We start from the raw sequence: 54,090 nt of genomic DNA, 5'->3' as shown, positions 1-54,090 counted from the left end.
TGGTCATCTGGGGCAGCAACGATCGCTTCGTGCCGATGGACACCGGCCTGCGCCTGCTCGCCGGCCTGCCCAACGCCGAACTGCACGTGTTCAACCGTTGCGGCCATTGGGCGCAGTGGGAACACGCCGACAAGTTCAACCGCATGGTGCTGGACTTCCTGACCCACTGATCCGCTGATCCACCGGCGCGCTGGGGCGCCGGCCCGTTTTGCGGTCGCCGCGGCCACCAGCTGCGGCCGGCTTACCTTGCCCGTACCGTCCGTCACCCGCCTTATCGGGGACGCGGCTGATACGGGCTTTTTTGTCTGGAAAACTCTTTAAAAACAACGATGTGCACTAGGTGCACATGTGGAGTTGTTTTCGTTGTCGGGGTTTTTCAGCCGTTCCTATACTCCGCGCACAACTATGCCCGCCGGCAGGGGAGGTCGTGAACCCGGTTCAAGATCTCCCTTTCCGGCTGGCCGGCGACAGCCACTGTCCGCCGATTTTGCAGTGGAGCGTCAGCTCCGGCCTGACTTGCGCGCATCCCGAGGTAAGCCATGAGCGTTACTCAACAGACCCTGGAACAACTGGCCAGCGCCCTGCGCGAGGCCGAGGCGAGCGGGGTGGCCGTCGAGCCGCTGCGCGAGCTGATCGGCGTGGACAACGGTGCGGCGGCCTACGCCATCCAGCGCCTCAACATCGCCCACGGCGTGGCCAACGGCCGCCGCGTGGTCGGTCGCAAGATCGGCCTGACCAATCCCAAGGTGCAGGCCCAGCTCGGCGTCGACCAGCCGGACTTCGGCACCCTGTTCGCCGACATGGGCTACGGCGACAACGAGGTGGTGCCGTTCAACCGCGTACTGCAGCCGAAGATCGAGGCCGAGATTGCCCTGATCCTCGACAAGGACCTGCCGCGCGCCGACACCACCTTCGCCGAGCTGCTCGACGCCACCGGCTGGGTACTGCCGGCGCTGGAGATCGTCGGTTCGCGCGTGCAGAACTGGAACATCCGCTTCGTCGACACCGTGGCCGACAACGCCTCCAGCGGCTGCTATGTGCTCGGTGGCCCGGCGCGGCGCATCGCCGACGTCGATCTGCGTCTGGCCGCCATGCGCATGACCCGCAATGGCGAGGAAGTCTCCAGCGGCAGCGGCGCCGAGTGCCTCGGCCATCCGCTGAACGCCGCCGTGTGGCTGGCGCGCACCATGGCCCGTCTGGGCGAGCCGCTCAAGGCTGGCGACGTCATCCTCACCGGCGCCCTCGGCCCGATGGTGGGCGTGGCTGCCGGCGACCGCTTCGAAGCCGAAATCGAAGGCATCGGCCAGGTCGGCGTCAGCTTCAGCGCCGCGTGATTTCCTCGCCCCACCCGGGTGCAGCAGAGAGACCAAACATGAAAAAACTCAAAGTCGCCATCATCGGCTCCGGCAACATCGGCACCGACCTGATGATCAAGATCCTGCGTAACGGCAAGAACCTGGAAATGGGCGCCATGGTCGGCATCGACCCGGCCTCCGACGGCCTGGCCCGCGCCGCGCGCATGGGCGTGGCCACCACCCACGAGGGTGTCGAAGGCCTGACCCGCATGGACGTGTTCAAGGACATCGACTTCGTCTTCGACGCCACCAGCGCCGGCGCCCATGTGAAGAACGACGCCTTCCTGCGCTCGCTCAAGCCCGGTATCCGTCTGATTGACCTGACCCCGGCGGCCATCGGTCCGTACTGCGTGCCGGTGGTCAACCTGGAAGAGAACCTCGCCGAGACCAACGTCAACATGGTCACCTGCGGCGGCCAGGCCACCATCCCGATGGTCGCTGCGGTATCCCGCGTGGCCAAGGTGCACTACGCCGAGATCGTCGCCTCCATCGCCTCGAAGTCGGCCGGCCCGGGCACCCGCGCCAACATCGACGAGTTCACCGAGACCACCTCCAAGGCCATCGAGGTGATCGGCGGCGCCGCCAAGGGCAAGGCGATCATCGTCATGAACCCGGCCGAGCCGCCGCTGATCATGCGCGACACCGTGTTCGTGCTGTCCGAAGCGGTCGACCAGGCGAAAGTGGAAGCTTCCGTCGAGGAAATGGCCCAGGCCGTGCAGGCCTACGTGCCGGGCTACCGTCTCAAGCAGAAGGTGCAGTTCGACGTGATCCCCGAGGACGCGCCGCTGACCATCCCGGGCCACGGCACCTTCTCCGGTCTGAAGACTTCCGTGTTCCTCGAGGTGGAGGGCGCCGCCCACTACCTGCCGGCCTACGCCGGCAACCTCGACATCATGACCTCCGCCGCGCTGGCTACCGCCGAGCGCATGGCTCTTTCCATGATCAACGGCTGAGGAGCACTGCCATGACCTTCGACCCGAGCAAGAAGCTGTACATCTCCGACGTGACCCTGCGCGACGGCAGCCACGCCGTGCGCCACCAGTACTCGATCCAGAACGTGCAGGACATCGCCCGTGCCCTGGACGAGGCGAAAGTGGACTCCATCGAGGTGACCCACGGCGACGGCCTGCAGGGCTCCTCGTTCAACTACGGCTTCGGCGCGCACACCGATCTGGAGTGGATCGAGGCCGCCGCCGACGTGATCAAGCACGCGAAGATCACCGTGCTGCTGCTGCCCGGCATCGGCACGGTCCACGATCTGAAAGCCGCCTATGACGCCGGCGCCCGCTCGGTGCGCGTGGCCACTCACTGCACCGAAGCCGATGTGTCGAAGCAGCACATCGAATACGCACGCAGCCTGGGCATGGACACCGTCGGCTTCCTGATGATGAGCCACATGATCCCCGCCGAGCAGTTGGCCGCGCAGGGCAAGCTGATGGAAAGCTACGGCGCGCAGTGCATCTACATGGCCGACTCCGGTGGCGCGATGAACATGCAGGACATCCGCGACCGCATGCGCGCGTTCAAGGCGGTGCTCGATCCGCAGACCCAGACCGGCATGCACGCCCACCACAACCTCAGCCTCGGCGTGGCCAACTCGATTGCCGCGGTGGAGGAGGGTTGCGATCGCATCGACGCCAGCCTGGCCGGCATGGGCGCCGGCGCCGGCAATGCGCCGCTGGAGGTGTTCATCGCCGCCGCCGAGCGCATGGGCTGGAACCACGGCACCGACCTGTACCGCCTGATGGACGCCGCCGACGACCTGGTGCGTCCGCTGCAGGACCGTCCGGTGCGCGTCGACCGCGAGACCCTCGGTCTCGGCTATGCCGGGGTCTACTCCAGCTTCCTGCGTCATGCCGAAGTGGCCGCGGCCAAGTACGGTCTGAAGACCCTCGACATCCTCGTCGAGCTGGGTCGCCGGCGCATGGTGGGCGGCCAGGAAGACATGATCGTCGACGTCGCACTGGATCTGCTGGCCGCGGGCAAGGGCCACTGATCCGTTCCTGATCAACAGCGACCAGCTACCTGAGGGTAACTGGTCGTTTTTTGTGCACTCTAATAAGAAAAGAATAGGTAGACCGATATGAAAACCTGCACTGCGGAAGCTGTTTCTCAAACTGCCGCCGGGGCGTCGCACGACAGCCGCCGTACCTGGCTGACCATCGCCCTGTGCTTTGCCGTCGCCATACTGGAAGGCATCGACTTCCAGGCGCCGGGCATCGCCGCCAAGGGCATGGGCATTGCCTTCGGCCTCGACAAACTGCAGATGGGCTGGGTGTTCAGTGCCGGCATCCTCGGTCTGCTGCCCGGCGCCCTGGTTGGCGGCTGGCTGGCCGACCGCATCGGCCGCAAGGGCGTGCTGATCGCCTCGGTCGCGCTGTTCGGTATCTTCTCCATCGCCACCGCCCATGCCTGGGACCTGTACAGCCTGATGGGCGCGCGCCTGCTGACCGGCATCGGCCTCGGTGCCGCGCTGCCCAACCTGATCGCCCTGTGCTCGGAGGCTGCCGGCGCGCGCCTGCGCGGCACCGCGGTGAGCCTGATGTACTGCGGCGTGCCGCTGGGCGCGGCGCTGGCGGCGATGATCGGCATCGTCGGCTTCTTCGACGACTGGACCGTGCCGTTCTACGTCGGTGGCGTGCTGCCGCTGCTGGTGGTACCGCTGCTGGCCCTGTGGCTGCCGGAGTCGGCGGCCTTCAAGGCCCGCAAGTCCGCGGCCAACCAGGAGCCGCAGGTACCGGTGGTCGACGGTCTGTTCCGCAACGGCGCGGCGCTGCCGACCCTGCTGCTGTGGCTGGCCTACTTCTTCACCCTGATGGTGGTGTACATGCTGATCAGCTGGCTGCCGAGCCTGCTGGTCGGCCAGGGCTTCAGTGGCGTGCAGGCCAGCTGGGTGGTGTTCACCCTGCAGATCGGCGCTACCGTCGGCACCCTGATGCTCGGCGTGCTGATGAACACCCTGCGTCCGCTGGCGATCGCCGCGCTGATCTACGGCGGCCTGCTCGCCGCGCTGGCGGCCCTCGGCATCGTCGAGAGCTTCGTCGGCATGCTGTTCGCCGGTTTTGCCGCCGGCGTGTTCGCCACCGGCGGCCAGGGCGTGCTGTATGCGCTGGCACCGCTGTTCTACCGCACCGAAGTGCGCGCCACTGGCGTCGGCACGGCGGTGGCGGTCGGTCGCCTGGGCGCCATGAGCGGCCCGCTGGTGGCCGGCAAGATGCTGGCGCTGGGCACCGGCACCGCCGGGGTGATGATCGCTTCGGCGCCGGGCCTGGTGGTGGCCGGCATCGCGGTGTTCTACCTGTTCGTGCGTTCGCGCAAGCAGTCCGTCTGAGCCAGCTCCGGCGTCGCCCGCGGGCGATGCCGGAGCCGTTCCGGCACGCCGACTTGCAGGCCGCCGCAGGGGCGCACCCCCGCAACAACCTGGCTGCACGGTGAGCGTGCCCCCGGATCGAGCGCAATCAACTGACCTCACCCCCGCACGAGCGGCGGGTGCTGGCGTTCTGCGCATCGTCTTGACCCATGGCGCTGTTCCCCTGGACTCCCGTGACCGGAGTGTAGGGGCAATGGCTGTCGATAAAGCCTGCGTCCGGTGCAGGCTGTAGTGACACAACAATAAAAGGAGCAACCCCATGCACTTCAAGCGCACCCTCATCGCCAGCGCCATCCTCTGTGGCCAGGTGGGACTGGCCCAAGCGGGCGGATACGTCGAGACCCTACCTGCGGCTGCGGGTTGGCCGTCAGGAAAAGTGGCGCGGGCCCAAGCGGGCGGCTTCGTCGAAGGCAGCAAGGCCACCCTGACCCTGCGCAACTACTATTTCGACCGCGACTTCCGCTCCAACAACCCGAACCTCCCCGCCAGGATCAACGACGTATCGCAGAGCCAGGCCTGGGCGCAGGGCCTCATTCTGCGCATGGAGTCCGGCTTTACCGAAGGCCCGGTAGGCTTCGGCCTCAACGTGCTCGGCACCGCCGGTTTCAAGCTCGACGGCGGCCCTGGCCGCACCTTGCTCGGTAACGATCTGCTGCCGTCTGATCCGGTTACCAATGAGCCGGGCGACAACTACTCCGAGCTGGGCCTGACCGCCAAGGCCAAGATTTCCGCCACCGAGCTGCAGGTTGGCACCCTCAGCCCGACCCTGCCGGTGCTCCTGTCGGTACCGACCCGCCTGTTCACGCCGACCTTCCGTGGCGCCTACTTGCGCTCGGATGAACTCGACAACCTGACCTTGCATCTCGGTCACATCGACCGCATGAATGTCCGCAACTCGAGCAACTACGAGCCGCTGCGGGTCAATGGCCCGTACGGGCGCTTCAATGAAGCGGCCGAGTCGAACAGGTTCGACTTCACCGGCCTCGACTATCGCTGGTCGGACAGCCTGGTCACCAGCTACAACTATGCCCAGCTGAAGGAAATCTACCAGCAGCATTACTTCGGCCTGGTCCACACCCTGCCACTGTCTGAGGGCAGCAAGCTGAAAACCGACCTGCGCTACTTCAACAGCCGAGAGGATGGCGAGGCGCGCGCCGGCAAGGTGGACAACCAGAGCCTCGGCCTGCGGTTCAACTGGCTGACTGGGCCGCACTCGCTGATGGTCGGCTACATGCAGCAAAGCGGCGACAGCGCGCAACCCTTTATCTATCGCACTGACGTGCACGTGCACTCCGAGCTGGCAATGACCTCCGACTTCGTCAATCCTGACGAGCGGACATTGGGCGTACGCTACGACTACGACTTTGTCGCGCTTGGAGTCCCGGGGCTGCGCGGCATGCTGCGCTACATCCACGGCGACAACATCGAACTGCCGGGCGTCGATCACCGCGCCAGCGAGATCGAGCGTGGCGTCGAGCTGGCCTACGTGGTGCAGTCTGGTTCGTTGAAGAACCTCGGCCTGCGCTGGCGCTACGCCAGCAACCGCAACGATTACTTCCGCGACATCGACGAGACCCGGATCAACATCGACTACACCCTGGCCCTCTGGTAAGCCGCAACTGGCGTCCGGGCCGTCGGGGCCCGGACGCTCTCATCGCGCCGGTCGCTTGGTTGCGCTGTCGTCGAGACGCAACAGGGGCGTGGCATAAGACGGGGCCAGCCGTTCGTGGACGATCGCTCTGACCTGTTCGGCCGCTTCGCCGTGCTGTGTTTGCAGGTAGCGCACCAGCCGCTGCTGTTGCATGGGGCCGAGGAACAGGCCGAGCTTGCTGCGGCGCCAGAGGATGTCCTCGGCGCTACGTGCCCATTCCTCGCGGCACAGGTAGTCCACTTCGCAGGCGTACAGGCCGGCGCCGAAGTTCTCGCCCATGTCCATCAGGCAATGCACGTCCTCCAGCAGCTGCCAGGCACGGGTGCCGTAGCTGCCGGCCCAGCGCCGGGCCAGATCCGGCGACAGCCAGCCGTGGCTGTCGCACAGGTCCTCGGCCAGTTTGCTCACCGAGTCCAGCTCTTCGGCACCGGGTAGCTTGCTGCTCGCGGTCCAGGCCGGCTGCAGGTGCGGGAAGAACGGTGCCAGCTGCTCCAGTGCGGCTTCGGCCAGCTTGCGATAGGTAGTCAGCTTGCCGCCGAACACCGACAGCAGCGGGGCGCTGCCGTGCTCGCTGGCCAGTGCCAGGTGATAGTCGCGGGTGATGGCCGAGGGGTTGCCGGCCGCATCGTCGTACAGCGGGCGCACCCCGGAAAAGTGGCTGACGATGCTGTTGCGGCTGATCTGCTGGCGGAAGTGGGCGTTGACCACCGCCAGCAGGTAGTCGATCTCTTCGTCACTGATCTGTACCGCCGCCGGATCGCCGTGGTATTCGCGGTCGGTGGTGCCGATCAGACTGAAGCGTTGCTGGTAGGGCAGCACGAAGACGATGCGCCCGTCCTCGTTCTGCAGGATGTAGGCCTGTTCGCCGTCGTGCAGGCGCGGCACCACGATGTGGCTGCCCTGGATCAGGCGCAGATGCTGGGTGCTCGACTGGTGCAGGGTCTCCTGGAGGAACTGCTCGACCCAGGGACCGGCGGCGTTGACCAGCGCGCGGGCGCGCAGCGACAGCAGGCTGCCGTCCTCGCGCTCCAGATGCAGATGCCACAGGCCCTTGCTGCGCCGCGCGCCGACGCAGCGAGTGCGCGGGTGGATGTGCGCGCCATGCTCGCGGGCACTGATGGCATTGGCCACCACCAGGCGGGCATCGTCGACCCAGCAGTCGGAGTACTCGAAGCCTTCGGCGATCTCGGCCTTGAGCGGGCAGCCGGGGCCGAAGGTCAGGTGGCGCGAGCCCGGCAGGCTGTGCCGCACGCCGAGGTGATCGTAGAGGAACAGCCCGGCGCGGATCATCCAGGTTGGCCGCAGGTGCGGGCGGTGCGGGAGGACGAAGCGCAGCGGGCGCACCAGGTGCGGCGCCATGTTCAGCAGCACCTCGCGCTCGCCGAGGGCTTCGCGCACCAGGCGAAATTCATGGTGCTCCAGATAACGCAGACCGCCATGGACCAGCTTGCTGCTGGCCGAGGAGGTGTGGGCGGCGAGATCGTGCTGCTCGCAGAGGAACACCGACAGGCCACGTCCGGCGGCGTCGGCGGCGATGCCGCAACCGTTGATGCCGCCACCGATCACGGCGAGGTCGTAGACCTCGGCCAGCGGTGCGGAGATAGGCTGGGATGCTGTCATGATGGCTGAGCCTTTGGTCTTGTTGTCTTGCCCATTGGAGCGGGCCGGCTGGGAGGGCTGCGCGGTCCTTGCTGCCCCACGGATGGCTTTTGCGTTACCTTCCTTCCATTCTGGTCCGTTTTCGTGAAGCCAACATGACCCCCGCCATAGATCTGTTGAAGAAAGTTCGCGCCGTTCACACCGTGCACAGTTACAGCCATGACCCCAAGGCGCCGTCCTACGGCCTGGAGGCGGCGGAGAAGCTCGGGCTGGAACCGGCGCGGGTGTTCAAGACGCTGCTCGCCGCCAGCGAGAAGGGCGAGCTGCTGGTGGCGGTGGTGCCGGTGGCCGGCACCCTGGACCTCAAGGCGCTGGCCCAGGCGGCGGGGGTGAAGAAGGCGGACATGGCCGATCCGGCGGCGGCGCAGCGTGCTACCGGCTATCTGCTCGGCGGCATCAGTCCGCTGGGCCAGAAGAAACGCCTGCGCACCTTCATCGACGCCTCGGCGCAAGCGTTCCCGACCGTGTTCGTCAGCGCCGGTCGGCGCGGGCTGGAGGTGGAGCTGGCGGCCGCCGTGCTGGCAGAGCATTGCCAGGCCAGCTTCGCCGCCATCGGACGCGAGTAGGGGCCGGCCGGCCCCATTCGGCTGGTGGATCAGGACTCGTTCTGCATGTGTATGGTGTAGGCGGCCGTCAGCGCCTGCATCTGGCCGAGCAGGGTTTCGGTGGTGATGGTGATCACCGTAGGCACGTAGCGGCCATCTTCGGAGAGGTGAAAGCCGACCCGCGAAAACTGCCACTGCGCATCGGCCTTGTTCAGGGCGGCACTGATCTCGCGGGTGTTCTGCTTGGCGCTCTGTAGCTCGCTGAGGGCGGTGCCGAACTCGCTTACCGCCTGGTTGAACTGCTGGTCCAGGTTGTCGATCGGCAGGTGCCAGCTGCGTGCCAGGTACAGCTTGGCGATGCGCTGGCTGAGCATGCGCTGGCGGCCGCTGCGGTTGACCAGCCAGGCGCTGCTGCTGCCGGTATGCCGCTCGATCATCTGCACCACCTTCTCACACTGTGCCAGCAGCTCGTCGCTCAAGGCCAGCAGCTGGACGGCGCTGGTCTTGTCCGGGCGTTTCAGGGCCAGCTCGCGATAGCTCTGCCAGAGGCTGCCGGTTTTATCCAGCTCGCGACGGATATCGCCGCTGGGGGCGTACTCGATCAGGGCCAGATGGTTCTGCTCGAAACTGGCCATGCTCTGGTCGAGCTGCTCGTTGCCCACATCGCTGCGCACGTCGGTGCCGATCATCAGGTAGCTCTTGGCGATGCGCTGGCTGAGCATGCGCTGCATGCCGGACAGGTTGGTCGCTTCGGCATCGCTGATCGCCGCCCAGCCGGGCAGGCTGAGCGGCAGCAGGGCCAGCAGCAGGACGCTGCGCAGGAAGATCGATAGGGTACGCATGGGCAATGCTCCTTTGCTCGGTGGCGGTGTCTGCGTCATCCGTACGCAGTCCCGCTCTGGTGGTCCGTGGTATCGGGGCGCCTGAGCGCACTGGCCTGGGTGTCCGATAAAACGACCGGCATAAAAAAACGCCACAATCCTGCCGCCCGGCGAAGGGTGGCGGATGGTGACGTCGTTGTCGGTGCGCAGCACGCCGTTGTGCCGGGCGGGGATCAGTCAAGCAGGATGTGTGCCAGCACGGGTGACGCCTGGGCGCACGCTGTTGCGGTGGGTGCCGGTGGTAGCTGGCAGGATGGCAGCCCCGTTCTGAGGCGCGGCTGCCTTGCGGCGGTGCGGGGCGCCGGAGCGTCAGCCGACGCGGCTTTCCGCCAGGGCCTGGGTGGCCACGCTGCCTTGGGCGGGGAAGGCGACCAGATGGTCGGCGGCGACGCGGATGCCGATGTCCTCGCCGACCCGATGATCGGCATGGCTGGCGAACAAGGCCTCAAGGTGGGTGCCGGTGGCCAGCTGCAGGCGGTACAGGGTGGCGGCGCCGAGGAAGCTTTTGCCAACGATGCGCGCCTGCAGCGCGCTGTCCGGCGCGTGGACGATGTCGTCCGGGCGCAGCAGCATGTCCACCGCGGTGCCTGGTGCCCACTGGTAGGCGCGGTTGCCGCGGATCACGCCGAGCTCGGTCTGCACCGTGTCGTGGCTGAGCATCTGGCCGCGCACGAAGTAGCCCTGGCCGATGAAGCTGGCGACGAAGGGGGTCAGCGGCTCGTGGTAGAGGTTGAACGGCGTATCCCACTGTTCCAGGTGGCCGTCCTTGAACACGCCGACCTGGTCGCTGACGGCGAAGGCCTCCTCCTGGTCGTGGGTGACCAGGATGGCGCTGGTGCCGCGCGACTTGAGGATCTCGCGCACCTCGTGGCTGAGGCGGCGGCGCAACTCGACGTCGAGGTTGGAGAACGGCTCGTCAAGCAGCAGCAGGCGCGGCTCCGGTGCCAGCGCGCGGGCCAGGGCTACGCGCTGCTGCTGGCCGCCGGACAGCTCATGGGGATAGCGTTTGCCGAGGGCGCCGAGATTGACCAGCTCGAGCATCTCGGCGGCGATGCGCTCGCGCTGCGGATGCTGGCGGATGCCGAAGGCGATGTTCTCGGCCACCGTCAGGTGCGGGAACAGGGCGTAGTCCTGGAACACCATGCCGATGCGGCGCTTTTCCGGGGCGAGGGTATAGCCGGGGCGGGAGATCACTTCACCGGCCAGCTCGATGCTGCCTTCTTGCACGGGTTCGAAGCCGGCGATGGCGCGCAGGGTGGTGGTCTTGCCGCAGCCCGAGGGGCCGAGCAGGCAGCCGATGTCGCCGGCATTCAGGTGCAGACTGATGTTCTGCACCACCCGCTGTGCCTGGTAGCCGCAGACCAGATTGCGCAGGTTGAGCAGCAGGTGGTTGGGCATCGGGCGCTTCCTGACTAGACGTTGCCGGCGTGCTCGACGAGGAACTCGAGCAGCGCCTTCTGCGCGTGCAGGCGATTCTCTGCCTGGTCCCAGGCGACCGAGCGCGGGTCGTCGAGCAGGTCGAGGCTGATTTCCTCGCCACGGTGGGCGGGCAGGCAGTGCATGAACAGCACGTCGCTGCTGGCCAGGTCGAGCAGTTCGCGGCTGACCTGGTAGGGGGCGAAGAGCTTCATGCGCGCGGCGAGCTCTTCCTCCTGGCCCATCGAGGCCCACACGTCGGTGCTCACCAAATGCGCGCCGGCTACCGCCTCGCGCGGGTCGCGCACCAGCGTGACGCGGCCCTGGGCCTGCTCGATGAACTCGGGCTTGGGGTCGAAGCCTGCCGGGCAGGCGACCCTGAGCTGGAAGTCGTACTGCACGGCGGCTTGGGCGTAGGTGTTGCACATGTTGTTGCCGTCGCCGATCCAGGCCACGGTCTTGCCCTGGATCGAGCCGCGGTGTTCGTGGAAGGTCTGCATGTCGGCCAGCAGCTGGCAGGGGTGCAGGTCATCGGAGAGGCCGTTGATCACCGGCACCTGCGAGTGGGCGGCGAAGTCGAGGACGTTCTGGTGGGCGAAGGTACGGATCATGATCGCGTCGAGCATGCTCGACATGACGATGGCGGAGTCGCTGATCGGCTCGCCGCGGCCGAGCTGGGTGTCGCGCGGTGACAGGAAGATGGCCTGGCCGCCGAGCTGGATCATGCCGGCTTCGAACGATACCCGGGTGCGGGTCGAGGCCTTCTCGAAGATCATCCCCAGCACGCGGTTCTTCAGCGGCTCGTAGAGCACGCGGCGCTTGCGCAGGTCTTTCAGCTCGATGCCACGGTGGATCAGGCTGGCCAGCTCCAGGGGCGTGCAATCCATCAACGAGAGAAAGTGCCGAACGCTCATTATTCACTACCTGTAGGACAGGCCGCAGAAATGACCGGCTTTGGGCGTGAGCGGGCGAGAACTGCGGCGGGACCGCACTGTGCGGTGTTCAACGAAAAAAGAAGCCGATCTTATAAGGAAATAACGTGACTGCGCAAACCGCCGGTTTTTGGCCGGATGGCGTGAAGTGCACAGTCCCGCGGCGGGGGATGCAAGGCCGAGCGTCGTGCTCGGCTTTCCGTTACAATCGCTCAATTTCACCGGTCATGTGCCGGAACCTTCAGCCGAGGTAGACCATGGACATCATCGAGACCATTAAAGAACAAATCGCCAGCAACCCCGTTCTGTTGTACATGAAGGGTTCGCCCAACGCTCCGCAGTGCGGTTTCTCTGCGCGCGCTTCGCAGGCGGTGATGGCTTGCGGCGAGAAGTTCGCCTATGTCGACATCCTGCAGCACCCGGAAATCCGTGCCAGCCTGCCGCAATATGCCAACTGGCCGACCTTCCCGCAGCTGTGGGTCGACGGCGAGCTGGTCGGCGGCAGCGACATCATTCTCGAGATGCACGAGAAGGGCGAACTGCAGCCGCTGATCAAGGCGGCCGTGCACAAGGGCGAGTGACCGACCCCACGCCGCGTTGAGTTGAAAAGCCCCTGCCCAGGGGCTTTTTCGTTTCCGCTCAGTCGTGCATCTGCGACTGCAGGTAGTTCTCCAGACCTACCTTGCCGATCAGGTCGAGCTGGGTTTCCAGCCAGTCGATGTGCTCTTCCTCGGAGTCGAGGATTTCTTCCAGCAGGTCGCGGGTGCCGTAGTCGGCGATGCTCTCGCAGTAGGCGATGGCTTCCTTGAGGTCGGGAACGGCCTTCTGCTCGATCTTCAGGTCGCACTCGAGCATTTCCTTGGTGTTCTCGCCGATCAGCAGCTTGCCCAGATCCTGCAGGTTGGGCAGGCCTTCGAGAAACAGGATGCGCTTGATCAGTTTATCCGCATGCTTCATCTCGTCGATCGACTCGTCGTACTCGTGCTTGCCGAGCCGCTTCAGCCCCCAGTCCTCATACATCCGCGCGTGCAGGAAGTACTGGTTGATCGCTACCAGTTCGTTGCCGAGGATGGTGTTCAGGTGCTGGATGACTTTCTTGTCGCCTTTCATGCCGTAGCCCGCCTCGCCGGTGATGGATAGGCAAAGAGTCTTGGTCGGGTACGGGGGGCTGTCAAATGCAGGTGGCTGCAATCTTGGCGCGCTCCGCGAAACGGAGCGCCAGGGTGCCGGGGGCTGGACTTAGGCGGCGGCGAAGGTCGCCGGGTGGGCGAGGGCGGTCTGGGCCTGGTGCACGTCGTGGATGGTGTGGCGGACTAGCTTCTTGGCTTCGCAGGCGCACTTGCCGCACTGGGTGCCGACACCAGTGTTTTCGCGGACCTGGCGATAGCTGCAGCAACCCTCGTAGATGGCATCGCGAATCTGATGGTCGGTGACACCCAGGCAAAGACAGACGTACATGGATCTACCCGCAGACAGTTGGCTGATGGGATTGATCCTATTTTTAATGAGAAATATTGTCAAACGCGAGCGATGGCCATTTGTCGGCTGCCGATGCCGTCTGCCGTCGCGCGCAGATATGAAAAACCCGGCCGGAGCCGGGTTCTTCGAGGGCGGCGCTGACGCGCGGGATCACTCGTCGAAGTCGATCCAGCCGCCCATTTCCTTCCAGCGGTTGACGATGCCGCAGAACAGCTCGGCGGTCTTCTCGGTGTCGTAGCGGGCGTTGTGCGCCTCGCGGTTGTCGAAGGGGATTTCCGCCGCCTGGCAGGCCTTGGCCAGCACGGTCTGGCCGTAGGCGAGGCCGGCGAGGGTGGCGGTGTCGAAGCTGGAGAACGGGTGGAACGGGTTGCGCTTGATGCCGGTGCGGTTGACCGCGGCATTCAGGAAGCCGAGGTCGAAGCTCGAGTTGTGGCCGACCAGCACGGCGCGCTTGCAGCCACTGGATTTCAGCGACTTGCGCACGCTCTTGAAGATCTCGCCGAGCGCCTGTTCCTCGCTCACCGCCATGCGCAGCGGATGGCCGAGCTTGATGCCGGTGAAGTCCAGCGCCGCCTGTTCGATGTTGGCGCCCTCGAACGGCTCGATGCGGAAGAACGAGGTGTGCTCGGGGTAGAGCAGGCCGTCGTCGTCCATGGCGATGGTGGTCGCGGCGATCTCCAGCAGGGCGTCGGTGGCGCAGTTGAAGCCACCGGTCTCGACGTCCACCACCACCGGCAGGAAGCCGCGGAAGCGCCGCGCCATCGGCGGCTTGAAGCCGCTGCTGCTGGGCTCCTGTTCGTAGTCTTCGTAATCGATCTGCTCGCTCATGCTTCGTTCTCCAGCACTCGCCAGTGCAGTTTCTCGCCGGCGCGCAGCGGCACCAGCTGGTGGTCGCCGAAGTGCAGCTCGGTCGGCGCCACCCAGTCCTCGCGGACCAGGGTGATGGTGTCGCCGTTGCGCGGCAGGCCGTAGAAGTCCGGGCCGAAGCAGCTGGCGAAGCCTTCCAGCTTGTCCAGCGCGCCGCGGCGGTCGAAGGCCTCGGCGTACAGCTCGATGGCGGCGTAGGCGGTGTAGCAGCCGGCGCAGCCGCAGGCGGCTTCCTTGGCGTGCCTGGCGTGCGGCGCCGAGTCGGTGCCGAGGAAGAACTTCGGGTTGCCGCTGGTGGCGGCATCCAGCAGGGCCTGCTGGTGGGTGTTGCGCTTGAGGATCGGCAGGCAATAGAAGTGCGGACGGATGCCGCCGACCAGCATGTGGTTGCGGTTGTACAGCAGGTGGTGGGCGGTGATGGTGGCGGCGACGTTGGCCGGCGCCTCCAGCACGAACTGCGCGGCATCGCCGGTGGTGATGTGCTCGAACACCACCTTGAGCGTCGGGAAGCGCTCGACCACGCGGCGCAGGTTCTCGTCGATGAAGCGCTTCTCGCGGTCGAACACGTCGATGTCGGCGTGGGTCACCTCGCCGTGCACCAGCAGCGGCAGGCCGACCTCGGCCATCGCCTCGAGCACCGGGAAGATGTTGTCGACGCTGGTGACGCCCGAGTCCGAGTTGGTGGTGGCTCCGGCCGGGTACAGCTTGGCGGCATGCACCAGACCGCCGGCCTTGGCTGCGCGAATCTCCTCGGGGCTGGTCTTGTCGGTGAGGTAGAGCACCATCAGCGGCTCGAAGCGGCTGCCGGCCGGGCGGGCTTTGATGATGCGTTCGCGGTAGGCCGCGGCCTGTTCGGCGTTGCGTACCGGCGGCACCAGATTGGGCATGATGATGGCGCGGCCGAAGGTGCGCGCGGCATCGGGCACGGTGTGCGCCAGGGCGGCGCCGTCGCGCAGGTGGATGTGCCAGTCGTCGGGACGCAGCAGGGTCAGGCGGTCGGACATGCGGGGGAATTCCAGGCGGGGTGACTCGTGGGGCGTGATGCTACCGAAAAGCCGTCGGACGGTCACGCTGCGGCGCCGTTCTGCCGCCGTGCGGGGCGCCGCGCCCCTGTAATTTCGTGGTTTGCACGGCTAGAATGATCGTTTTCGTAGCAACCCCCCGTGGAGTAACGAATGGCGGACGTAAAAAAGGTAGTTCTGGCCTATTCCGGCGGCCTGGATACCTCGGTGATCCTCAAGTGGCTGCAGGATACCTACAACTGCGAAGTGGTGACCTTCACCGCTGACCTGGGTCAGGGCGAGGAAGTCGAGCCGGCGCGTGCCAAGGCACAGGCGATGGGCGTCAAGGAAATCTACATCGACGACCTGCGCGAAGAATTCGTCCGCGACTTCGTGTTCCCGATGTTCCGCGCCAACACCGTGTACGAAGGCGAGTACCTGCTGGGTACCTCCATCGCTCGTCCGCTGATCGCCAAGCGCCTGATCGAGATCGCCAACGAGACCGGCGCCGACGCCATCTCCCACGGCGCCACCGGCAAGGGCAACGACCAGGTACGTTTCGAGCTGGGCGCCTACGCGCTGAAGCCGGGCGTCAAGGTGATCGCCCCCTGGCGCGAGTGGGACCTGCTGTCGCGCGAGAAGCTGATGGACTACGCCGCCAAGCACGAGATCCCGATCGAGCGCCACGGCAAGAAGAAGTCGCCGTACTCCATGGACGCCAACCTGCTGCACATCTCCTATGAGGGCGGCGTGCTGGAAGATACCTGGACCGAGCACGAAGAAGACATGTGGCGCTGGACCAAGTCCCCGGAAGCCGCGCCGAACGTGCCGACCTACCTCGAGCTGACCTACCGCAACGGAGACATCGTCGCCATCGACGGCGTCGAGATGACCCCGGCGACCGTGCTGGCCACCCTGAACAAGATCGGCGGCGAGAACGGCATCGGCCGTCTGGACATCGTCGAAAACCGCTACGTCGGCATGAAGTCGCGCGGCTGCTACGAGACCCCCGGCGGCACCATCATGCTGCGCGCCCACCGCGCCATCGAGTCGATCACCCTCGACCGCGAAGTGGCCCACCTGAAAGACGAGCTGATGCCGAAATACGCCAGCCTGATCTACAACGGCTACTGGTGGAGCCCGGAGCGTCTGATGCTGCAGCAGATGATCGACGCCTCCCAGGCCAACGTGAACGGCGTAGTGCGCCTGAAGCTGTACAAGGGCAACGTCATCGTCACCGGCCGCAAGTCCGACGACTCGCTGTTCGACGCCAACATCGCCACCTTCGAGGACGATGCCGGCGCCTACAACCAGGCCGACGCCGGTGGCTTCATCAAGCTCAACGCGCTGCGCATGCGCATCGCCGCGGGCAAGGGCCGCAGCCCGCTCTGATAAGCTGGTTGCACCGAGCCTGACCATGACCCCGGCCGCGTGCCGGGGTCATGCTTTCTGCACCCTGAAAAGCCAAGGAGATCCCAGATGAGACTGCTGCACACCATGCTGCGCGTCGGCGATATGGACAAGTCGATCGCCTTCTACACCGAAGTGCTGGGCATGACCCTGCTGCGCCGCAAGGACTACCCGGACGGCCAGTTCACCCTGGCCTTCGTCGGTTACGGTAACGAGGCGGACAACAGCGTGATCGAGCTGACCTACAACTGGGGCGTGGACAGCTACGAGCTGGGCACCGGCTACGGCCACATCGCTCTGGAAGTCGAGGATGTCTACAAGGCTTGCGAGGACATCCGCGCCCGCGGCGGCAAGATCACCCGCGAGCCGGGGCCGATGAAGCACGGCTCCAGCATCCTCGCCTTCGTCGAGGACCCTGACGGTTACAAGATCGAGCTGCTGTCGCCGCATCGCAAGGACTGATCGGCCCGCAACGCCAGAAGCCCCGCCAGATGTGCGGGGCTTCGTCGTTTCGGGCTGTCCGCCTCGCGAGGCGGCGGCGGACGCCGTACCGAAGATCAGTTGCCGCGATAGGTCGAGTAGCCGTAGGGGCTGAGCAGCAGCGGGATGTGGTAGTGCGGCACGCTGCCGTCGGCGCTGAAGATCACCGGCACTTCGGGGAAGAAGGTGTTGGAGGCGTGCTTGGCGAACCACTCGCCGGTCTTGAAGGTTACCCGGTAGGTGCCTTTCTCCAGCGCCTGGCCTTCCGGGAACAGCGCGGTGATGCGGCCCTGCTGGTTGGTGACGGCGCTGTTGAGTGCCTGCCACTGCTGGCCTGCCTGCTTCTCCAGGGTGACGGTCACGTCCGGCGAGGGCAGGCCGCTCTCCAGGTTCAGCACATGCACGCTGAGCGGGTTGCCAGCCGCCAGGGCCACGGACGACAGGCCGCTGAGCAGCGCGCCGGCAAAGAGGGTCTTGAGCGTGTTCATGGGTTCTCCTGATTCAGTGGGCTTGCGGTAGAAGCTGGGCGATGGCCTTGAGGGCGCAGCCTTCGTCGATGGCCGCGCCGCCGGCGCCGGCCACGCCGATGGCGCCGATCACCTCGTCGTCGACCTGCAGCGGCACGCCGCCGCCGAGCAGCAGCAGTTCGTCGAGGGTGTTGAGGTTTTCCGCCTCCGGGTTGCTGCGCGCCCGCTCGGCCAACAGGCGGGTGGCGGTCTTGGTCGACAGCGCGGTGTAGGCCTTGCGCTGGGCGGCGAGGGTGTTGTGCGGGCCGACGTTGTCGTCGCGCTGTAGCGCCACCAGGTTGCCGCCGCGGTCGACCACCGCGGCCACCGCCGAGCGGCCGTCGGCATGGCAGGCGGCGAGGGTGGCGTCGAGCAGCTGCTTGGCCAGTGCCAGCGAAACATCCTGGCGCTGCTCGACCTGGGCCGGGGCGGCGAAGGCGTTGGCGGCGCACAAGGCCAGGGCAGGCAGCGACAGCCGGGCGGTACGAATGGACATGGGCTTCTCCTTCAAGGGCTCCGGGGAGCGAGTGGCGGCCATGGTGCCTGCGCCCGGCCGTCAAACCGATTGCCGGCGGATTACCAATTTGTAATGGGAGAAAGCCCGGGATCGGCCTAGCCTATGCGGGACTTTGGGGGAGGCCGCGATGCGCATTCTGGTGGTGGAAGACGAGCTGAAGACCGCGGATTACCTGCGCAAGGGGCTCGGCGAGTCCGGCTATCTGGTGGAGGTCGCGCTGAACGGCCTGGACGGGCTGCACCTGATCCAGGAAGGCGAGTTCGACCTGATCATCCTCGACGTCATGCTGCCGGGGCTGGATGGCTGGCAGCTGCTGCAGGTGATCCGCCGCAAATTGCAGACGCCGGTACTGTTCCTGACCGCTCGCGATGCCGTGGAGGATCGGGTCAAGGGCCTGGAGCTGGGCGCCGACGACTACCTGGTCAAGCCGTTCTCCTACGCCGAACTGCTGGCGCGGGTACGCACCCTGCTGCGCCGCGGCCCGCCGCGCGAGGTCGAGCGCTTCCAGGTGGCGGACCTGGAGCTGGACCTGCTGCGCCGCCGGGTGACCCGTGCGGGCGAGCGCATCAACCTGACCAACAAGGAGTTTGCCCTGCTGCATCTGCTGCTCAGCCGCGAGGGCGAGGTGCTGTCGCGCGCCTACATCGCCTCGCAGGTCTGGCAGATGAACTTCGACAGCGACACCAACGTGGTCGACGTGGCCATCCGCCGCCTGCGCGCCAAGATCGACGATCCCTATCCGCTCAAGCTGATCCACACCGTGCGTGGCATGGGCTACGTGCTGGAAGTGCAGCCGTGAGCCTGTGGCCGCGCGCGCTGAGCCTGCGCCTGGCGCTGCTGTTCGCTCTGGTCGGCGTGCTGTTGCTCGGCGCCATCGGTTTCTACCTGTACCAGTCGCTGGAGCGGGAAATCGCCTGGCGCGACGACCAGGCCCTGCTCGGGCGCCTGGAGCGCATGCGCACGCTGCTCGACGACAGCGCGAGCATCGAGGCGCTGCGCCAGCGGCCGCAGCTGTACGCCAACATGCTAGGCAATCGCGACAGCCTGCTGTGGATCGTCGACGATCACGGCGAGGTGCTCATCGAGATCAACCCCGCCGGCCAGGCCGTGCCGCAACTGCCGCGCGGGCCGGCGGTGCAGCTGCGCGACGCCCTTGAAACCGAGCCGGCGCGGCTGGCCTGGCTGCACGTCGAGCACGAGGGCCGCGGCCTGACCCTGATCGCCGGCAAGCTGCTCGCCGAGCGCGAGCAGATGCTCGCCGCCTACCGGTTGAAGCTGTGGCTGGCGCTGGCCGCCGGGGCGCTGCTGGCCTTCCTGCTCGGCTGGCTGGTCAGTCAGCGCGGCCTGCGGCCAGTGCGCGAGCTGGCGTCGCGGGCGCAGGCCATCGACGTGCAGCACCTGCACCTGCGTCTCGACGAGGTCCAGCAGGTCAGCGAGCTGCGCAGCCTGAGCGCGGCGCTGAACCAGATGCTCGCCCGCCTGGAGGATGGCTTCGCCCAGCTGTCGCGCTTTTCCGAGGATCTCGCCCACGAGATGCGCACGCCGCTGAGCAACCTGATGGGCCACACCCAGCAGACCCTGCGCCACCCCCGCTCGGTGGAGGACTACCAGAACCTGCTGGCTTCCAACCAGGAGGAATACGAGCGGCTGGCGCGGATGATCGACAGCATGTTGTTCCTCGCCCGCACCGAGCAGCCGCAGGCCTCGGTGAAGCGCGAGACGGTGGACCTGCACGGGCTGGTCGAGCAGCTCTGCGAGTACTTCGAGGGTATGGCCGAGGAGCGCGAGCTGCAGCTGGTCAACCGCGCCGAGGGCATCCTGCAGGCCGACCAGGGTCTGCTGCGCCGCGCCCTGGCCAACCTGCTGGCTAACGCCCTGCGCCATGCCGCGCCGGGCAGCCCCGTGAGTATTGCCAGCCAGCTGCGCGACGGGCGGCTCGAAGTCGGCGTGCACAACCTGGGCGAGCCGATCGGCGCCGAGCACCTGCCGCACCTGTTCGAGCGCTTCTACCGCTGCGATCCCTCGCGCGCCCTGCCTGGCGACACCGGTGGCCTCGGCCTGGCCATCGTGCGTTCGATCATGCAGCTGCATGGCGGCAGCGTGCGGGTCGAAAGCGGCGAGCAGGGCACCCGCTTTATTCTGATTTTTTCCGCTCGCTGAACGGCTGCAGCATAAACAGTAATTGTACAAGTATTTATTTATCGTATAGGTTTTTGGGGTGACCTTACGGCTCGCCCTGCCGTGGCAAGGCGACGAGGAGCCTGCGATGAATGATTCCACGTCCCGCCAGGGGACCAGCAAAGCCTGGCTGGTTCTGCTCTGCCTGCTCAGTACCGGCGCCCTGGCCAACTGGCAAGAGAGCCTGCCCGAGGCCCGGGTGGTCGGTGCCGGTGAGCTGCGGTTGTTCGGCCTGCGCATCTACAGCGCACGGCTGTGGAGCCCCGCGCAGCCCCTGGGCGTCGATAGCCCCATCGCCCTGGAACTGACCTACCACCGTGCGATCAGCCGCGAGCAGCTGGTCGACGCCAGCGTCAGGGAGATCCGCCGCCTGTATGGTGACGCGGTGGGTGCGGCGCAACTGGCCGGTTGGCGGGAGCAGATGCTGCGGGCGTTCGTCGACGTCGAACCCGGTTCGCGGATCACCGGCGTGTACCTGCCGGGGCAAGGCGCGCGCTTCTATGTCGGTCGCGAGCTCAAGCACGAGGTGCGCGACCAGGACTTCGCCCGTGCCTTCTTCGCCATCTGGCTCGACCCGCGCACCCGCAATCCGGAGCTGCGCGCGCAACTGCTGGGCGTCGACGCCCGCTGAGGAAATCGCCATGCTGAAGCAACTCCTGCTGCCGCTGTGCCTGCTGCTCGCCAGTTGCGGGCAGATCGAGGTGGAGCACTATCGCGACCAGCAGCCGCAACTCGACCTGCGCCAATACTTCAACGGCCGGGTGGATGCCTGGGGCATGTTCCAGAAACGCTCGGGGGAGGTGATCAAGCGCTTCCATGTGGTGATCAACGGTTATCCGCAGGGCGACAAGCTGATCCTCGACGAGGACTTCACCTACAGCGACGGCAGTCAGCAGAAGCGGGTGTGGACCCTGCATCCCGACGGCCCCGGTCGCTGGCGCGGCACCGCCGACGACGTGGTCGGCGAAGCGCGTGGCGAGGTGGCCGGCAATGCGCTGCGCTGGCGTTACGTGCTGAGCCTGCCGGTGGACGGCAAGGTCTATCAGGTCGACTTCGACGACTGGATGTACCTGCTCGACGAGCGCACCCTGGCCAACCGCTCGTTCATGACCAAGTTCGGCTTCGAGCTGGGCCAGGTGACCCTGTTCTTCCGCAAGGAAGCGCCATGATGGACTCCTTCCCCGACGGCTTTCGCGCCCTGGTGATCGGGGCTTCCGGCGCCATCGGCGGCGCGCTGGTCGCGGCGCTGCAGGGCGATCCGCGTTGTGCGTTGGTGGTGGGCCTGGACCGCCATTCGCAGCCGGCCATCGATTTCGCCGCTGAGCAGAGCATCGCGGCAGCGGCCGAGACGCTGGCGGTTCAGGGACCGTTCCACCTGATCGTCAATGCCGCCGGCATCCTGCATGGCGAGGCGTTCATGCCGGAGAAGAAGCTGGCCGATCTCAACTACGCCCAGCTGCTGGCGACCTTCCAGGTCAACACCTTCGGCCCGGCGCTGGTGCTGCGCCATTTCAGTCGTCTGCTTGATCGCCGGCGCAGCGTGCTGGCGCTGCTCTCGGCCAAGGTCGGCAGCATCGAGGACAACCGCCTGGGCGGCTGGTACAGCTACCGGGCGTCGAAGGCGGCGCTGAACATGCTGCTGAAGACCGCGGCGATCGAGGTGCGCCGCAGCAATCCCAACGCCGTGCTGCTGGCCCTGCATCCGGGGACGGTGAACTCGCGGCTGTCGCAGCCGTTTCGCGGTGCCGAGATCGGTCGCGCGCCGGCGGTGGCGGCACAGCAGATGCTGGCGGTGATCGACGACCTGGGACCGGAGGCCAGCGGGCAGTTCCATGCCTGGAGCGGCGAGCGGCTGCCCTGGTAAGCGTCCGGACGCAGGGCGCACCGGGCCGGGCGGGGCAAGAGGGGAGGGAATGGCGGCAAAACAACGAGCCCCGCTGAAGGATTGCGGGGCTTGTTCATTGCGGCGGGGGATTACAGGTCGAAGTCGTATTCGGCCAGCTGCTTCTTCAGGCGCTTTTCTTCCAGCAGGTTGTCGATCACCCGGCGCTTGGCCAGGTTGGTCTTGCTGGTCGGGGCATCCTTGGCTTCGGCGTCTTCCGGTTCGGCGTCGACGACGAAGTCTTCTTCCAGCTCGAGGTCAGTCTTAGCTTGTGCCATGGCATGCTGCTCCACTAGAACAGAGGGCGTTTCGCGCACCTTATAGCGGCAAAGCTGGGGTGGGTAAAAGAGATTTTTTCTATCGGTTGATAGGAATTATTTTTATTGGCTCAATCGTCGGAAGTCTTGTGCTTGTACTCGCACAGATCCTCGATCCGGCAGCTGCCGCACTGCGGCTTGCGCGCCTTGCACACGTAGCGGCCGTGCAGGATCAGCCAGTGGTGAGCGTCGAGCAGATACTCCTTCGGCACGAACTTGAGCAGCTTCTTTTCCACTTCCAGCACGGTCTTGCCCGGCGCGATGCCAGTGCGGTTGCTGACCCGGAAGATGTGGGTATCCACCGCCATGGCCGGCTGGCGGAAAGCGGTGTTGAGCACCACGTTGGCAGTCTTGCGGCCGACGCCAGGCAGGGCTTCCAGCTCCTCGCGGGTACTCGGCACCTCGCCGGCATGGCGCTCGACCAGCAGGCGGCAGGTCTCGATGACGTTCTTCGCCTTGCTGCGGTACAAGCCGATGGTCTTGATGTACTCCTCGAGGCCCTCGACGCCCAGCGCATGGATGGCGGCGGGGGTGTTGGCCGCGGGGAACAGCCTGGCAGTGGCCTTGTTCACCCCGACGTCGGTGGCCTGGGCGGAGAGGATCACCGCCACCAGCAGCTCGAACACGCTCTGGTATTCCAGCTCGGTGGTCGGCTCGGGATTGTCTTCCTTCAGGCGGCGGAAGATTTCCGCGCGCTTGGCTGCATTCATTCCACTACCCCGGTGACGCGCACGCGGCGGCTCGCTGCCGGCTCAGGGGCCGGCTGTAGGGCCTTGGCGCGCGCTTCGGCACGTGCATCGAGGATATTCTTGCCGGCGATCAACAGGCCCAGCACCAGGAAGGCGCCCGGCGGCAGGATCGCCAGCAGGAAGCCCTGGTAGTCGCTGAACACGGTGATCTGCCAGCCGGCGGCGACAGGGCCGAACAGCAGCTGCATGTTGGCGAACAGCACGCCGGTGCCGAGCAGCTCGCGCACCGCGCCGAGCGCCAGCAGCACCAGGGCGAAGCCCAGACCCATCATCAGGCCGTCGAACGCCGAGCGGGCGATGCCGTGCTTGGCCGCGAAGCCGTCGGCGCGGCCGAGGATCACGCAGTTGGTGGTGATCAGCGGGATGAAGATGCCGAGGATCTGGTACAGCTCGTAGGTGAACGCCTGCATCAGCAGCTCGATGCAGGTGGTCAGCGCGGCGATGATCATCACGAAGGCCGGCAGGCGCACGGCGGTCTGGGTTACCCCGCGAATCATCGACACCGCGGCGTTGGAGCAGGTCAGCACCAGCGCGGTGGCCAGGCCGAGGCCGAGGGCGTTGACCGTCGAGTTGCTGGTGCCGAGCAGCGGACACAGGCCGAGCAGCTGGACCAGGCCGGGGTTGTTCTTCCACAGGCCGTTGACGGCGATCTCGCGATAGCTCTGGCTCATTGTGCGCGCTCCTCGGGTTGCGCCGCAGCGGCCGGCGGGGTGGCGGCCTGGGCGAACAGCTCGGCCTGGTGGCCATCGAAATACTGCAGGGCGTGGTGCACGGCCTTGACCACAGCGCGCGGGGTGATGGTGGCGCCGGCGAACTGGTCGAAGACGCCCTGGTCCTTCTTCACGCCCCAGCCGCCTTCCTCCGGATCGCTCAGCGACTTGCCGTCGAAACCGAGCACCCAGCGGGTCTTGGCCAGTTCGATCTTGTCGCCGAGGCCCGGGGTTTCCTTGTGGGCGAGTACGCGCACGCCGGCCAGGCGGCCATCGGCGTGGATGCCGATCAGCAGGCGGATGCTGCCGCTGTAGCCGTCCGGGGCGATGGCCTGGAGGATGACGGCGCTGGGCTGGCCACCCTTCAGCGCCAGGTAGGCCGGCAACGGCTTGGCGCTGCCGAGCAGCGGGTCGCTGAGCTGCAGGCTGTTGTCCAGCAGGTGGTTGTCGTAGCTGTCCGCCGGCAGGATCTCGGCCAGCGCGCGCACCTGGGCCTCGCGCTCGGCGGCCTGGATGCGCGTGGCGGTGCCCTGCTGGGTGATGGCCACCACGCCGACGGTGGCGACGGCGAACAGGCCGAGGATCAGGGCGTTTCTCAGCATCGAGCGCGGCATTTCCGGCAGCATGGCCTCAGTCCCCCAGCTTGAAGCCGCGTTCCGGCTGACGATGGCCGTAGGTGCGCGGACGGGTGTAGTAGTCGATGGTTGGGGCGGTCAGGTTCATCAGCAGCACGGCGAAGGCCACGCCGTCCGGGTAGCCGCCCCAGGCGCGGATGATGTAGGCCAGCACGCCGACGCCGGCGCCGAAGATCAGCCGGCCGCGCACGCTGGTGGCGCCGGACACCGGGTCGGTGACGATGAAGAAGGCGCCGAACATGCTCGCGCCGGTGAGCAGGTGGAACAGCGGCGAGCCGTTGGAGTCGGAGCCGGCGCCGTTCCAGAACACCAGGCTCATCAGCGCCATGGCGGCGAGCATGCCCACCGGCGCATGCCAGGTGAACACGCGCTTGTAGAGGAGGAACAGGCCGCCGGCGAGGAAGGCCAGGTTGACCGCCTCGCTGCCGTAGCCGCCCAGGCTGCCGAAGGCCGGATTGCCGGCCCACAGCTCGGCGATGGTCAGGCTCTTGTTGGTCTTCAGGGCGTCCAGTGCCGTGGCCTGTGTCCAGGCGTCCGGCAGGTCGGCGGTGAAGCCAAGGATGCGCTGCAGGCCCTCGAGCAGACCGAGGGTCGGGCTGACCGCCTCGAAGCCGCGCGGCGCCGGCCAGCTGGTCATTTCCACCGGGAAGGAAATCAGCGCCACCACGTAGCCGAGCATCGCCGGGTTGAACGGGTTCTGGCCGAGGCCGCCGAACAGCTGCTTGCCGAACACGATGGCGAAGCCGGTGGCGACCAGAGTCAGCCACCAGGGCGAGTAGGGTGGCAGCGCCAGAGCAAGCAGCACGGCGGTGAGCACCGCGCTGTAGTCGCGCAGGAAGAAGCCGACCGGGCGCTGGCGGAGGCGCAGCACAGCTGCCTCGCAGCCGAGGGCGACGACGGTCGCCCAGCACAGGTTGATCAGGGTGCCGAAACCGTACAACCAGGTCAGCACCAGCACGCCGGGCAGGGTCGCCAGCAGCACCAGCTGCATGACCTTCTGGGTGCGGTTGCTGCCCGTGGCGTGGGGCGAGGTGATGCGGGGCAGGGCCATTGGTGCTCCGTTGTGTGCGTGCATGGGGTGGAAGGTTTCCTCCACCCGCCGGTGGTGACCGGCGATGATCTTGGGGGTCGTCGGGTGGGTCAGGCCTAAGGCCGTAACCCACCACCCGGCTACAAGGCCGGCCAGCGTGTGCCGGCTGTCGCCGGCATCGGTGGGTTACGCCGCAAGCGGCTAACCCACCCAACGTTCATTGCTGCTCCGCCAGCTTGCCCTCGGCTTCGGCCAGCCGCGTGCGTGCGGCTTCCAGCGCTGCCGGATCGGCCGCCTCGTCGCGCTCCAGCTTGCGCAGGTCGGCGCGGGCGAAGGCCACTTCGGTCTTCAGCGCGCGGCTGGCCTCGTCGACCGGGCGCTTGTCGGTGCGCACCAGTTCCGGTGCCGGCTTGCCGGAGGCGTCCTCGGCGGCGTGCAGGGCCTGCTCGGCGCCCGCCAGGGCTTCGCGCAGACGGGTCAGCTCGGCCTCGTCGGCGCCGGCTTTCTCGGCTTTCTTCAGTTCGGCGCGCTTCATCGCCAGTTCGACCTTGGCCCTCTTCAAGGCCTCGTCGCCGGTCGGCTTGATGGCGGGAGCGGGGGCGCTGCTCTCGGCGGCGGCCAGGGCTTTTTCCGCCGCGCTCAGTTGTTCGCGCAGCTTGGCCAGTTCGGCCTGCTGGTCGGCGTCCGGTGCCTCGACCTTCTCCAGCTTGCGGATCTGCGCCTTGAGCATGGCGGCTTCGATCTTGGCCTTCTTCAGGGCCTCGTCGCCGGCCGGTTTGGCGACCGGGGTGGGGGCGGCGCTCTCGGTGGCAGCCAGGGCCTGTTCCGCTGCAGACAGCTGCTCGCGCAGCCTGGCCAGCTCGGCCTGCTGGGCCTCGTCCGGTGCCTCGAGCTTCTCCAGCTTGCGGATCTGCGCCTTGAGCATGGCGGCTTCGATCTTGGCCTTCTTCAGGGCCTCGTCGCCGGCCGGCTTGGCAGCCGGGGTCGGTGCGCTGGCCGGGGCGGCCGCCTGGGCATCGGCCAGCGCCTGCTGCGCGGCTTCCAGCGCGGCGCGCAGTTCGGCGACCTGGGTCTGCAGCTCGGCGGTGTCGTGCTGGGCCAGTTGCTTCTCGGCCTTCTTCAGCGCCACCTGGGCCATGCTGGCTTCGATTTTCAGGCGCTTGAGGTCCTCGTTGACCGCCGGCGCTGCGCTGGCGACTGGGGCTGCCGCCGCGGCTTCGGCCTGGGCGGCCTTGGCGCGGGCGGCCTTCTCGGCGCGGGCGCGGCGTTCCTCTTCCTTGCGCTCCTCTTCGCGGCGCAGGCGCTCCTGACGCAGCTCGAAGCGCTGCTTGGAGTGTTCGGCCTTCTGCTGCTTCTGCTCCAGCTCGCGGATCTCCGCCTTGGCCACCCGGTAGTACTGCACCAGCGGAATGCTCGACGGGCAGACGTAGGCGCAGGCGCCGCACTCGATGCAGTCGAACAGGTTGTGTGCCTTGAGTTGCTCGTGTTCGCTGCCGAGGGCGAAGAAGTGCAGCTGCTGCGGCAGCAGGCTGGCCGGGCAGGCCAGCGCGCACTCGCCGCAGCGGATGCACGGCATGGCCGGCGGTGGCGCTGGCAGCTCCTGGCGGGTCGGCGCCAGCAGGCAGTTGGTGGTCTTGATCAGCGGCACGTCCAGCGCCGGCAGGGTGAAGCCCATCATCGGCCCGCCCATGATCAGGCGATCCAGCTTGCCCTCGTCGAGGCCGGCGAAGGCCAGCAGCTCCTCGACCGGGGTGCCGATCAGCGCCTCGACGTTCATCGGCCGCGCCAGCGCTTCGCCGGTGAGGGTGGTGATCCGCGCGATCAGCGGCTGGCCGAGCACCACTGCGTCGTGCACGGCCACCGCGGTGCCGACGTTCTGGCAGAGGATGCCAATGTCCGCCGGCAGGCCACCGGAGGGCACTTCGCGGCCGGTGAGGATCTGGATCAGCTGCTTCTCGCCGCCGGACGGGTACTTGGTGGGGAACACCCGCAGCTGATAGGCACGCGCGCCCAGCGCGGCGCGCACCGCAGCGATGGCTTCGGGCTTGTTGTCCTCGATGCCGATCAGCACCTCGTCCGGCTGGATCAGCTGGACCAGGATGTCGATGCCGCTGACCAGCTCGGCGGCCTTCTCGCGCATCAGCACATCGTCGGCGGTGATGTACGGCTCGCACTCGGTGCCGTTGATCACCAGGGTGTGGATCTTCTGCTGCGGCCGCGCGGTGAGCTTGACCGCGGTGGGGAAGCCGGCGCCGCCCAGGCCGTTGATCCCGGCGTCGCGGATCTTCGCCAGCAGCGCGGCCGGCTCGAGGGCGCGGAAGTCGGCGCAGGGCGCCAGCGCGCACCACTCATCCAGGCCGTCGGCCTCGATGACGATGGCCGGGGCGAGCATGCCGGAGGCGTGCGGGTAGGGCTGCGGGCCGATGAAGGTGATGGTGCCGGAGGTCGGGGCATGCAGGGCGACACTGACGAAACCGCTGGCGTCGGCGATCTTCTGACCCTTGAGAACCCGCTCGCCAACCGCCACGCAGGGCTCGGCGGGTGCGCCCATATGCTGCGACAGCGGCAGGACCAGGCGCTTGGGCAGCGGGGCGGGCTGGATCGGCGTGCGGTTGGACAGCGTCTTGCGCTCCGGCGGATGGATGCCGCCGGGGATGTCCCAGATCTTGGCTGCTGCAGTCATGCGGCCTGCTCCCGGTCGGTGGCGATCAATTGGCCGGGCGCCAGCGGGCGGTCCCACTTCCAGTTCTGTACGTTGCTGCCGATCTCGAGCATGTCGATGCAGTCCACCGGGCAGGGCTCGACACACAGGTCGCAGCCGGTGCACTCGTCGACGATCACCGTATGCATCTGCCGCGCGGCACCGACGATGGCGTCCACTGGGCAGGCCTGGATGCACTTGGTGCAACCGATGCATTCGGCCTCGCGGATGAAGGCGACCATGCGCGGCTTCTCGCCGCCGGCGGCATCCAGCGGCTCGGCGTCGACGTCGAGCAGGCCAGCCAGCGCCTGCACCGTGGCCTGGCCGCCGGGCGGGCACTTGTTGATCTTGTCACCGTTGGCGATCGCCTCGGCGTAGGGCTTGCAGCCCGGGTAGCCGCACTGGCCGCACTGGGTCTGCGGCAGCAGGGCATTGATCTGTTCGACGATGGGATCGCCCTCGACGCGGAAGCGCACCGCGGCATAGCCGAGGATGGCGCCGGCGAGCAGGCAGATCGCGGTCAGGGCGATGACCGCGGCAAGAACCAGGCTCATAGCTTGATCAATCCGGTGAAGCCCATGAACGCCAGCGACATCAGCCCGGCGGTGATCAGGCCGATGGCGGCGCCGCGGAACGGCACGGGCACGTCGGCGATGGCGATGCGCTCGCGCATGGCGGCGAACAGCACCAGCACCAGGGAGAAGCCCAGGCCGGCGGCGAAGCCGTTGGTGGTGGCGGTGATGAAGGTGAACTCGGTCTTGTTGGCGTTGAGCAGGGCCACGCCGAGGACGATGCAGTTGGTGGTGATCAGCGGCAGGAAGATGCCGAGCACGCGGTACAGCACCGGGCTGGTCTTGTTCACCACCATCTCGGTGAACTGCACCACCACGGCGATCACCAGGATGAAGGTGATGGTCTTGAGGAACTCGAGATCCAGCGGCTTGAGCACGTACTGCTGGACCAGGTAGCAGCTCATGGCCGCCAGGGTCAGCACGAAGGTGGTGGCCAGGGCGAGGCCGATGGCGGTCTCGATCTTCTTCGAAACCCCCATGAACGGGCACAGGCCGAGGAACTGCACCAACACGAAGTTGTTGACCAGAATGGCGCTGACCAGGATGAGGGCGAATTCGGTCATGGGCAGATGGGGCTCGCGCCGTCGATGGATAAGGGGAGCCTATTATCGTGGAGCCGGTTATAGCGTACAAGCAGAGCGGGTTTGGAGTGTTTAAGCTCTTTTTGGAATAAATACTGCGAATCTGGCTATTTGCGCGGATTGCCGTCCGGTGACAGCCGGCTGCGGCGCATTGTCGCGAGCGCCCGTGTCGCAGGTGCAGGGCAGTCGCGCCGGCCGCCGGGGGCCGCTGGCGGCGCGGTTCAGTAGACCATGCAGGCGGCGTTGAGCAGGCCGGCGCACAGGGCGCTGCCAGCAAGGAATAGGCCGTGGGCCAGGCAGTTGCCGCTGATGCCCTGGCGCAGTTCGGGCAGCAGGCGGGCGACGCCCAGGTAGACCAGCGCCTGCACCAGCATGGCGATGGCGCCCCACACCAGCATGTCGAGCAGGCTGGTGCTGTGGGCGATGCTGCTGGCCAGCGGCAGGGCGAAGCCGAGCAGCGCGCCGATCAGGGCGACGGCGGCAGCGAGGTTGCCGGCACGGATCAGTTCCAGCTCGGCGTAGGGCGTCAGGCGGATGTACAGGCTGGCGAACAGGCCGAACAGGGCCAGCGCGGTGGCGAAGTAGGCGAGGAAGCTGGGCAGGGTTTGCAGCAGGTCCACGACGGGATCTCCTAGAAGTCGATGATTCAGGCGTTGCGGAAGAAGTGCGGCACGAAGCGACTGCTGTCGCGGGTGATCGGCCCGCCATCCTCGCGGATGCCCAGGCCGGCGGCGCGCTCGCCGACCATCCAGCAGCCGAGCACCGGGTAGTTGCCGGCGAAGTTCGGCAGCGGCGCGCAGGCCTGCCAGATGCACGGGGCCTGCTCGTGCGGGCCGTCGCTGGCGATAGTGCCTTCGACGCCGATGATGAGGATGTTCTCGCCCTCGCGCGAGTACAGCGGCTTGCGCACCTTGGGCAGCGGCAGGTCGTCGCTGAAGCTGGCCGGCAGCAGATTGGGGTGGTCGGGAAACAGCTGCCAGAGGATCGGCAGCAGCGCCTTGCACGACAGCAGCAGCTTCCAGGCCGGCTCGAGGAAGCGGACGCCGCTGGCGGCCACGTGGGCGGCGAACTCGTCCTCCAGCAGCCATTCCCATGGATACAGCTTGAAGCAGTGGCGGATCGGCTGGCCGCCGTCGTCGACGAAGCAGCGCCGCGCGGCATCGAAGCCGATCCGCTCGATGGGCAGGTAGTCGGTGGCCAGGCCGGCCTGGTGGGCGGTGTCGAGCAGGTACAGGGCGTTGCCGGTGTCCTCCTCGTGGCCGGCGAGGGCGGCGAAGTGCACCGGGCCGCCGGGATCGAGCGCCCGCCAGCGCTCGATCAGCTGCTCGTGCAGCGAGTTGAACTGGTCGGCCTGCGGCAGCACATCCTGCAGCCAGAACCACTGCACCACGCTGGCTTCCAGCAGGCCGGTCGGCGTGTCGGCGTTGTACTCGAGCAGCTTCGGCGCGCCCGAGCCGTCCCAGGAGAAGTCGAAGCGTCCGTACAGGCTGGGCTCCTGCCGCTGCCAGGAGTCGACGATCAGCTCGCGGGCGCGCGGCGGCAGGGCGAAGGGCGCGAAGTGCTCATGGCGGATGATCCAGTCCACCGCCTCCAGGCAGCGCTGGTGCAGGTCCTCGCTGGCGCTTTCCAGCGTATCGATCTGCTCGAGCGAGAACTCGTAGGCGGCCGACTCGTCCCAGTAGGTGCCGTCGATGCTGTGGAAGGTGAAGCCGAGCTGCTCGCACTGGGCACGCCAGTGCGGGCGCGGGGTGAAGGCGCGGCGCTGCATCAGCCGCCTCCCGAGAAGCGCGCGCCTGAGCTGCCGAAGCCGCTGCGCTTGACCGTCTCGCGCGCCACCACCAGGTCCTGGCGGGCGGTGCGCGGGCGCGAGCCGGATTCGTAGGTCGGGCCGCGGTGGCGTCCGCTGCTGGCCGAGTAGATCGAGCTGCCGCCGCCACTGCTGCTGGTTTCGCAGTGGTAGGGGTGGGTGCTCCAGTCGGTCTGGCAGTTCTCGCGGCTGGCGTAGATGTCCCGGTAGATGGTGCCGTGGTGCAGCATGGCCATCAGCACGCCGCCGGTGAGCACACTGGTGAATACGACGTTGGATTTCTTCATGCGTCCGTGCGTGGTTCAGAAAGCGAAGGTCGCCAAGGTTAACCGCGGCGGCGGGAAAAGTCGCTGATGCGTGCCCGCAAACAACAACCCCCGCGCGCGGCGGGGGTTGGGGCATGCAGGCGGAGACTCAGTGCACACGCTGGCCCGGCTTGGCGCCGGCGTCCGGGCTGAGCAGGAAGATTTCCTCGCCACCCGGGCCGGCGGCCAGCACCATGCCTTCGCTGATGCCGAACTTCATCTTGCGCGGCGCGAGATTCGCCACGTACAGGGTCAGGCGGCCTTCCAGCTTGCTCGGGTCCGGGTAGGCGGACTTGATGCCGGAGAACACGTTGCGCTTGGCGTCGCCGATGTCTAGGGTCAGGCGCAGCAGCTTGTCGGCGCCCTCGACGAACTCGCACTTCTCGATCAGCGCGATGCGCAGATCCACCGCGGCGAAGGCGTCGAAGTTGATTTCCGCGGCCAGCGGCTCCTTGACCAGTTCGCCGTTGCCCTGCGGGGCGGCGGCTTCGGTGGACTGGGCGGCGAGGTCTTCCTTGGAGGCTTCGATCATGGCGTCAATCTTCGCGGGTTCGATACGGGTCAGCAGCGGGGTGAACGGGTTCAGCTGGTGGTTGGCCAGGCGCAGGGCGTGGTCCTGCCAGCTCAGCGGGGCGACGTTGAGGAAGCTTTCCGCGTCAGCGCTCAGGTTCGGCAGCACCGGCTTGAGGAAGATCACCAGCTGGCGGAACAGGTTGACGCCGAAGGCGCAGATCTCCTGCACCTCGGCCTGCTTGCCCTCGACCTTGTTCAGCGCCCAGGGCGCCTTGTCGGCGATCCAGGCGTTGGCGAGGTCGGCCAGGGCCATGATCTCGCGCATGGCGCGGCCGAAGTCGCGGTGCTCGTAGGCCTCGGCGATGGCCGGGGCGGCGGCCTGGAAGGTGTCCCACAGCAGCGGTTCGGGGTTGGCGTCGACCATCACCCCGGCGTTGCCCTTGTGGATGAAGCCGGCGCAGCGGCTGGCGATGTTGACCACCTTGCCGACCAGGTCGGAGTTGACCTTCTGCACGAAGTCCTCGAGGTTGAGGTCGAGGTCATCCACGCCGCGCGACAGCTTGCTGGCGTAGTAGTAGCGCAGGTACTCGGGGTTCAGGTGGTCCAGGTAGGTGCGCGCCTTGATGAAGGTGCCGCGCGACTTGGACATCTTCTGGCCGTTGACGGTCAGGTAGCCGTGCACGTTGACCGCGGTCGGCTTGCGGTAGCCGGCGCCTTCCAGCATCGCCGGCCAGAACAGGGTGTGGAAGTTGACGATGTCCTTGCCGATGAAGTGGTACAGCTCGGCGGTGGAGTCCTTGTTCCAGAAGGCGTCGAAGTCCAGCTCCGGGCGGCGCTTGCAGAGGTTCTTGAAGCTGGCCATGTAGCCGACCGGCGCGTCCAGCCAGACGTAGAAGTACTTGCCCGGCTCATCGGGGATCTCGAAGCCGAAGTAGGGCGCGTCGCGGGAGATGTCCCACTCCTGCAGGCCGCCGTCCAGCCACTCGGCGATCTTGTTGGCCACCGCGTCCTGCAGGGTGCCGCTGCGGGTCCACTGCTTGAGCATGGCCTCGAAGTCCGGCAGCTTGAAGAAGAAGTGCTTGGAGTCGCGCAGCACCGGGGTGGCGCCGGAGATCGCCGAGCGCGGGTCCTTCAGTTCGGTCGGCTCGTAGGTGGCGCCGCACTTCTCGCAGTTGTCGCCGTACTGGTCCTCGGCGGCGCACTTCGGGCAGGTGCCCTTGATGAAGCGGTCGGCGAGGAACATGCCCTTGTCCGGGTCGAAGTACTGGGTCACCGAGCGGGTGGCGATGTGCCCGGCGTCGCGCAGCTTCAGGTAGATGCCGGTGGCCAGCTCGCGGTTTTCCTCGGCGTGGGTCGAGTGGAAGTTGTCGAAGTTGACCAGGAAGTCGGCGAAGTCGCCGCTGTGTTCGGCCTGCACGCCGGCGATCAGCGCCTCCGGGGTGATGCCTTCCTTTTCCGCGCGCAGCATGATCGCCGAGCCGTGGGCGTCGTCGGCGCAGACGTAGATGCACTGGTTGCCGCGCTGCTTCTGGAAGCGCACCCAGATGTCGGTCTGGATGTACTCGAGCATGTGGCCCAGGTGGATGGAGCCGTTGGCGTAGGGCAGGGCGCTGGTAACGAGAATCTGGCGGGGCTCGGACATGATGATCGGCTGCACTGGCAAAACGAAGGAAGTCGGCAACTATATAGCTCCGGGCGGTTTTTTTCATCCGTGGGGCGGCGGCAGGGTGCGCCGCGCGCACCATCACCGGGGCCATGCAGCGAGGGACGCGTAGGGTGCGCCATGCGCACCATCGACTGGCGAACGACCGATTGGTGCGCATGGCGCACCCTACGGGTAGGATAGCCGCCTGTTTCGCTCAACCTTTTCCGGGAGTCATCCATGAGTGTCGTCACCCGCGCCGCCGTCGAGGCGGTCCTGCGTCAGTACACCGATCCGCATCTCGATCAGGACCCGGTCAGCGCCGGCTGTCTGCGTGACGTTAGCATCGACGGCGGTCGCGTGCGCGTGCGCTTGGAGCTGGGCTACGCCGCCGGGCTGTTCAAGGCCGGCTGGGCCGCGCTGCTCAAGTCCGGCCTGGAGAATCTCGCTGGTGTGACCGAGGCCTCGGTGCAGGTGGATTGCGTGATCCCGGTTCATCCGGTGCCGGCGCAGACCCCGGCCCTGGCCGGGGTGAAGAACGTCATTGCGGTGGCCTCCGGCAAGGGCGGCGTCGGCAAGTCGACCACCGCCGCCAACCTGGCGCTGGCGCTGGCCCGCGAGGGCGCACGGGTGGGCATCCTCGACGCCGACGTCTACGGCCCCAGCCAGGGCCTGATGCTCGGCATCCCGGACGGCACCCGTCCGCAGATCAAGGACCAGCAGTGGTTCGTGCCGCTGCAGGCCCATGGCGTGCAGGTGATGTCGATGGCCTTCCTCGCCGACGAGCGCACGCCGATGGTTTGGCGCGGGCCGATGGCCTCGGGCGCGCTGCTGCAGCTGATCACCCAGAGCGCCTGGGACAACCTCGACTATCTGGTCGTGGACATGCCGCCGGGCACCGGCGACATCCAGCTGACCCTGGCACAGAAGGTGCCGGTGGCCGGCGCGCTGATCGTCACCACCCCGCAGGACCTGGCCCTGCTGGATGCCCGCAAGGGCGTGGAGATGTTCACCAAGGTCAACATCCCGGTACTCGGCGTGGTGGAGAACATGGCCGTGCACATCTGCTCCAACTGCGGGCATGCCGAGCACCTGTTCGGCGAGGGCGGCGGCGCCAAGCTGGCCGAGCAGTACGGCGTCGACGTGCTGGCCTCCTTGCCGCTGGCGATGGCCATCCGCGAGCAGGCCGACGGCGGCAAACCGACCGTGGTCGCCGAGCCGGACGGCCCGCTGGCCATGCTCTACCAGCAGCTGGCGCGCAAGGTCGGCGCGCGGCTGGTGCGCCAGGCCGCCAGCGCCACGGCGATGCCGAGCATCAGCATCAGCGAGGATTGAGGGGCCTGCGGCTCGGCCCCAGTCGTTTCCGCTTGCCGTAGGGTGCGCCGTGCGCACCGGGAAAGCCGCCGTACCCATGGTGCGCACGGCGCACCCTACGCGGGTCTCACGCCCACGCGCCGGCCGGGCCTTTGCCGGGGATCGGCGTGCCGGTAAGATGGGCGCCCGTTTCGCCCCATCTTCCCCCGTTTCACCTCCTAGGCAGGACAGTCGCATGAGCATCAAATCGGACAAGTGGATTCGCCGCATGGCCCTCGAGCACGGCATGATCGAGCCCTTTGTCGAGCGCCAGGTGCGCGGTGCCGAGTCCGAACGGGTGATCTCCTACGGGGTGTCGAGCTACGGCTACGACGTGCGCTGCGCCGACGAGTTCAAGGTGTTCACCAACATCCACTCGGCCACCGTCGATCCGAAGAACTTCGACGAGAAGAGCTTCGTCGACGTCAAGGGCCCGGTGTGCATCATCCCGCCGAACTCCTTCGCCCTGGCGCGCACCGTCGAGTACTTCCGCATCCCGCGCGACGTGCTGACGATCTGCCTGGGCAAGAGCACCTACGCGCGCTGCGGCATCATCGTCAACGTCACCCCGCTGGAACCGGAGTGGGAGGGCCACGTGACCCTGGAGTTCTCCAACACCACCACCCTGCCGGCGAAGATTTACGCCAACGAGGGCGTGGCGCAGATGCTGTTCCTGCAGTCCGACGAAGCCTGCGAAGTGTCCTACAAGGACCGCGGCGGCAAGTACCAGGGTCAGGTCGGCGTGACCTTGCCCAAGGCCTGATCGGGCGTACCAGCGCATGAAAGCCGGGCCTTGGTTGCCCGGCTTTTTTCGTTTCGGCGGCCGCGGGTTGCGATGCTCTGGCCGCATGTCCCCTGCCGTCTGGAAAGATCAGTCCCCTGCGCTGCGTTCGCTGACGACCGCGCCGTTGCCCACCCATTCCCAGAACAGCCGGTAGGCCACGGCGAGGACGACCGGGCCGATGAACAGGCCGATGACGCCACTGTCCACCATGCCGCCGATGGCACCGATCAGCACCACCGGCATCGGCACTTCCAGGCCGCGGCCGAGCAGCAGCGGCTTGAGCACGTTGTCCGACAGGCCGGCGATCAGGGTCCAGACGGCGAAGGTGATTGTCTCCACGCTGGCGCCCTGGGTGACGATGACGAAGGCGATGACCGGCACGGTGATGATGGTCACCGGCACCTGCATGATGCCCAGCAGCAGGATTGCCAGGGCCAGCAGGCCGGCCCCCGGAATGCCCATGATCACGAAGGGGATGCCGACCAGCAGCATCTGGATGAAGGCGATGCCGATCACCCCCAGGGCCACGGCGCGGATGGTGGCGGTGCACAGGACGACGACCCGTTCGCCCTGCTGGGTGCCGACGATCCGGGCGGCGATGCGCCTGGCGCTCCGATGCCCCTCCACGCCGAAGGCCATGATGATCCCGGCAGTGATCAGGGCGCCGATGAAGATCAGCATGGCAGCCCCCATCCCGGCCAGCGTGCCGAGTATGCCGAGTGCATGCTCCCTGACCTTGGGCGCCAGTTGTTGCAGGGCTCCGGACAGGTTCACAGCTGCCTGCTGCCAAACGGCGTGGAGGCGCTCGCCGATCAGCGGCCAGTTGGCGACCGAGTCGGCGGGGGGCGGTATGGCAAAGGCGCCGCTCTTGATGGTCGCGACGGTGTTTTGCACCGACTCGGTCAGCGAGGCGCCCAGCAGGTAGGCCGGTATCAGCAGGGCCGCGACGCAGACCAGCACGATGAGCGTGGCCGCCTGGCCATTACGGTTGCCCAGACGGGCAAGCAGCCAGCCATGCAGCGGGTAGAGGGTGACGGCGAGAATCAGCGACCAGAGCAGCAGATCGATGAAGGGCCGGAAGACCCGGTAGCAGAACAGGGTCAGGACGACGATCAGGGCGCCGCGCATCAGCACATCGAGCAGGGGGCCGGACCAAGGTGGGACAGGGGATGGCGACATGGGCGTACCTTTTCTCTTGGTTGCCGCTAGCGTCATGCGCGGATGGCGCTGAATCGTCCTCAGCGCTCGGCATGCCGGATGGGGGAAAGCGCTGCCGTGCGGCTCTCCTACTCTCCAAAAGGATAGGTGTCTTCCTCGCCGGCGCACGGCTGAGATGAGTCCAGGGGCGTGACGGCATGGGTTTCTGCCAGCCAGATCCAGGCGTCGAACTGCTCGGCCAGCACGGCCTCGAAGTAGTGGCTCTGGCGCTCGCTCTCCGGTCGGTAGATCACGCCGATGGCGCGTTCCAGCAGCGGCTCGCGCAGGGCCGCGCGCAAATCCTCACGGTCGTCATCGCGCCAGTCGGTGAGGGAAGCGGGCAGGCCGGTCTGCAGGAACACCTGCTCCCAGCTGTCGTGGCGCGAGGGGCGCACCTGCTTGATGCGCATCGGCTCGTCCCAGTTGTCGGCCGCCGCCACCTCGCCGCGGTCGGTGCCCATGCCGATCAGCACCGCCTCACGGCCCCAGGCATTGCGGCACAGCTCACCGATGTTGAACTGGCCGGCCCAGCCCATCTCGGTGGCGCTGGCATTGCCGATGTGCGAGTTGTGCGCCCAGACCACCGCCCTGGCCTGCGGGCCGCGATGTTCCAGCAGGCTGTGCAGGGTGTCGAACATGTGCTGGTCGCGCAGGTTCCACGAGGGCGTCGAGCCGTGGTACATGATCCGGTAGTACTGCTCGGCGGCCTGCACCACGTGGGCATTGCGGGTGGCGTCGAAGAAGGCTTCGCCGTCGCGGCCCAGGCGTTCCAGACGCTGCTCGAGCAGGGTGCGCAATTGCTCGACCACGGCATCCTCGCAGGACTGCTGGCCATGCAGGACGTTGCGGCCGTACAGCGCGGGCGCGTCCTGCCAGGGCAGCAGGCAGCCATAGCGTTGCCGTGCGGCCTGAGCGGCCTGCGCATCGGTCCGCTCCAGATAGTCCAGTACCGCGCTGATCGAGGCGCCCAGGCTGTAGACGTCGAGACCGCGGAACTCCACGCGCCGCTCGGCGGGCAGGCTCGCGTTGTAGTCGCTCAGCCAGGCGCAGAAGCCGGCGACCTCGCGGTTGCGCCACATCCAGCTGGGGAAGCGCTGGAAAGCCTGTTGCTGCCAGCTCGGCGGTTGCTGCTGGCGCACCTGACGGTCGATCTGCGCCGCGTCCGGCCAGTCGGCCTCGACGGCGACGATGGTGAAACCGTGCCTGGCGATGAGGTGGCGGGTGATCGCCGCCCGCGTCTGGTAGAACTCGGCGGTGCCGTGGCTGGCCTCGCCGATCAGGACCACGCGGGCATCGGCGTAGCGGTCGAACAGCGCGGCGAATTCTGCGCTGTCCGGCGCCGGCAGCGGCTTCGCCCAGCGGCGCAGTAGGGCGAGGCGTTGCTGGTCGCTGGGCGGGGCGGAGTGGTCTTTCATCGGGCCTCCCGACGCGCCGGGGGCGTGGGCGCGTCAGGGAAAGCCTAGCCAATTTTGCGCTTCGAGAGGGCTGCCGGGGCGAGATCAGCGCTTGCTTTGTGCATTCTGCATGCCGGCATCGATGGCCTCGCCTGCGGCGCCGCTGCACACGGCGAGGCCCAGGCCTTTCGCCAGGCATTCGAACTTTTTGCGATCCTCGCCCTTGCTGACCAGGCACTTGGGCAGGGTGATGAGGGTCTTGACCCCTTCGAGGTCCTTCAGAGCCTGCTCATGCTGCTGACGGTCGATCTGCCCGGCCTTGAGGCGTTCCTTGCCGCTGGCGATGAGGTTGGGTATGTCCTCCTCATGGGTCCATTGCACGGCCTGCCGGCACATCTTGCCTTCCTGGCGAGTCGCCTCCTCTTCGTCAGGGGGAGCTGTGCTTGCGCTGTCGCTGGTCTGGTTCTGCAGCGGTGGCAGCTTGCTGTCGCTCTGGTTGGTCTGGTGCAGCTTCAGGGCTTGGGGGGCGGGCTCGGAGCTGGGCGGCTGGGTGCCGAAATGGGTCTGGCCATTGGCGTCGACCCATTTGTAGATCTGCGCCTGGGCAGGCAGGGCGCAGCTGACGGCGAGGAGCAGGGCAAGGCGGAGAGCGAGCATGTTGATAGATCCTTTATCCACAATTCGGCGGCGCCGGCAGGAAGCGGGCTCCTTGGCACTTCCCTGCGCGGTCAGGCCAGAAGATAAGCATCCGCCGCGGTATTGCCAAGTGGTTCACGGTTCGTTGAATGATCAGCCTGCCGCCGCCCCCCCCAGCCAGAGCCCCAAGCCGTAGGTGATCGCCGCGGCTCCGAGGCCGAAGGCGACCTGGCGCAGCCCCGAGTAGAGCAGGCCGCGGCCGGTGAACAGGGTGACCAGCGCACCGATCAGGAACAGCCCGCCGGCGCTGAACAGCGCGCAGGCCAGTACCGCCGCCTGGCCGTCGAGCAGCAGGAACGGCAGCACCGGCAGCAGCGCGCCGAGGCTGAACACCACGAAGGAGGTGACGGCGGCCAGCCAGGCCGAGCCACCGAGGTCGTCCGGGTCGATGCCCAGTTCCTCGCGCACCAGCGTGTCCAGCGCGTGGTCCTTGTCGGCCATGATGTCGCGGGCCATGGCCCGCGCGCGGGGCTCGTCGAGGCCCTTGGCGCGGTAGATCAGCACCAGTTCCTCGGCTTCCTCGTCGGGGACCATCTCCAGCTCGTCGCGCTCGGTGGCGATCTGCTGCTGGTACAGCTCGCGGGCGTTCTGCACCGACAGCCACTCGCCCAGCGCCATCGAGCAGGCGCCGGCGAGCAGACCGGCCAGGCCGGTGAGCAGCAGGGCATCGGCTGAGAAGGCTGCGCCGGCCACGCCCATCACCAGGCTGAAGTTGGAGATCAGGCCGTCGTTGGCGCCGAGCACGGCGGCGCGCAGGGCGTTGCCGCCGCCGGCGCGGTGGCGACCTTCGAGGCTGGCGAATTGGTGGCCGTTCCAGGCGTTGCGCCGCCCGCCCGCCAGCTCGGCGAGCAGGCGGGCGTGCGAGCGTTCCTGGCCGGGCATGCCGGTATCGCAGGTTTCCGGCTGGTCGTCGTACTGACAGCGGTCGATCTGCTCCAGCGAGGCGGCGGCCCCCACCACCCAGTCCGGGCCGAGCAGGCGGGCGATGCGGATCAGCAGGCGGGTGCGCCAGCTGGGGCGCAGCTCGGGCGCACCGGTGCCGGCCTGGCGGAACTGCGCCCGCCAGAACTCCGCGTGGCGCTCCTCGATGGCTGCCAGGCGGCGGTACAGCTCAGCCAGCTCCGGGCGGCTCTCGCACTCGGCGAGGGCGCGGTACAGCGCGGCGCTGTCGATCTCGCCCTGCAGGTTGCGGCGGTAGCGTTCGAGGTGGGCCTGGCGGTCGGTGGGCATGCGGTGGCCTCCGATGCGGGAATACCCCTACAGACTAGCCCCTGTTGTGAATGCCCAGGTGCGCACGGTGCACCCTGCGCGAGCCGCCAGTAGGGTGCGCCGTGCGCACCACATGTCCGTGCTCGCCTAGCGCCCCGGCGTCAGCAGCAGGCGCTGGCTGCCATAGCTGCGGTCGAGGTTGTGGCTCTGGAACGGGAAGCTCTGGTAGCGGCCCTTGAGCCAGGCGTCGATGCCGTCGGCGTAGTGCTTGCTCGCCGGGTTGCCGGACTGGCCGGAGCTGTTGACCCCCTGCAGTGGCTCGTCCTGACCGAAGTCGACCACCATGCGCATGGACGGAATCAGCCAGGTGTCGAAGTCCTTGCCCCACAGCCAGGCGGAGACGTTCAGGGTGCTGTGGTCGCCACCGGCCGGATAGGGGCCGCGATCCAGGTAGTCCTTGATGGTCGCCAGGCTGGCGCGCTGGCCGGCACTCATGTACGGCGCCAGACGGGTGCTGTCGCTGTCCCACTGGTAGCTGTGCAGCTTGCCCCACTGCCAGGCACTGCGATTGCTGCCCAGCCGGCTTTCCAGCTGGGCCACGCTGGCGGCCAGGCTGCGGGCGAGGATCGCCGGCTTGTCCTCCTTCTGCGCCGTGCGCACGTCGTCCCAGAACGGGCTGTCGACGCGGCCGAGCAGGTGGTCGGCCTGCGCCGAGTAGCTGAGCTTGGCGATTTCCACCAGGCCCTGCCAGGCGGCGCTGTCCTCCGGCCCCAGTTCGTCGAGGAAGGTCTGCCGCGCGCTTTCCTGCAGGAACATCGCGTACAGCGCGGCGTCCGCCGAACCGGCCGCCAGTTGGCCGTCGAAGGCCTGCAGGCGCTTGAGGGCTTCGCGCGCCTGGTCGCGCTCGCCGGCCGGCAGGGCCTCGATCACCCGCTGCAGCGGCTGCGCCATGAGGGGATCGGCGAACATGGCCTTGAGCTTGGCGGCGAACGGCGTCTGCTGGTCGTACTGCATGGCGATCATGCTGCGGGCATCGTGGCGGGTGCTGGCGCCGGCCAGTTCGGCGATGCGCTCGGCACGCTCGGGATAGAACCACGAGTTGGACAGCTGCACGCCGTAGCCGGCCGGCACGGTGCGCTGGTTGGCGGTGCCCAGCCAGCCCTGCATCGGGTCCTGATCGTAGGGATGCAGCATGGTGTCGGCGTAGCCGTCCCAGCCGTACTGGCTGTCCCAGCCGGGCGAGGGCACGAGGCCGCGACCGCCCTTGCGGTTCGGGTAGCGCCCGGTGACCTGCCAGGCGATGTGCTGGGCGTCGGCGTAGACCATGTTCAGACCGAGGGCGCGGATGTTGCGCACCGGCTCGTGGGCATCCTCCACCGACTGGGCGCGCGACAGGTCGAAGATGGCGTCGAGGGTCTGGTCGGCCTCGAACTGGTTGGTCTTCAAGGCGAGGCCGTAGCCGCTGGCCAGGGCGATGGGTTGCATGGCGTGCTTGCGTTCGCCGAGCACGCTGTTCAGCAACGGGCCGTTGCGGGTCTCGTAGAAGGTTTCGCGGACCGGGCTCTGCCCCTTGACGAAGAAGGTTTCCTGGTGCGCGCGCGCCGGCTGCCACTTGCCGTCGGCGAGGTACTCGAGGCGCCCGCCCTGCTGGCGCAGCTGTTCGAGGAACAGGTCCTGGGTGTCGCCCATGACCATGGTCATGCCCCAGGCCAGCTTGCCGTTGAAGCCAGCGACCACCGCGGGGATGCCGGCCACCGAGACGCCGGCGGCCTGGTACTTGGGCGCGCGCAGGTGCACGAAGCTCCACAGCGAAGGCTGGCTCAGCGGCAGGTGCGGGTCGTTGGCCAGCAGGCTCTTGCCGCTGCGGCTGCGCTGGGGGGCGATGGCCCAGTTGTTGGAGGCGGCAACGCCGAGCATGTTCAACGCCGCCAACTGCCCGGCGACGCCATCCAGGGCGGCGAGCCCCGGGATCTTGCCGCTCAGGGCGAGGCCCTTGAGCTTGTCCGCCTCGTCGACCGGCAGCGGCTCGTCCGGGTAGGTCGGCAGCAGCCAGGCCAGCTGCGCGGCGCCGACCTTCTGTGCCAGCGCCAGGCTGGAGATTTCCTCCTGCAGGTTGACCGACAGGCCGAAGTTGAGCAGACAGAAGATCAGCGCCGAGTCTTCCGGCTTCCAGTATTCCGGGCGGTAGCCGGAAGCGGCCAGGTCCATCGGCAACTTGTCGCGGTGGCGGAACAGGTAGGCGTTGACGCCGCGGGCGTAGACCTCGAAGAACTTGTGCAGGCGCGGCGAGGCGTTCTTGTAGACGATGTCGGCGCTCTGGCGCAGGTTCACCGCACGCATGAAGCGGTCGATCTCCAGCACGCCGGGACCTGCCATCTCGGCCAAACGGCCTTGGGCCATCAGGCGCAGGCCGACCATCTGGCTCAGGCGGTCGCTGGCGTGCACGTAGCCGAGGGCGAACAGTGCGTCGTGGAAGCTGCGGCTCTCGATCAGTGGCATGCCCAGCGCATTGCGGCGCACCGACACCGTGTCGGCCAGGCCCTTGAGCGGCTGCACGCCGGAGGTGGGCGGCAGGCTGTCCTGGTAGCGGCTGTCCAGCCAGGTTTGGCAGCCACTCAGGCTGACTAGCGTGGTCAGGGCGGCGGCACCCGCCAGCGGGGCGAGGGGACGAAACGAACGCAGCGACATGGCGTGGCTCCAGGAGCGGGCAGGCAAGACCAGTTCAGCACAGCGCCAGGGGCCATGCCGGAAAAGGGCGCTACGTTAGGGGGCCTGCAGGCGCCTGACAAGAGCTGTCGGGGCAGGCTCTTTCAGACGTGGGCGGGGTGCTGCGGCAGGCCTTCGTCGAGCAGCCAGCGGGCGGCCTTGCGGGCGGCAGCCTTGTGTTGCAGTTCGAGTTCGCTGAAGCGCTTGTCGTGCTGGCGGCGCTCGGCGGCCGTCAGCGCCTTCCAGGCGGCATGGGTGGGGATGCCGGAGGTTTCGTCGAACAGGGTGTGGAAGACCCGGCAACGCTCGTGGTTGCTGAGCTGGATGTTGTAGTTGTCGAGCAGGATCTTGATGCGGATGGCGCCTTCGATCAACGGCAGCTGCTCGTCGAGCAGGCTGCCGGCCAGGAGGCGCAGATCGCCGCCGAGGCGCTGCTGGCGGGCGCTCTCGGCGCTCGCATAGGCCTTCTGCTGGGCCCACACCCGGCGCCACAGGTGCAGGGCGTAGCCGCCCAGCACCAGCACGACGAGCAGGCCGGCCAGCAGCAGGCCGATGGACAGTGCGTTCATGCCCTGTTCAGGCGCCGTGGCACTTCTTGTACTTCTTGTTGCTGCCGCACGGGCAGGGGTCGTTGCGGCCGACATCCTTCAGCGGATTGCGCACCGGCTCCTGGTGCTCGTGGTTGCAGTGCGGGCCGTGGACGTGCGGCTCGTGGTGGTGGTCATGGTCGTGGTTGCAGTCGGGGCCATGCACATGGTCTTGCTGGGTCATCACTTACTCCGGAATAAAGGCGCCGGGAACAATGGTGCCACTACGTTTTACATTGACGTGGTGGCGGAACATCAGCCCGACCGTCAGCTCGCCTTGGAGGCGATAGGTGATCGGATTGTCGGGCTTTCTCAATAGTTTGGCGATGTCTTTCATCTGTCGCCAGAGGTTGGTGTTCACCGGGACGTCGAATTCCCGATAGCTGTGGGCCGGAACCGTGAGCCAGGTCGAGTATTTGCCGCTTGCCAGCTTCACCTTCTCGAGGAAAACCGTGTATTTGAGGCTGCGAACCGACAGGTCGACGTCGTCGGGGTTGTCGATGCGAAAGCGTAGGCGGAACTCCTGCTCCAGCAGGCGCCCGCGAACCAGTTCGACATTGACCAGTTGGACGTCGGGGTTCTTGAATAGGGTGTCGCTCGGCGCGCTGGCGCAGCCGCTCAGACCATGACCGGCGAGCAGAAGTAGCAAGAGGGCGAGGGTTCTTGTTATGGACGCCGGAAATATCATGCCAAAACTCCGTTGGATGCCCGAGTGTAACAATCGCAACAAGGGCTGCAACGTGTTGTTGCGGGAATGTTGCAGTAAAAAAACCAGCGCCATACTGCGCAGGAAAAAGGACAGGAGTGTGACGGTTGAGCAATCTTTATGAAGTAGCCTTCGCGGGCGAGCTGGTGGTGGGAGCCGATGCGGAGCAGGTGCGGGCCAACCTGGCGCGTTTGTTCCAGGCCGACCCGCAGCGGATTGCCGCGCTGTTTTCCGGACGGCGCACGGTGATCAAGAGCAATCTGGATGCGGCCAGCGCCGAAAAGTACCGCCTGACCCTCGAGCGCGCCGGTGCTCAGGTGGAGGTCAGTCCGGTTGGCCAGGCTCCTGCGCCCGCGGTGCCGGTCGCCCCGGTCGCGACCGCCGCCGTGGCCCCGGACGTTGCGTTGCCCGCGCTCAAGGTGGCGCCGCGCGACGAATACATGGCGGCATTCAGTGACGTGGCCGCGCCGGACTTCGGCCTGGCGCCGGTCGGTGCCGACCTGCAGGAGCAGCGCCCGGCTCCTGCGGCACCGGCGCTGGATCTGAGCCAGCTGAGCGTGGCTCCGGTGGGTAGCGACATGGGCCAGGCCAAGGCCGCGCCGGCTGGCCCGCCGCCGGATACCTCGCACCTGCAGCTGGCGAACTGACTCACGCGCGGGCGGTCAGCGTCCGAGCAGGACCGCGCAGCACTTCTTGAACTTCTGCCCGCTGCCGCATGGGCAGGGATCGTTGCGCCCGGCCTTGAGCTGCACGGTCGGGTCGATGAAGTACCAGCGCCCGTCCAGGCGTACGAAATCCGAGCACTCGCGGTGCGCCTGGTCGCCGGCATCGTCCTGCCAGCGGGCGCTGAAGGTCACTTGGGCCCGTTCCGGGGTGCCGCCGAGGGGCTGGTGCTTTTCCACGGTCAGGCCCAGCCAGCGACTTTGCCGGCTCCACGCGGCCATGGCTTCGCGCTCCAGTCCCGTCTGCTGGGCGGGCAGGGTGGTGGCGACCAGATAGTCGATCAAGCCGAGTACGTAGGCGCTGTAGCGCGAGCGCATCAGCGCCTCGGCGGTCGCCGGCAGCGCGCCAGCGTGGTAGCGGCCGCAGCAGTCGGCCAAGGGCAGGGTGCTGCCGCAGGGGCAGATAGAAAGGGGCATCGGGAACTATCGGTGCAGTCAAAAAAGAGGCTCTAGCCTAGCCGCAACGCAGCCGCCTGCGCCAGCTGGCAGATATGTGACGCCCCGTCTTTACTTCTAACATCGGCAATTTGGGACCGATGCCACGGAGAACTGCAGCATGGGAAATATATTCGCTAAAGCGGCACTACCGCTGCTTCTGGTCAGCGGGGTTCTGGCCGGTTGCGCCTCCACTACCAGCACCGGTGATGCTCCGCTCAACCAAAAGAACTGGCCATGGTGCAGTCTGCTCGGCGGCCTGGTTGGTGGCGGCCTGGGGGCCACGGAGAGCTCGGCCTGGGCCGGCGGTGGCGCCGCGGCCGGCGCGATCCTCGGCGGCCTGCTGTGCTATGCGCAGGATGGCGACGAGGACAAGGACGGCGTATTCGACCGGCGCGACCGCTGCCAGGGCACGCCGGCCAACACGCCGGTGGGGCACAACGGCTGTCCGCTCCCGCAGTACCCCGAGAAAGCCGCACCGCCGGCACCGCAGGATGAGGTCATCGTCCTCAGCGATCTGGGCGAAGTGCTGTTCGCCTTCGATTCCGCCAAGCTGACCCCCGCCGCCATGGCCACCCTCGACACCGTGGTGGAGAAGCTCAAGGGCAGCGATGTGGTCGGCATCAAGGTGAATGGCCACACCGACAGCACCGGCACCGATGCCTATAACCAAGGGCTCTCGGAGCGGCGCGCCGCCAGCGTGGTGGACTATCTGGTGAGCCAGGGCGTGGCGCCGGACAAGCTGACTTCCGAAGGCTTTGGCGAGAGCAAGCCGGTGGCCGACAACGCCAGCAAGGAAGGGCGGGCAGAGAACCGTCGGGTGGAGATCATGGTCGATCGCTAGCGCTCCGATGGTGGTCAGGCGTTTGCTGTCATGAGGGGCCGGTCGGCCCCTCATGACTGTCTGCACGTCGGCACACACTTGGCAGCCCTGGCGGCTGCCGTTAAGGTGCGCGCTGATTCCTCTCGGATACCTCGATGAAACAGCTGACGACCTTCGGCCGCCTGCTGGCCGTGCTGTTCTGGCTGGCGGTGCTGGGCAACCTGATTTCCCCCTTCGCGGCGCCCTTCGCCCTGCTGGTCAACCTGGCCGCTGCGGCGGTGCTGCTGCTGCATGTCCTGCAGCTGGCGCTGTGCCACGGTCGGCTCAAGGTCAGTGCGCAGCCGACCCGCGACCGCCTGCTGCTGCTCCTGTTCGGCTCGTTTTATCTGCAGGCCCTGCCATCGCCCGCGTCGGTGGTCGAGCAGCTGCTGCAGGCGACCCGCGTGGCGGAAGGCGCTGGAGTGACCGAGCCGGCGCCTGACGCCGCGGATCAGCGCAGCGCCGCCTGAGTCCCAGCCGGGGCCTGCCGGTCGATCCTTTCTGCAGGCCGGCGGCCGGCGCGCTATCATGGCCACCCGTCCGATCACTGAACGTTTATCCAGCGCGCCCGCCATGCTCAGCAACGAACTCAAGTCCCAGATCCAGGGCGCCTACACCCGCTTTCTCGAGGCCAAGAGCCTCAAGCCGCGCTACGGCCAGCGCCTGATGATCGCCGAAGTGGCCAAGGGTCTCGGCGCCATCGCCACCGACGACGAAGGCAAGCGCACCGGCGACCCGGCGGTGGTGGCGGTGGAAGCCGGCACCGGTACCGGCAAGACCGTGGCCTATGCCCTGGCGGCGATTCCCGCGGCCAAGGCCGCCGGCAAGCGTCTGGTGATCGCCACCGCCACGGTCGCCCTGCAGGAGCAGATCGTCTTCAAGGACCTGCCGGACCTGGCACGCAACAGCGGCCTCAACTTCAGCTTCGCCCTGGCCAAGGGCCGCGGCCGCTACCTGTGCCTGTCCAAGCTCGACCTGCTGCTGCAGGAGGGCGCGGCGCAGGGCGCCACCGCCCAGCTGTTCGAGGAGGAAGGCTTCAAGATCGACGTCGACGAGGCCAGCCAGAAGCTGTTCAACACGATGATCGAGCGTCTGGCCGGCAGTCGCTGGGACGGCGACCGCGACGCCTGGCCGGAAGCCATCGAGGATGTGCAGTGGTCGCGGCTGACCACCGACCACACCCAGTGCACCGGCCGCCATTGCCCCAACTTCCAGCAGTGCGCTTTCTACAAGGCGCGCGAGGGCATGACCAAGGTCGACGTGATCGTCACCAACCACGACCTGGTGCTGGCCGATCTGGCCCTCGGCGGCGGCGCCATCCTGCCGGCGCCGAGCGAGACCCTCTACGTGTTCGACGAGGGCCACCACCTGCCGGACAAGGCCATCGGCCACTTCGCCCACTTCACCCGTCTGCGCTCCACTGCCGAGTGGCTGGAGCAGATCGCCAAGAACCTCACCCGCCTGCTGGCGCAGAACCCGCTGCCCGGCGAGTTCGGCCGGCTGATCGAGGGCGTGCCGGAGCTGGCCCGCGAAATCCGCACCCAGCAGCAGTTCGTCTACGCCGCCTGCGAGGAGCTCGGCGACTTCCGTCCCGGCGAGGACATGGAAGGCCGCGACCGCCCGCGCCACCGCTTCGTCGGTGGTCTGGTGCCCGAGCACCTGCGCGAGATGGGTATCGAGCTGAAGAAGGGCTTCAACCGCCTCAACGACGTGTTCACCCGTCTGGCCGACATCCTCAAGGAGGCAATGGATGGTGACAGTAGCGCCGGGGTGAGCAGCTACCAGGCCGAGGAGTGGTACCCGCTGTTCGGCAGCCTGCTGGCGCGGGCGCAGAGCAACTGGGAGCTGTGGACCGCCTTCACCCTCGAGGACCCCGAGGACAGCCCTCCGATGGCGCGCTGGCTGACCCTGGCCGAGAGCGGCAGCTATCACGACATCGAGGTCAACGCCAGTCCGATCCTCGCCGCCGAAACCCTGCGCCGCAACCTGTGGAACGTCGCCTACGGCGCCCTGGTGACCTCGGCCACCCTCACCGCGCTGGGCACCTTCGACCGCTACCGCATGCGCGCCGGCTTGCCCAAGGGCGCCGTCACCGCCGTGGTGCCCAGTCCGTTCCGCTACGCCGAGGCCGGCCTGTTGCGCGTGCCCGACCTCAAGGCCGACCCGCGCGACGCTGCGGCGCATACCGCGGCGATCATCCGCGAACTGCCGACCCTGGTCGAAGGCGCGCGCGGCAGCCTGGTGCTGTTCTCTTCGCGCAAGCAGATGCAGGACGTGTTCGACGGCCTCGCGCGCGACTGGCGCAAGCGCGTGCTGATCCAGGGCAACCTGTCCAAGCAGGAAACCCTCAACAAGCACAAGGCGCGGGTCGACGACGGCGAGACCAGCGTGCTGTTCGGTCTGGCCAGCTTCGCCGAGGGCGTCGACCTGCCCGGCGCCTACTGCGAGCACGTGCTGATCGCCAAGATCCCCTTCGCGGTGCCGGACGACCCGGTGGAAGCGGCGCTGTCCGAGTGGATCGAGGCGCGTGGCGGCAACCCGTTCATGGAGATCGCCGTGCCCGACGCCTCGCTGCGCCTGATCCAGGCCTGTGGTCGCCTGCTGCGCACCGAGCAGGACACCGGTACAGTGACCCTGCTGGATCGCCGTGTGGTGACCCAGCGCTACGGCAAGGCCATCCTCAACGCCCTGCCGCCGTTCCGCCGGCAGATCGACTGAGTCGGCCGGCGACGCCATGGACCCGTCTCCCCGCTCCATCCTGATCACCGGTTGCTCCAGCGGCATCGGCCTGGCCACCGCGCGGGCCTGTCGCGCCGCCGGCTGGCGGGTGTTCGCCAGCGCCCGCCGGGCCGAGGACGTCGCCCGTCTGGCCGCCGAGGGCTTCGAGGCGCTGGCGCTCGATCTGGATGACTCGGATAGCATCGGCGAGGCCGTCGCCAGCGTGCTGGCGAGTACCGGCGGGCGTCTCGATGCGCTGTTCAACAATGGCGGCTACGGCCAGCCGGGTGCCGTCGAGGACCTGCCGCGCGCCGCCTGGCGCGAGCAGTTCGAGAGCAACCTGTTCGGCCCGGCCGAGCTGATCGCCGCGGTGCTGCCGGCGATGCGCCACCAGGGCCACGGCCGCATCCTGTTCAATAGCTCGGTACTCGGTTATACGGCGTTGCCTCTGCGCGCGGCCTATAACGCCTCCAAGTTCGCCCTCGAGGGCTTGGTCGACACCCTGCGTCTGGAGCTGGCGGGCAGCGGCATCGAGGCGGTGCTGATCGAGCCGGGGCCGATTGCCTCCCGCTTTCGCGCCAACAGCCTGGCGGCCCTGCGCCGGCATGTGGACACCGACGCCGGACCGCATGTCGCCGCCTATCGGCGCATGATCGAGCGCCTGGCCAAGGCGGACGCGGCGGTCCGCTTCACCCTGCCGGCCGAAGCGGTGGCCGCGGCGGTGCTGCAGGCGCTGAGCAGTGGCGTGCCACGTACCCGCTACCCGGTGACGCTGCCGGCCAAGCTGTTCCGCGTGCTTAACCGCCTGCTGCCGGATCGCCTGCTCGACCGCCTGAAGCGCTCGAACGCGTAGCTCGCCGCGGGGTTCCCAAGGCGCGCTCGGACTGAAACAATGCCCGGGCCATTTCGATCCGGGGGTAGGGCAGTGCAGATTCAGGGCTATTTCGACCTGCAGTTCGAAGCGGTGAGGGATGCCTTCGCCGAATTGTTCGACAACCCGCAGGAGCGCGGCGCCGCGCTGTGCATCCAGGTCGGCGGCGAAACCGTGGTCGACCTGTGGGCCGGCATGGCCGACAAGGACGGCCTCGAGCCCTGGCATACCGACACCATCCTCAACCTGTATTCCTGCACCAAGGCCTTCACCGCCGCTGCCGCGCTGCAGCTGGTGGGTGAGGGCAAGCTGGAGCTGGACGCGCCGGTCACCCGCCTGTGGCCCGAGTTCGGCGCCGCCGGCAAGCAGCACATCACCCTGCGCCAGCTGCTCAGCCACCGCGCCGGTCTGCCGGCGATCCGCCAGCCGCTGGCGCCCGAAGCGCTCTACGACTGGGACACCATGACCGCCGCGCTGGCCGGGGAAGCGCCCTGGTGGACGCCCGGCGAAGCGCATGGCTATGCGCCCATCACCTACGGCTGGCTGATCGGCGAACTGATCCGCCGCGCCAGCGGGCGCCGCCCCGGCGAGGTGATCGTCGAGCGCACCGCCAAGCCGCTGGGCCTCGACTTCCACATCGGACTGGCCGACAGCGAGTTCCACCGCGTCGCCCATATCTCCCGCGGCAAGGGCAACCTGGGCGACGCCGCCGCCCAGCGCGTGCTCAACGCCATGCTGCGCGAGCCACAGGCCATGACCACCCGCGCCTTCACCAATCCGCCGTCGATCATGACCAGCACCAACAAGCCGGAGTGGCGGCGCATGCAGCAGCCAGCCGCCAACGGCCACGGCAACGCGCGCAGCCTGGCCGGCTTCTATGCCGGCTTGCTGGACGGCAGCCTGCTCGACAGCGCCCTGCTGGCCGAGATGACCCGTGAACACAGCCTGGGCGACGACCTCACCCTGCTGACCCGCACCCGCTTAGGACTAGGCCTGATGCTCGAGCAGCCCGACATGGCCAACGCCACCTACGGCCTCGGCCGCCATGCCTTCGGCCACCCCGGCGCCGGCGGCTCCATCGGCTTCGCCGACCCCGAGCGCGAGCTGGCCTTCGGCTTCGTCACCAACACCCTCGGGCCGTATGTGCTGATGGACCCGCGCGCGCAAAGGCTGGCACGCTTGGCAGGGGCGTGCTTGTAGGGGACGCTGCTGGACGGCAATGCCTGTGACTGGTGAGCGGGTGGGCGCGGCATAAGCCGGTGTGCAGGTGCGGGCGCTCCCTGTGACCGTGGATGGGCGGTGCGGCGCCGTTCAGGGGCTCGGGGCGCGGCAGGCTGTGCGCCTCCCGTCAGCGCGAAGGTCATCCGGCAGATTCACAGAGGGAGGCGCGCTGGTCGGTGCGGGGGAGGCGGGAGAAATATTGCAGAAACAACAAGGCCCGCACTGGGCGGGCCTTGTTGAGTGATTCACCGAAATTCATCGGCAGATCGGGATATGGTCGGAGCGACTGGATTCGAACCAGCGACCTTCTCGTCCCGAACGAGACGCGCTACCAAGCTGCGCTACGCTCCGTTTTGATGGGGCTCATTTTACAGAAAAAATGATGGTGCACAAGGGGTTAGGTGAAAAAAATTAAAACTCCCGCATCCGCGGATGTCGCGCGGTGGCGTGAGTCAGGTTGGCCCGGTTGGTGCTATAAAACCGATCAGGTCTTTCTTTGTCCCGAACCCCTGCGCGGAGCCTCTTGATGAGCCAGCACGCCGAAAGCGTTTTCGTCCCCCTGAACATTGCCGTCCTGACGGTCAGCGATACCCGTACCCTGGATACCGACACCTCCGGCGGTTTGCTGGTCGAGCGCCTGCAGGCGGCGGGGCATAACCTGGCGGCGCGGGTGCTGCTCAAGGACGATCTGTACCGCATCCGCGCCCAGGTGGCGCAGTGGATCGCCGAGGACGAGGTGCAGGTGGTGCTGATCACCGGCGGCACCGGCTTCACCGGGCGCGACAGCACGCCGGAAGCGGTGGCCTGCCTGCTGGACAAGCAGGTGGACGGCTTCGGCGAATTGTTCCGGCAGATCTCGGTAGTGGACATCGGCACCTCGACCATCCAGTCGCGCGCCCTGGCTGGCCTCGCCAACGGCACCCTGGTGTGCTGCCTGCCCGGCTCGACCAACGCCTGCCGCACCGGTTGGGACGGCATTCTTGCGACCCAGCTGGATGCCCGGCACCGGCCGTGCAACTTCGTCACCCACCTGAAGCAGGCTCCGGCCTGCGGGACGCGCGGATGAGTGCGCTGCTGCCGCTGGAGGAGGCGCTGGCACGCCTGCTGGCGCAGGCCGCGGCCGAGCCGATCGTCGAGATCGAATGCATCCCCGCCGCGGAGGCGGCGGGGCGGGTGCTGGCGACGCCGCTGGTCGCCAGGCTCGATCTGCCGCCCTGGCCGAACAGTGCGATGGACGGCTATGCGCTGCGCCTGGCCGACTGGCAGGGCGAGCCGCTGGCGGTCAGCCAGCAGATCTTCGCCGGCCAGGCGCCCGTACCGCTGCAGCCGGGCAGCTGTGCGCGCATCTTCACCGGCGCGCCGCTGCCCGCGGGTGCCGACACCGTAGAGATGCAGGAGAACGTCGCGGTGCAGGCCGACGGTCGGGTGCGCTTTCTCGATGCACTGCGGCCTGGCCAGAACGTGCGGCCCCAGGGGCAGGAGATCCGCTGCGGCGAAGTGCTGCTGGAGGCCGGTACCCGCCTGGGGGCGGTGGAGCTGGGCCTGATCGCCGCCGTCGGCGTGGCGCAGGTCGAGGTGCGCCGCCGGCCGCTGGTGGCCCTGCTGTCCACCGGCGACGAGCTGGTCGAGCCGGGCCAGCCGCTGGGTGCCGGACAGATCTACAACAGCAACCGGGCGCTGCTGGCAGCCTGGCTGGCCGGCCTGGGCTGCACGGTGCTGGACGCCGGCATCCTGCCCGACGATCTGCTGCAGACCCGTGCGCGCCTGGCGGCGCTGGGCGCGGCGGACCTGATCCTTTCCACTGGTGGGGTGTCGGTCGGCGAGGCGGACTTCCTCGGCCAGGTGCTGCGCGAAGAGGGCGAGTTGACCCTGTGGAAGCTGGCGCTCAAGCCGGGCAAGCCGCTGACCTGCGGCCATTTCCGCGGTACGCCGCTGATCGGCCTGCCCGGCAATCCGGCTTCCACCCTGGTGACCTTCGCCCTGCTGGCGCGCCCCTATCTGTTGCGACGCCTCGGCGTCAGCCGTCTGGAACCGTTGCGCTTTGCGGTCCCGGCGGCTTTCGCCTGGCCCAGGGCCGGTGGCCGTCGCGAGTTCCTGCGCGCACGGCTGGAACAGGGCAGGGCGGTGCTGCATGCGAACCAGAGTTCCGGCGTGCTGCGCAGCGCGGCCTGGGCCGACGGCTTGGTCGAGATCCGCGAAGGCGCCACGCTGGCGGAAGGCGATGCGGTGACCTTCATTCCGCTGGCGGAGCTGTTCTGACCAGGCCCATGACCTCGGGCATGTTGCGGTAACCGCCGTTCGACTAGAGTGGATGACTATCCAGGCCGGCCTGCCCGGCTCCATTGGTATAAGGAGTATTCCGATGACGATGATGAAAGCTGCCGTATTCGTGGCCCCCGGCCGCATCGAGCTGGTCGACAAGCCGATCCCGCCGGTGGGGCCCAACGACGCGCTGGTGCGCATCACCACCACCACCATCTGCGGCACCGACGTGCACATCCTCAAGGGCGAGTACCCGGTGGCGCCGGGGCTGACCATCGGTCACGAACCGGTGGGCATCATCGAGAAGCTGGGCAGCAACGTGCAGGGCTATCAGGAGGGGCAGCGGGTGATCGCCGGGGCGATCTGCCCGAGCTTCACCTCCTACGCCTGCCAGGATGGTTATCCGTCGCAGGACGGCGGCTGCGCCTGCCACGGCTACAAGCCGATGGGCGGCTGGCGTTTCGGCAACACCATCGACGGCACCCAGGCCGAATACGTGCTGGTACCGGACGCCCAGGCCAACCTGGCACCGGTGCCGGACGGGCTGAGCGACGAGCAGGTGCTGATGTGCCCGGACATCATGTCCACCGGCTTTGCCGGCGCCGAGGCGGCCAACATCAAGATCGGCGACGTCGTCGCGGTGTTCGCCCAGGGGCCGATCGGCCTGTGCGCCACC

At 67.5% G+C, this 54,090-nt stretch carries 56 protein-coding genes, 1 tRNA gene and 1 pseudogene (2 of these 58 only partly in view); 26 read left to right on the top strand and 32 right to left on the bottom strand.

What is annotated here, in order from left to right; all coding sequences use genetic code 11:
• The 6 genes from KRX52_RS18085 to KRX52_RS18060 form a co-directional block, all read left to right on the top strand.
• Positions 1–170, top strand: the final stretch of a protein-coding gene (locus KRX52_RS18085; protein ID WP_217683123.1) for an alpha/beta fold hydrolase. The gene continues 694 nt to the left of window position 1, outside the view; the window shows 170 of its 864 coding nt (coding positions 695–864); its start codon lies off the left edge, out of view; the stop codon is at positions 168–170.
• Between the two features lie 369 nt (positions 171–539).
• Complete coding sequence (gene mhpD, locus KRX52_RS18080) at positions 540–1,334, top strand: 2-keto-4-pentenoate hydratase (RefSeq protein WP_217683122.1); 795 nt, start codon at positions 540–542, stop codon at positions 1,332–1,334.
• 38 nt (positions 1,335–1,372) lie between these two features.
• Positions 1,373–2,308 carry an acetaldehyde dehydrogenase (acetylating) gene (locus KRX52_RS18075; RefSeq protein WP_217683121.1) on the top strand — a complete coding sequence of 312 codons (936 nt, stop codon included), beginning with the start codon at positions 1,373–1,375 and terminating at the stop codon, positions 2,306–2,308.
• 11 nt (positions 2,309–2,319) lie between these two features.
• Positions 2,320–3,351 carry a 4-hydroxy-2-oxovalerate aldolase gene (gene dmpG, locus KRX52_RS18070; RefSeq protein WP_217683120.1) on the top strand — a complete coding sequence of 344 codons (1,032 nt, stop codon included), beginning with the start codon at positions 2,320–2,322 and terminating at the stop codon, positions 3,349–3,351.
• Positions 3,352–3,438: 87 nt separating this feature from the next.
• Positions 3,439–4,686 (top strand): 3-(3-hydroxy-phenyl)propionate transporter MhpT, encoded by a 1,248-nt coding sequence (gene mhpT / locus KRX52_RS18065; protein WP_217683119.1) that lies wholly within the window; start codon positions 3,439–3,441, stop codon positions 4,684–4,686.
• A gap of 298 nt (positions 4,687–4,984) precedes the next feature.
• Positions 4,985–6,337 carry an OprD family porin gene (locus tag KRX52_RS18060; RefSeq protein ID WP_217683118.1) on the top strand — a complete coding sequence of 451 codons (1,353 nt, stop codon included), beginning with the start codon at positions 4,985–4,987 and terminating at the stop codon, positions 6,335–6,337.
• A gap of 138 nt (positions 6,338–6,475) precedes the next feature.
• Here KRX52_RS18060 and glpD read toward each other — a convergent pair.
• Positions 6,476–7,996, bottom strand: a pseudogene (gene glpD, locus KRX52_RS18055) (glycerol-3-phosphate dehydrogenase); the annotation flags it as partial.
• Between the two features lie 134 nt (positions 7,997–8,130).
• Here glpD and ybaK point away from each other — a divergent pair.
• On the top strand, positions 8,131–8,601 hold the full coding sequence (gene ybaK, locus KRX52_RS18050) for a Cys-tRNA(Pro) deacylase (protein WP_217683116.1): 471 nt from the start codon (positions 8,131–8,133) through the stop codon (positions 8,599–8,601).
• Between the two features lie 29 nt (positions 8,602–8,630).
• Here ybaK and KRX52_RS18045 read toward each other — a convergent pair whose 3' ends face one another.
• From KRX52_RS18045 to argF, 3 genes are all read right to left on the bottom strand, one after another.
• Positions 8,631–9,422, bottom strand: coding sequence for a type IV pili methyl-accepting chemotaxis transducer N-terminal domain-containing protein (locus KRX52_RS18045; protein WP_217683115.1), 792 nt, complete (start codon positions 9,420–9,422; stop codon positions 8,631–8,633).
• Positions 9,423–9,770: 348 nt separating this feature from the next.
• A complete protein-coding gene (locus KRX52_RS18040; RefSeq protein WP_217683114.1) occupies positions 9,771–10,859 on the bottom strand; it encodes an ABC transporter ATP-binding protein in 1,089 nt (362 codons plus the stop codon).
• A 14-nt stretch (positions 10,860–10,873) separates the two neighbouring features.
• Positions 10,874–11,791, bottom strand: coding sequence for an ornithine carbamoyltransferase (gene argF / locus KRX52_RS18035; RefSeq protein WP_217683113.1), 918 nt, complete (start codon positions 11,789–11,791; stop codon positions 10,874–10,876).
• Between the two features lie 275 nt (positions 11,792–12,066).
• Here argF and grxD point away from each other — a divergent pair, with 275 nt between their 5' ends.
• The gene (gene grxD, locus KRX52_RS18030) at positions 12,067–12,390 is read left to right on the top strand and encodes a Grx4 family monothiol glutaredoxin (RefSeq protein ID WP_217683112.1); all 324 of its coding nucleotides are present in this window, start codon (positions 12,067–12,069) and stop codon (positions 12,388–12,390) included.
• A 58-nt stretch (positions 12,391–12,448) separates the two neighbouring features.
• Here grxD and bfr read toward each other — a convergent pair whose 3' ends face one another.
• The 4 genes from bfr to pyrC form a co-directional block, all read right to left on the bottom strand.
• Entirely contained in the window at positions 12,449–12,919 is a 471-nt protein-coding gene (bfr, locus tag KRX52_RS18025; protein WP_217683111.1) for a bacterioferritin, read from the bottom strand.
• Between the two features lie 129 nt (positions 12,920–13,048).
• On the bottom strand, positions 13,049–13,267 hold the full coding sequence (locus KRX52_RS18020; RefSeq protein WP_217683110.1) for a bacterioferritin-associated ferredoxin: 219 nt from the start codon (positions 13,265–13,267) through the stop codon (positions 13,049–13,051).
• Between the two features lie 171 nt (positions 13,268–13,438).
• On the bottom strand, positions 13,439–14,116 hold the full coding sequence (gene rnt, locus KRX52_RS18015; RefSeq protein ID WP_217683109.1) for a ribonuclease T: 678 nt from the start codon (positions 14,114–14,116) through the stop codon (positions 13,439–13,441).
• Entirely contained in the window at positions 14,113–15,159 is a 1,047-nt protein-coding gene (gene pyrC, locus KRX52_RS18010; RefSeq protein WP_217683108.1) for a dihydroorotase, read from the bottom strand. Before pyrC ends, rnt begins: the two co-directional genes overlap by 4 nt.
• A 171-nt stretch (positions 15,160–15,330) precedes the next feature.
• On the opposite strand from pyrC, the gene KRX52_RS18005 reads away from it, so the two are divergent.
• Together KRX52_RS18005 and gloA are read left to right on the top strand one after the other, a co-directional pair.
• Positions 15,331–16,548 (top strand): argininosuccinate synthase, encoded by a 1,218-nt coding sequence (locus KRX52_RS18005; RefSeq protein ID WP_217683107.1) that lies wholly within the window; start codon positions 15,331–15,333, stop codon positions 16,546–16,548.
• Positions 16,549–16,635: 87 nt separating this feature from the next.
• Positions 16,636–17,028: a lactoylglutathione lyase gene (gloA, locus tag KRX52_RS18000; RefSeq protein ID WP_217683106.1), complete on the top strand. Its 393-nt coding sequence runs from the start codon at positions 16,636–16,638 to the stop codon at positions 17,026–17,028.
• Positions 17,029–17,123: 95 nt separating this feature from the next.
• Here gloA and uraH read toward each other — a convergent pair whose 3' ends face one another.
• Together uraH and KRX52_RS17990 are read right to left on the bottom strand one after the other, a co-directional pair.
• A complete protein-coding gene (gene uraH / locus KRX52_RS17995; RefSeq protein ID WP_217683105.1) occupies positions 17,124–17,534 on the bottom strand; it encodes a hydroxyisourate hydrolase in 411 nt (136 codons plus the stop codon).
• 13 nt (positions 17,535–17,547) lie between these two features.
• Positions 17,548–18,048 (bottom strand): GlcG/HbpS family heme-binding protein, encoded by a 501-nt coding sequence (locus KRX52_RS17990; RefSeq protein WP_217683104.1) that lies wholly within the window; start codon positions 18,046–18,048, stop codon positions 17,548–17,550.
• A 148-nt stretch (positions 18,049–18,196) separates the two neighbouring features.
• Between KRX52_RS17990 and KRX52_RS17985 the strand changes: the two genes are divergently transcribed.
• From KRX52_RS17985 to KRX52_RS17965, 5 genes are all read left to right on the top strand, one after another.
• Entirely contained in the window at positions 18,197–18,868 is a 672-nt protein-coding gene (locus KRX52_RS17985) for a heavy metal response regulator transcription factor (protein WP_217683103.1), read from the top strand.
• The gene (locus KRX52_RS17980) at positions 18,865–20,229 is read left to right on the top strand and encodes a heavy metal sensor histidine kinase (RefSeq protein ID WP_217683102.1); all 1,365 of its coding nucleotides are present in this window, start codon (positions 18,865–18,867) and stop codon (positions 20,227–20,229) included. The genes KRX52_RS17985 and KRX52_RS17980 overlap by 4 nt, the downstream gene beginning before the upstream one ends.
• Before the next feature lie 106 nt (positions 20,230–20,335).
• Entirely contained in the window at positions 20,336–20,878 is a 543-nt protein-coding gene (locus KRX52_RS17975) for a chalcone isomerase family protein (RefSeq protein WP_217683101.1), read from the top strand.
• 10 nt (positions 20,879–20,888) lie between these two features.
• Positions 20,889–21,416, top strand: a complete 528-nt coding sequence (locus tag KRX52_RS17970) for a DUF3833 domain-containing protein (RefSeq protein ID WP_217683100.1) — start codon at positions 20,889–20,891, stop codon at positions 21,414–21,416.
• On the top strand, positions 21,413–22,111 hold the full coding sequence (locus KRX52_RS17965; RefSeq protein WP_217683099.1) for an SDR family NAD(P)-dependent oxidoreductase: 699 nt from the start codon (positions 21,413–21,415) through the stop codon (positions 22,109–22,111). The genes KRX52_RS17970 and KRX52_RS17965 overlap by 4 nt, the downstream gene beginning before the upstream one ends.
• 110 nt (positions 22,112–22,221) lie before the next feature.
• On the opposite strand, the gene KRX52_RS17960 is transcribed toward KRX52_RS17965, so the two are convergent.
• From KRX52_RS17960 to metG, 12 genes are all read right to left on the bottom strand, one after another.
• A complete protein-coding gene (locus KRX52_RS17960; protein WP_217683098.1) occupies positions 22,222–22,407 on the bottom strand; it encodes a PA3496 family putative envelope integrity protein in 186 nt (61 codons plus the stop codon).
• Between the two features lie 110 nt (positions 22,408–22,517).
• A complete protein-coding gene (nth, locus tag KRX52_RS17955; RefSeq protein WP_217683097.1) occupies positions 22,518–23,156 on the bottom strand; it encodes an endonuclease III in 639 nt (212 codons plus the stop codon).
• The gene (locus KRX52_RS17950) at positions 23,153–23,866 is read right to left on the bottom strand and encodes an electron transport complex subunit E (protein ID WP_217683096.1); all 714 of its coding nucleotides are present in this window, start codon (positions 23,864–23,866) and stop codon (positions 23,153–23,155) included. The genes nth and KRX52_RS17950 overlap by 4 nt, the downstream gene beginning before the upstream one ends.
• A complete protein-coding gene (gene rsxG, locus KRX52_RS17945; RefSeq protein WP_217683095.1) occupies positions 23,863–24,531 on the bottom strand; it encodes an electron transport complex subunit RsxG in 669 nt (222 codons plus the stop codon). Before rsxG ends, KRX52_RS17950 begins: the two co-directional genes overlap by 4 nt.
• 4 nt (positions 24,532–24,535) lie before the next feature.
• On the bottom strand, positions 24,536–25,591 hold the full coding sequence (rsxD, locus tag KRX52_RS17940; RefSeq protein WP_217683094.1) for an electron transport complex subunit RsxD: 1,056 nt from the start codon (positions 25,589–25,591) through the stop codon (positions 24,536–24,538).
• A gap of 196 nt (positions 25,592–25,787) precedes the next feature.
• Complete coding sequence (rsxC, locus tag KRX52_RS17935; protein WP_217683093.1) at positions 25,788–28,253, bottom strand: electron transport complex subunit RsxC; 2,466 nt, start codon at positions 28,251–28,253, stop codon at positions 25,788–25,790.
• Complete coding sequence (gene rsxB / locus KRX52_RS17930; RefSeq protein WP_217683092.1) at positions 28,250–28,825, bottom strand: electron transport complex subunit RsxB; 576 nt, start codon at positions 28,823–28,825, stop codon at positions 28,250–28,252. The genes rsxC and rsxB overlap by 4 nt, the downstream gene beginning before the upstream one ends.
• On the bottom strand, positions 28,822–29,406 hold the full coding sequence (gene rsxA / locus KRX52_RS17925; RefSeq protein WP_217683091.1) for an electron transport complex subunit RsxA: 585 nt from the start codon (positions 29,404–29,406) through the stop codon (positions 28,822–28,824). Before rsxA ends, rsxB begins: the two co-directional genes overlap by 4 nt.
• 239 nt (positions 29,407–29,645) lie before the next feature.
• The gene (locus KRX52_RS17920; protein ID WP_217683090.1) at positions 29,646–30,044 is read right to left on the bottom strand and encodes a DUF350 domain-containing protein; all 399 of its coding nucleotides are present in this window, start codon (positions 30,042–30,044) and stop codon (positions 29,646–29,648) included.
• A 26-nt stretch (positions 30,045–30,070) separates the two neighbouring features.
• On the bottom strand, positions 30,071–31,192 hold the full coding sequence (locus KRX52_RS17915; protein WP_217683089.1) for a glutathionylspermidine synthase family protein: 1,122 nt from the start codon (positions 31,190–31,192) through the stop codon (positions 30,071–30,073).
• Positions 31,192–31,518: a hypothetical protein gene (locus KRX52_RS17910; RefSeq protein ID WP_217683088.1), complete on the bottom strand. Its 327-nt coding sequence runs from the start codon at positions 31,516–31,518 to the stop codon at positions 31,192–31,194. The genes KRX52_RS17915 and KRX52_RS17910 overlap by 1 nt, the downstream gene beginning before the upstream one ends.
• 127 nt (positions 31,519–31,645) lie before the next feature.
• Complete coding sequence (metG, locus tag KRX52_RS17905; protein WP_217683087.1) at positions 31,646–33,691, bottom strand: methionine--tRNA ligase; 2,046 nt, start codon at positions 33,689–33,691, stop codon at positions 31,646–31,648.
• Between the two features lie 240 nt (positions 33,692–33,931).
• On the opposite strand from metG, the gene apbC reads away from it, so the two are divergent.
• Both apbC and dcd read left to right on the top strand, forming a co-directional pair.
• The gene (gene apbC / locus KRX52_RS17900; RefSeq protein ID WP_217683086.1) at positions 33,932–35,026 is read left to right on the top strand and encodes an iron-sulfur cluster carrier protein ApbC; all 1,095 of its coding nucleotides are present in this window, start codon (positions 33,932–33,934) and stop codon (positions 35,024–35,026) included.
• Between the two features lie 214 nt (positions 35,027–35,240).
• Positions 35,241–35,807 (top strand): dCTP deaminase, encoded by a 567-nt coding sequence (gene dcd / locus KRX52_RS17895; RefSeq protein ID WP_090214307.1) that lies wholly within the window; start codon positions 35,241–35,243, stop codon positions 35,805–35,807.
• A 108-nt stretch (positions 35,808–35,915) separates the two neighbouring features.
• Here dcd and KRX52_RS17890 read toward each other — a convergent pair whose 3' ends face one another.
• The 8 genes from KRX52_RS17890 to KRX52_RS17855 form a co-directional block, all read right to left on the bottom strand.
• Entirely contained in the window at positions 35,916–37,007 is a 1,092-nt protein-coding gene (locus tag KRX52_RS17890; RefSeq protein WP_217683085.1) for an AI-2E family transporter, read from the bottom strand.
• A 107-nt stretch (positions 37,008–37,114) separates the two neighbouring features.
• On the bottom strand, positions 37,115–38,440 hold the full coding sequence (locus tag KRX52_RS17885) for an erythromycin esterase family protein (RefSeq protein WP_217683084.1): 1,326 nt from the start codon (positions 38,438–38,440) through the stop codon (positions 37,115–37,117).
• A gap of 84 nt (positions 38,441–38,524) precedes the next feature.
• Entirely contained in the window at positions 38,525–39,076 is a 552-nt protein-coding gene (locus tag KRX52_RS17880) for a DUF4124 domain-containing protein (RefSeq protein WP_217683083.1), read from the bottom strand.
• A 132-nt stretch (positions 39,077–39,208) separates the two neighbouring features.
• Entirely contained in the window at positions 39,209–40,345 is a 1,137-nt protein-coding gene (locus tag KRX52_RS17875) for a VIT1/CCC1 transporter family protein (RefSeq protein WP_217683082.1), read from the bottom strand.
• Between the two features lie 126 nt (positions 40,346–40,471).
• Entirely contained in the window at positions 40,472–43,012 is a 2,541-nt protein-coding gene (locus KRX52_RS17870; protein WP_217683081.1) for a penicillin acylase family protein, read from the bottom strand.
• Between the two features lie 122 nt (positions 43,013–43,134).
• Positions 43,135–43,599 carry a DUF2489 domain-containing protein gene (locus KRX52_RS17865; RefSeq protein WP_217683080.1) on the bottom strand — a complete coding sequence of 155 codons (465 nt, stop codon included), beginning with the start codon at positions 43,597–43,599 and terminating at the stop codon, positions 43,135–43,137.
• 7 nt (positions 43,600–43,606) lie between these two features.
• Positions 43,607–43,801 (bottom strand): SEC-C metal-binding domain-containing protein, encoded by a 195-nt coding sequence (locus KRX52_RS17860; protein WP_217683079.1) that lies wholly within the window; start codon positions 43,799–43,801, stop codon positions 43,607–43,609.
• A gap of 3 nt (positions 43,802–43,804) precedes the next feature.
• The gene (locus KRX52_RS17855) at positions 43,805–44,305 is read right to left on the bottom strand and encodes an LEA/WHy family protein (protein ID WP_217683078.1); all 501 of its coding nucleotides are present in this window, start codon (positions 44,303–44,305) and stop codon (positions 43,805–43,807) included.
• A gap of 125 nt (positions 44,306–44,430) precedes the next feature.
• Here KRX52_RS17855 and KRX52_RS17850 point away from each other — a divergent pair, with 125 nt between their 5' ends.
• Positions 44,431–44,970: a hypothetical protein gene (locus KRX52_RS17850; protein ID WP_217683077.1), complete on the top strand. Its 540-nt coding sequence runs from the start codon at positions 44,431–44,433 to the stop codon at positions 44,968–44,970.
• A 15-nt stretch (positions 44,971–44,985) separates the two neighbouring features.
• Here KRX52_RS17850 and KRX52_RS17845 read toward each other — a convergent pair whose 3' ends face one another.
• Positions 44,986–45,462 (bottom strand): YchJ family protein, encoded by a 477-nt coding sequence (locus KRX52_RS17845; RefSeq protein ID WP_217683076.1) that lies wholly within the window; start codon positions 45,460–45,462, stop codon positions 44,986–44,988.
• Between the two features lie 139 nt (positions 45,463–45,601).
• Between KRX52_RS17845 and KRX52_RS17840 the strand changes: the two genes are divergently transcribed.
• The 5 genes from KRX52_RS17840 to KRX52_RS17820 all read left to right on the top strand — a co-directional run bounded on the left by KRX52_RS17840 (position 45,602) and on the right by KRX52_RS17820 (position 51,131).
• Positions 45,602–46,324 carry a PA1041 family peptidoglycan-binding anchor lipoprotein gene (locus KRX52_RS17840; RefSeq protein ID WP_217683075.1) on the top strand — a complete coding sequence of 241 codons (723 nt, stop codon included), beginning with the start codon at positions 45,602–45,604 and terminating at the stop codon, positions 46,322–46,324.
• 134 nt (positions 46,325–46,458) lie between these two features.
• Positions 46,459–46,812, top strand: a complete 354-nt coding sequence (locus tag KRX52_RS17835) for a DUF1145 domain-containing protein (protein ID WP_217683074.1) — start codon at positions 46,459–46,461, stop codon at positions 46,810–46,812.
• A 103-nt stretch (positions 46,813–46,915) separates the two neighbouring features.
• Entirely contained in the window at positions 46,916–49,060 is a 2,145-nt protein-coding gene (gene dinG, locus KRX52_RS17830; RefSeq protein ID WP_217683189.1) for an ATP-dependent DNA helicase DinG, read from the top strand.
• A 16-nt stretch (positions 49,061–49,076) separates the two neighbouring features.
• Entirely contained in the window at positions 49,077–49,913 is an 837-nt protein-coding gene (locus KRX52_RS17825) for an SDR family NAD(P)-dependent oxidoreductase (RefSeq protein WP_217683073.1), read from the top strand.
• Positions 49,914–49,985: 72 nt separating this feature from the next.
• Positions 49,986–51,131, top strand: coding sequence for a serine hydrolase domain-containing protein (locus tag KRX52_RS17820; RefSeq protein ID WP_217683072.1), 1,146 nt, complete (start codon positions 49,986–49,988; stop codon positions 51,129–51,131).
• Positions 51,132–51,426: 295 nt separating this feature from the next.
• Here KRX52_RS17820 and KRX52_RS17815 read toward each other — a convergent pair.
• Positions 51,427–51,503, bottom strand: a tRNA-Pro gene (locus KRX52_RS17815).
• Positions 51,504–51,678: 175 nt separating this feature from the next.
• Here KRX52_RS17815 and moaB point away from each other — a divergent pair.
• The 3 genes from moaB to KRX52_RS17800 all read left to right on the top strand — a co-directional run.
• Complete coding sequence (moaB, locus tag KRX52_RS17810) at positions 51,679–52,218, top strand: molybdenum cofactor biosynthesis protein B (protein ID WP_217683071.1); 540 nt, start codon at positions 51,679–51,681, stop codon at positions 52,216–52,218.
• Positions 52,215–53,411, top strand: coding sequence for a molybdopterin molybdotransferase MoeA (locus KRX52_RS17805; protein WP_217683070.1), 1,197 nt, complete (start codon positions 52,215–52,217; stop codon positions 53,409–53,411). The genes moaB and KRX52_RS17805 overlap by 4 nt, the downstream gene beginning before the upstream one ends.
• A 103-nt stretch (positions 53,412–53,514) precedes the next feature.
• A protein-coding gene (locus KRX52_RS17800) for an NAD(P)-dependent alcohol dehydrogenase (protein ID WP_217683069.1) crosses the window boundary here: on the top strand, positions 53,515–54,090 show its 5' portion. Its footprint extends 501 nt past the window's final position; only the first 576 of its 1,077 coding nucleotides appear in the window; it begins with the start codon at positions 53,515–53,517; its stop codon lies beyond the right edge, outside the window.

This window comes from Geopseudomonas aromaticivorans, from assembly GCF_019097855.1.
GTDB lineage: Bacteria > Pseudomonadota > Gammaproteobacteria > Pseudomonadales > Pseudomonadaceae > Geopseudomonas > Geopseudomonas aromaticivorans.
The sequence above is the reverse complement of the archived record's forward strand: the minus strand, read 5'-3'. Positions and strand labels throughout refer to the sequence as shown.

Excerpts from the sequence above, each read along its gene's own strand:
- dinG (WP_217683189.1), top strand. The coding sequence starts at position 46,916 with ATGCTCAGCAACGAACTCAAGTCCCAGATCCAGGGCGCCTACACCCGC.
- bfr (WP_217683111.1), bottom strand. The coding sequence starts at position 12,919 with ATGAAAGGCGACAAGAAAGTCATCCAGCACCTGAACACCATCCTCGGC.
- KRX52_RS17865 (WP_217683080.1), bottom strand. The coding sequence starts at position 43,599 with ATGAACGCACTGTCCATCGGCCTGCTGCTGGCCGGCCTGCTCGTCGTG.
- KRX52_RS17975 (WP_217683101.1), top strand. The coding sequence starts at position 20,336 with ATGAATGATTCCACGTCCCGCCAGGGGACCAGCAAAGCCTGGCTGGTT.
- nth (WP_217683097.1), bottom strand. The coding sequence starts at position 23,156 with ATGAATGCAGCCAAGCGCGCGGAAATCTTCCGCCGCCTGAAGGAAGAC.
- KRX52_RS17870 (WP_217683081.1), bottom strand. The coding sequence starts at position 43,012 with ATGTCGCTGCGTTCGTTTCGTCCCCTCGCCCCGCTGGCGGGTGCCGCC.
- KRX52_RS17910 (WP_217683088.1), bottom strand. The coding sequence starts at position 31,518 with ATGAAGAAATCCAACGTCGTATTCACCAGTGTGCTCACCGGCGGCGTG.
- KRX52_RS17825 (WP_217683073.1), top strand. The coding sequence starts at position 49,077 with ATGGACCCGTCTCCCCGCTCCATCCTGATCACCGGTTGCTCCAGCGGC.
- KRX52_RS17855 (WP_217683078.1), bottom strand. The coding sequence starts at position 44,305 with ATGATATTTCCGGCGTCCATAACAAGAACCCTCGCCCTCTTGCTACTT.
- KRX52_RS17970 (WP_217683100.1), top strand. The coding sequence starts at position 20,889 with ATGCTGAAGCAACTCCTGCTGCCGCTGTGCCTGCTGCTCGCCAGTTGC.
- apbC (WP_217683086.1), top strand. The coding sequence starts at position 33,932 with ATGAGTGTCGTCACCCGCGCCGCCGTCGAGGCGGTCCTGCGTCAGTAC.
- KRX52_RS17835 (WP_217683074.1), top strand. The coding sequence starts at position 46,459 with ATGAAACAGCTGACGACCTTCGGCCGCCTGCTGGCCGTGCTGTTCTGG.
- dcd (WP_090214307.1), top strand. The coding sequence starts at position 35,241 with ATGAGCATCAAATCGGACAAGTGGATTCGCCGCATGGCCCTCGAGCAC.
- KRX52_RS18045 (WP_217683115.1), bottom strand. The coding sequence starts at position 9,422 with ATGCGTACCCTATCGATCTTCCTGCGCAGCGTCCTGCTGCTGGCCCTG.
- KRX52_RS18040 (WP_217683114.1), bottom strand. The coding sequence starts at position 10,859 with ATGCCCAACCACCTGCTGCTCAACCTGCGCAATCTGGTCTGCGGCTAC.
- KRX52_RS17950 (WP_217683096.1), bottom strand. The coding sequence starts at position 23,866 with ATGAGCCAGAGCTATCGCGAGATCGCCGTCAACGGCCTGTGGAAGAAC.
- KRX52_RS17990 (WP_217683104.1), bottom strand. The coding sequence starts at position 18,048 with ATGTCCATTCGTACCGCCCGGCTGTCGCTGCCTGCCCTGGCCTTGTGC.
- KRX52_RS17805 (WP_217683070.1), top strand. The coding sequence starts at position 52,215 with ATGAGTGCGCTGCTGCCGCTGGAGGAGGCGCTGGCACGCCTGCTGGCG.
- ybaK (WP_217683116.1), top strand. The coding sequence starts at position 8,131 with ATGACCCCCGCCATAGATCTGTTGAAGAAAGTTCGCGCCGTTCACACC.
- KRX52_RS17915 (WP_217683089.1), bottom strand. The coding sequence starts at position 31,192 with ATGCAGCGCCGCGCCTTCACCCCGCGCCCGCACTGGCGTGCCCAGTGC.
- KRX52_RS17880 (WP_217683083.1), bottom strand. The coding sequence starts at position 39,076 with ATGCTCGCTCTCCGCCTTGCCCTGCTCCTCGCCGTCAGCTGCGCCCTG.
- rsxB (WP_217683092.1), bottom strand. The coding sequence starts at position 28,825 with ATGAGCCTGGTTCTTGCCGCGGTCATCGCCCTGACCGCGATCTGCCTG.
- rsxA (WP_217683091.1), bottom strand. The coding sequence starts at position 29,406 with ATGACCGAATTCGCCCTCATCCTGGTCAGCGCCATTCTGGTCAACAAC.
- rsxC (WP_217683093.1), bottom strand. The coding sequence starts at position 28,253 with ATGACTGCAGCAGCCAAGATCTGGGACATCCCCGGCGGCATCCATCCG.
- rsxD (WP_217683094.1), bottom strand. The coding sequence starts at position 25,591 with ATGGCCCTGCCCCGCATCACCTCGCCCCACGCCACGGGCAGCAACCGC.
- dmpG (WP_217683120.1), top strand. The coding sequence starts at position 2,320 with ATGACCTTCGACCCGAGCAAGAAGCTGTACATCTCCGACGTGACCCTG.
- grxD (WP_217683112.1), top strand. The coding sequence starts at position 12,067 with ATGGACATCATCGAGACCATTAAAGAACAAATCGCCAGCAACCCCGTT.
- uraH (WP_217683105.1), bottom strand. The coding sequence starts at position 17,534 with ATGAACACGCTCAAGACCCTCTTTGCCGGCGCGCTGCTCAGCGGCCTG.
- gloA (WP_217683106.1), top strand. The coding sequence starts at position 16,636 with ATGAGACTGCTGCACACCATGCTGCGCGTCGGCGATATGGACAAGTCG.
- argF (WP_217683113.1), bottom strand. The coding sequence starts at position 11,791 with ATGAGCGTTCGGCACTTTCTCTCGTTGATGGATTGCACGCCCCTGGAG.
- KRX52_RS17885 (WP_217683084.1), bottom strand. The coding sequence starts at position 38,440 with ATGAAAGACCACTCCGCCCCGCCCAGCGACCAGCAACGCCTCGCCCTA.
- KRX52_RS18060 (WP_217683118.1), top strand. The coding sequence starts at position 4,985 with ATGCACTTCAAGCGCACCCTCATCGCCAGCGCCATCCTCTGTGGCCAG.
- rnt (WP_217683109.1), bottom strand. The coding sequence starts at position 14,116 with ATGAGCGAGCAGATCGATTACGAAGACTACGAACAGGAGCCCAGCAGC.
- KRX52_RS18075 (WP_217683121.1), top strand. The coding sequence starts at position 1,373 with ATGAAAAAACTCAAAGTCGCCATCATCGGCTCCGGCAACATCGGCACC.
- pyrC (WP_217683108.1), bottom strand. The coding sequence starts at position 15,159 with ATGTCCGACCGCCTGACCCTGCTGCGTCCCGACGACTGGCACATCCAC.
- KRX52_RS18020 (WP_217683110.1), bottom strand. The coding sequence starts at position 13,267 with ATGTACGTCTGTCTTTGCCTGGGTGTCACCGACCATCAGATTCGCGAT.
- KRX52_RS17875 (WP_217683082.1), bottom strand. The coding sequence starts at position 40,345 with ATGCCCACCGACCGCCAGGCCCACCTCGAACGCTACCGCCGCAACCTG.
- metG (WP_217683087.1), bottom strand. The coding sequence starts at position 33,691 with ATGTCCGAGCCCCGCCAGATTCTCGTTACCAGCGCCCTGCCCTACGCC.
- KRX52_RS17985 (WP_217683103.1), top strand. The coding sequence starts at position 18,197 with ATGCGCATTCTGGTGGTGGAAGACGAGCTGAAGACCGCGGATTACCTG.
- KRX52_RS17965 (WP_217683099.1), top strand. The coding sequence starts at position 21,413 with ATGATGGACTCCTTCCCCGACGGCTTTCGCGCCCTGGTGATCGGGGCT.
- KRX52_RS18005 (WP_217683107.1), top strand. The coding sequence starts at position 15,331 with ATGGCGGACGTAAAAAAGGTAGTTCTGGCCTATTCCGGCGGCCTGGAT.
- KRX52_RS17840 (WP_217683075.1), top strand. The coding sequence starts at position 45,602 with ATGGGAAATATATTCGCTAAAGCGGCACTACCGCTGCTTCTGGTCAGC.
- KRX52_RS17845 (WP_217683076.1), bottom strand. The coding sequence starts at position 45,462 with ATGCCCCTTTCTATCTGCCCCTGCGGCAGCACCCTGCCCTTGGCCGAC.
- moaB (WP_217683071.1), top strand. The coding sequence starts at position 51,679 with ATGAGCCAGCACGCCGAAAGCGTTTTCGTCCCCCTGAACATTGCCGTC.
- rsxG (WP_217683095.1), bottom strand. The coding sequence starts at position 24,531 with ATGCTGCCGGAAATGCCGCGCTCGATGCTGAGAAACGCCCTGATCCTC.
- KRX52_RS17960 (WP_217683098.1), bottom strand. The coding sequence starts at position 22,407 with ATGGCACAAGCTAAGACTGACCTCGAGCTGGAAGAAGACTTCGTCGTC.
- mhpD (WP_217683122.1), top strand. The coding sequence starts at position 540 with ATGAGCGTTACTCAACAGACCCTGGAACAACTGGCCAGCGCCCTGCGC.
- mhpT (WP_217683119.1), top strand. The coding sequence starts at position 3,439 with ATGAAAACCTGCACTGCGGAAGCTGTTTCTCAAACTGCCGCCGGGGCG.
- KRX52_RS17890 (WP_217683085.1), bottom strand. The coding sequence starts at position 37,007 with ATGTCGCCATCCCCTGTCCCACCTTGGTCCGGCCCCCTGCTCGATGTG.
- KRX52_RS17860 (WP_217683079.1), bottom strand. The coding sequence starts at position 43,801 with ATGACCCAGCAAGACCATGTGCATGGCCCCGACTGCAACCACGACCAT.